The organism is Nocardia sp. NPDC056100 (genome assembly GCF_042266325.1).
GTDB lineage: Bacteria > Actinomycetota > Actinomycetes > Mycobacteriales > Mycobacteriaceae > Nocardia.
Window position 1 is genome coordinate 1,091,482 of record NZ_JBHJVY010000003.1, and the last position, 56,174, is coordinate 1,147,655.

General features: G+C 66.2%; 55 protein-coding genes and 1 tRNA gene (2 of these 56 only partly in view). 38 read left to right on the forward strand and 18 right to left on the reverse strand.

Translation table 11 applies throughout. The features are described from left to right. Nucleotides 1–339: the 5' end (the start) of a steroid 3-ketoacyl-CoA thiolase gene (locus tag ACFC0O_RS27210; protein WP_364637838.1), read on the reverse strand. It extends 828 nt beyond the left edge of the window; only the first 339 of its 1,167 coding nucleotides appear in the window; it begins with the start codon at nt 337–339; the stop codon falls past the left edge of the window. Between the two features lie 212 nt (nt 340–551). Between ACFC0O_RS27210 and ACFC0O_RS27215 the strand changes: the two genes are divergently transcribed. Then, nucleotides 552–1,763: a cytochrome P450 gene (locus tag ACFC0O_RS27215; protein ID WP_375963882.1), complete on the forward strand. Its 1,212-nt coding sequence runs from the start codon at nt 552–554 to the stop codon at nt 1,761–1,763. Nucleotides 1,764–1,878: 115 nt separating this feature from the next. Here the strand turns inward: ACFC0O_RS27215 and ACFC0O_RS27220 are convergent, their stop codons facing one another. From ACFC0O_RS27220 to ACFC0O_RS27235, 4 genes are read right to left on the reverse strand one after another with little or no spacing between them, the layout of a single operon-like run. Further along, nucleotides 1,879–2,292 (reverse strand): nuclear transport factor 2 family protein, encoded by a 414-nt coding sequence (locus ACFC0O_RS27220; RefSeq protein WP_364637840.1) that lies wholly within the window; start codon nt 2,290–2,292, stop codon nt 1,879–1,881. Next, on the reverse strand, nt 2,289–3,455 hold the full coding sequence (locus tag ACFC0O_RS27225; RefSeq protein ID WP_364637842.1) for a thiolase domain-containing protein: 1,167 nt from the start codon (nt 3,453–3,455) through the stop codon (nt 2,289–2,291). The genes ACFC0O_RS27220 and ACFC0O_RS27225 overlap by 4 nt, the downstream gene beginning before the upstream one ends. Further along, nucleotides 3,452–4,531, reverse strand: coding sequence for a thiolase domain-containing protein (locus tag ACFC0O_RS27230; RefSeq protein ID WP_375962530.1), 1,080 nt, complete (start codon nt 4,529–4,531; stop codon nt 3,452–3,454). The genes ACFC0O_RS27225 and ACFC0O_RS27230 overlap by 4 nt, the downstream gene beginning before the upstream one ends. A 17-nt stretch (nt 4,532–4,548) precedes the next feature. After that, the gene (locus ACFC0O_RS27235) at nt 4,549–5,514 is read right to left on the reverse strand and encodes a Zn-ribbon domain-containing OB-fold protein (RefSeq protein WP_375962533.1); all 966 of its coding nucleotides are present in this window, start codon (nt 5,512–5,514) and stop codon (nt 4,549–4,551) included. A 62-nt stretch (nt 5,515–5,576) separates the two neighbouring features. On the opposite strand from ACFC0O_RS27235, the gene ACFC0O_RS27240 reads away from it, so the two are divergent. The 3 genes from ACFC0O_RS27240 (at nt 5,577) to ACFC0O_RS27250 (ending at nt 9,567) form a co-directional block, all read left to right on the forward strand. Further along, nucleotides 5,577–6,614 carry an LLM class F420-dependent oxidoreductase gene (locus tag ACFC0O_RS27240; RefSeq protein WP_375962536.1) on the forward strand — a complete coding sequence of 346 codons (1,038 nt, stop codon included), beginning with the start codon at nt 5,577–5,579 and terminating at the stop codon, nt 6,612–6,614. A 187-nt stretch (nt 6,615–6,801) separates the two neighbouring features. Next, complete coding sequence (locus ACFC0O_RS27245; protein WP_375962539.1) at nt 6,802–8,448, forward strand: acyl-CoA synthetase; 1,647 nt, start codon at nt 6,802–6,804, stop codon at nt 8,446–8,448. A gap of 123 nt (nt 8,449–8,571) precedes the next feature. Next, a complete protein-coding gene (locus tag ACFC0O_RS27250; RefSeq protein WP_375962542.1) occupies nt 8,572–9,567 on the forward strand; it encodes a sigma-70 family RNA polymerase sigma factor in 996 nt (331 codons plus the stop codon). Nucleotides 9,568–9,689: 122 nt separating this feature from the next. Here ACFC0O_RS27250 and ACFC0O_RS27255 read toward each other — a convergent pair whose 3' ends face one another. Then, nucleotides 9,690–10,127, reverse strand: coding sequence for a VOC family protein (locus ACFC0O_RS27255; protein WP_375962544.1), 438 nt, complete (start codon nt 10,125–10,127; stop codon nt 9,690–9,692). Nucleotides 10,128–10,286: 159 nt separating this feature from the next. Here ACFC0O_RS27255 and ACFC0O_RS27260 point away from each other — a divergent pair, with 159 nt between their 5' ends. Beyond that, complete coding sequence (locus tag ACFC0O_RS27260) at nt 10,287–11,513, forward strand: glycosyltransferase (RefSeq protein WP_375962546.1); 1,227 nt, start codon at nt 10,287–10,289, stop codon at nt 11,511–11,513. Nucleotides 11,514–11,561: 48 nt separating this feature from the next. Beyond that, nucleotides 11,562–12,257 (forward strand): maleylpyruvate isomerase family mycothiol-dependent enzyme, encoded by a 696-nt coding sequence (locus ACFC0O_RS27265; protein ID WP_375962548.1) that lies wholly within the window; start codon nt 11,562–11,564, stop codon nt 12,255–12,257. Between the two features lie 94 nt (nt 12,258–12,351). Here ACFC0O_RS27265 and ACFC0O_RS27270 read toward each other — a convergent pair whose 3' ends face one another. Further along, entirely contained in the window at nt 12,352–13,479 is a 1,128-nt protein-coding gene (locus ACFC0O_RS27270; protein ID WP_375962550.1) for an acyl-CoA dehydrogenase family protein, read from the reverse strand. 20 nt (nt 13,480–13,499) lie between these two features. Then, a complete protein-coding gene (locus ACFC0O_RS27275; RefSeq protein WP_364637860.1) occupies nt 13,500–14,693 on the reverse strand; it encodes an acyl-CoA dehydrogenase family protein in 1,194 nt (397 codons plus the stop codon). A gap of 153 nt (nt 14,694–14,846) precedes the next feature. Here ACFC0O_RS27275 and ACFC0O_RS27280 point away from each other — a divergent pair, with 153 nt between their 5' ends. The 12 genes from ACFC0O_RS27280 (at nt 14,847) to ACFC0O_RS27335 (ending at nt 26,474) form a co-directional block, all read left to right on the forward strand. Next, nucleotides 14,847–15,035, forward strand: a complete 189-nt coding sequence (locus ACFC0O_RS27280) for a ferredoxin (protein ID WP_364637862.1) — start codon at nt 14,847–14,849, stop codon at nt 15,033–15,035. Nucleotides 15,036–15,080: 45 nt separating this feature from the next. After that, entirely contained in the window at nt 15,081–15,983 is a 903-nt protein-coding gene (locus ACFC0O_RS27285) for a 3-oxoacyl-ACP reductase (protein WP_375962555.1), read from the forward strand. 302 nt (nt 15,984–16,285) lie between these two features. Further along, nucleotides 16,286–17,050, forward strand: a complete 765-nt coding sequence (locus ACFC0O_RS27290; RefSeq protein ID WP_375962558.1) for an MlaE family ABC transporter permease — start codon at nt 16,286–16,288, stop codon at nt 17,048–17,050. Nucleotides 17,051–17,054: 4 nt separating this feature from the next. Then, nucleotides 17,055–17,906: an MlaE family ABC transporter permease gene (locus ACFC0O_RS27295; RefSeq protein ID WP_375962561.1), complete on the forward strand. Its 852-nt coding sequence runs from the start codon at nt 17,055–17,057 to the stop codon at nt 17,904–17,906. A 121-nt stretch (nt 17,907–18,027) separates the two neighbouring features. Next, on the forward strand, nt 18,028–19,161 hold the full coding sequence (locus ACFC0O_RS27300) for an MCE family protein (RefSeq protein WP_375963884.1): 1,134 nt from the start codon (nt 18,028–18,030) through the stop codon (nt 19,159–19,161). A 2-nt stretch (nt 19,162–19,163) separates the two neighbouring features. Next, nucleotides 19,164–20,189: an MCE family protein gene (locus ACFC0O_RS27305; protein WP_375963886.1), complete on the forward strand. Its 1,026-nt coding sequence runs from the start codon at nt 19,164–19,166 to the stop codon at nt 20,187–20,189. Further along, complete coding sequence (locus tag ACFC0O_RS27310) at nt 20,186–21,253, forward strand: MCE family protein (RefSeq protein WP_375962564.1); 1,068 nt, start codon at nt 20,186–20,188, stop codon at nt 21,251–21,253. The genes ACFC0O_RS27305 and ACFC0O_RS27310 overlap by 4 nt, the downstream gene beginning before the upstream one ends. Beyond that, nucleotides 21,250–22,497, forward strand: a complete 1,248-nt coding sequence (locus ACFC0O_RS27315) for an MCE family protein (protein ID WP_375962566.1) — start codon at nt 21,250–21,252, stop codon at nt 22,495–22,497. Before ACFC0O_RS27310 ends, ACFC0O_RS27315 begins: the two co-directional genes overlap by 4 nt. Further along, nucleotides 22,494–23,720 carry an MCE family protein gene (locus tag ACFC0O_RS27320; protein ID WP_375962568.1) on the forward strand — a complete coding sequence of 409 codons (1,227 nt, stop codon included), beginning with the start codon at nt 22,494–22,496 and terminating at the stop codon, nt 23,718–23,720. Before ACFC0O_RS27315 ends, ACFC0O_RS27320 begins: the two co-directional genes overlap by 4 nt. Continuing rightward, nucleotides 23,717–25,126: an MCE family protein gene (locus ACFC0O_RS27325; protein WP_375962570.1), complete on the forward strand. Its 1,410-nt coding sequence runs from the start codon at nt 23,717–23,719 to the stop codon at nt 25,124–25,126. Before ACFC0O_RS27320 ends, ACFC0O_RS27325 begins: the two co-directional genes overlap by 4 nt. Beyond that, entirely contained in the window at nt 25,123–25,989 is an 867-nt protein-coding gene (locus ACFC0O_RS27330; protein ID WP_375962573.1) for a hypothetical protein, read from the forward strand. The genes ACFC0O_RS27325 and ACFC0O_RS27330 overlap by 4 nt, the downstream gene beginning before the upstream one ends. Next, nucleotides 25,986–26,474 carry a h domain protein gene (locus tag ACFC0O_RS27335; protein WP_375962576.1) on the forward strand — a complete coding sequence of 163 codons (489 nt, stop codon included), beginning with the start codon at nt 25,986–25,988 and terminating at the stop codon, nt 26,472–26,474. The genes ACFC0O_RS27330 and ACFC0O_RS27335 overlap by 4 nt, the downstream gene beginning before the upstream one ends. A 114-nt stretch (nt 26,475–26,588) precedes the next feature. Here the strand turns inward: ACFC0O_RS27335 and ACFC0O_RS27340 are convergent, their stop codons facing one another. After that, on the reverse strand, nt 26,589–28,073 hold the full coding sequence (locus tag ACFC0O_RS27340; RefSeq protein ID WP_375962578.1) for a trehalose-6-phosphate synthase: 1,485 nt from the start codon (nt 28,071–28,073) through the stop codon (nt 26,589–26,591). A 3-nt stretch (nt 28,074–28,076) separates the two neighbouring features. Next, nucleotides 28,077–28,247 (reverse strand): hypothetical protein, encoded by a 171-nt coding sequence (locus tag ACFC0O_RS27345; RefSeq protein WP_364641745.1) that lies wholly within the window; start codon nt 28,245–28,247, stop codon nt 28,077–28,079. 205 nt (nt 28,248–28,452) lie between these two features. Between ACFC0O_RS27345 and ACFC0O_RS27350 the strand changes: the two genes are divergently transcribed. From ACFC0O_RS27350 to ACFC0O_RS27370, 5 genes are all read left to right on the forward strand, one after another. Beyond that, on the forward strand, nt 28,453–29,256 hold the full coding sequence (locus tag ACFC0O_RS27350) for an alpha/beta hydrolase (protein WP_364641742.1): 804 nt from the start codon (nt 28,453–28,455) through the stop codon (nt 29,254–29,256). 139 nt (nt 29,257–29,395) lie between these two features. Further along, the gene (locus ACFC0O_RS27355) at nt 29,396–29,638 is read left to right on the forward strand and encodes an MbtH family protein (protein WP_019931522.1); all 243 of its coding nucleotides are present in this window, start codon (nt 29,396–29,398) and stop codon (nt 29,636–29,638) included. Between the two features lie 165 nt (nt 29,639–29,803). Beyond that, a tRNA-Thr gene (locus ACFC0O_RS27360) sits at nt 29,804–29,875 on the forward strand. 123 nt (nt 29,876–29,998) lie between these two features. Continuing rightward, on the forward strand, nt 29,999–30,733 hold the full coding sequence (locus ACFC0O_RS27365) for a response regulator transcription factor (RefSeq protein ID WP_364641739.1): 735 nt from the start codon (nt 29,999–30,001) through the stop codon (nt 30,731–30,733). After that, the gene (locus tag ACFC0O_RS27370) at nt 30,730–32,193 is read left to right on the forward strand and encodes a sensor histidine kinase (protein WP_375962583.1); all 1,464 of its coding nucleotides are present in this window, start codon (nt 30,730–30,732) and stop codon (nt 32,191–32,193) included. Before ACFC0O_RS27365 ends, ACFC0O_RS27370 begins: the two co-directional genes overlap by 4 nt. Here the strand turns inward: ACFC0O_RS27370 and ACFC0O_RS27375 are convergent. Further along, nucleotides 32,169–32,594 (reverse strand): HIT family protein, encoded by a 426-nt coding sequence (locus tag ACFC0O_RS27375; RefSeq protein ID WP_364641733.1) that lies wholly within the window; start codon nt 32,592–32,594, stop codon nt 32,169–32,171. The genes ACFC0O_RS27370 and ACFC0O_RS27375 overlap by 25 nt on opposite strands. 204 nt (nt 32,595–32,798) lie before the next feature. Here ACFC0O_RS27375 and purD point away from each other — a divergent pair, with 204 nt between their 5' ends. After that, a complete protein-coding gene (gene purD / locus ACFC0O_RS27380) occupies nt 32,799–34,085 on the forward strand; it encodes a phosphoribosylamine--glycine ligase (protein ID WP_375962586.1) in 1,287 nt (428 codons plus the stop codon). Nucleotides 34,086–34,161: 76 nt separating this feature from the next. Here the strand turns inward: purD and ACFC0O_RS27385 are convergent, their stop codons facing one another. Continuing rightward, nucleotides 34,162–35,502 (reverse strand): peptidoglycan DD-metalloendopeptidase family protein, encoded by a 1,341-nt coding sequence (locus ACFC0O_RS27385; RefSeq protein ID WP_375962589.1) that lies wholly within the window; start codon nt 35,500–35,502, stop codon nt 34,162–34,164. 71 nt (nt 35,503–35,573) lie between these two features. Between ACFC0O_RS27385 and ACFC0O_RS27390 the strand changes: the two genes are divergently transcribed. From ACFC0O_RS27390 to ACFC0O_RS27410, 5 genes are all read left to right on the forward strand, one after another. Beyond that, the gene (locus ACFC0O_RS27390; protein WP_375962591.1) at nt 35,574–36,746 is read left to right on the forward strand and encodes a pyridoxal phosphate-dependent aminotransferase; all 1,173 of its coding nucleotides are present in this window, start codon (nt 35,574–35,576) and stop codon (nt 36,744–36,746) included. A gap of 92 nt (nt 36,747–36,838) precedes the next feature. Beyond that, nucleotides 36,839–37,444: a TetR family transcriptional regulator gene (locus ACFC0O_RS27395; RefSeq protein WP_364641723.1), complete on the forward strand. Its 606-nt coding sequence runs from the start codon at nt 36,839–36,841 to the stop codon at nt 37,442–37,444. 160 nt (nt 37,445–37,604) lie between these two features. Beyond that, the gene (purB, locus tag ACFC0O_RS27400) at nt 37,605–39,026 is read left to right on the forward strand and encodes an adenylosuccinate lyase (RefSeq protein ID WP_364641720.1); all 1,422 of its coding nucleotides are present in this window, start codon (nt 37,605–37,607) and stop codon (nt 39,024–39,026) included. A gap of 102 nt (nt 39,027–39,128) precedes the next feature. Next, nucleotides 39,129–39,566 (forward strand): HIT family protein, encoded by a 438-nt coding sequence (locus ACFC0O_RS27405; RefSeq protein WP_375962595.1) that lies wholly within the window; start codon nt 39,129–39,131, stop codon nt 39,564–39,566. A 129-nt stretch (nt 39,567–39,695) separates the two neighbouring features. Continuing rightward, nucleotides 39,696–40,655 carry an alpha/beta hydrolase family protein gene (locus ACFC0O_RS27410; RefSeq protein WP_364641714.1) on the forward strand — a complete coding sequence of 320 codons (960 nt, stop codon included), beginning with the start codon at nt 39,696–39,698 and terminating at the stop codon, nt 40,653–40,655. Nucleotide 40,656: 1 nt separating this feature from the next. Here ACFC0O_RS27410 and ACFC0O_RS27415 read toward each other — a convergent pair whose 3' ends face one another. Together ACFC0O_RS27415 and ACFC0O_RS27420 are read right to left on the reverse strand one after the other, a co-directional pair. Then, nucleotides 40,657–40,959 carry a DUF397 domain-containing protein gene (locus ACFC0O_RS27415; RefSeq protein WP_375962598.1) on the reverse strand — a complete coding sequence of 101 codons (303 nt, stop codon included), beginning with the start codon at nt 40,957–40,959 and terminating at the stop codon, nt 40,657–40,659. A gap of 277 nt (nt 40,960–41,236) precedes the next feature. Further along, complete coding sequence (locus ACFC0O_RS27420) at nt 41,237–42,283, reverse strand: DUF2330 domain-containing protein (RefSeq protein ID WP_375962600.1); 1,047 nt, start codon at nt 42,281–42,283, stop codon at nt 41,237–41,239. A gap of 145 nt (nt 42,284–42,428) precedes the next feature. On the opposite strand from ACFC0O_RS27420, the gene ACFC0O_RS27425 reads away from it, so the two are divergent. After that, entirely contained in the window at nt 42,429–44,588 is a 2,160-nt protein-coding gene (locus ACFC0O_RS27425) for a S9 family peptidase (RefSeq protein ID WP_375962602.1), read from the forward strand. Here the strand turns inward: ACFC0O_RS27425 and ACFC0O_RS27430 are convergent. Together ACFC0O_RS27430 and ACFC0O_RS27435 are read right to left on the reverse strand one after the other, a co-directional pair. Beyond that, entirely contained in the window at nt 44,585–46,108 is a 1,524-nt protein-coding gene (locus ACFC0O_RS27430; protein WP_375962604.1) for an amino acid permease, read from the reverse strand. The genes ACFC0O_RS27425 and ACFC0O_RS27430 overlap by 4 nt on opposite strands. Next, nucleotides 46,105–47,574, reverse strand: coding sequence for a glutamate decarboxylase (locus tag ACFC0O_RS27435; RefSeq protein WP_375962607.1), 1,470 nt, complete (start codon nt 47,572–47,574; stop codon nt 46,105–46,107). Before ACFC0O_RS27435 ends, ACFC0O_RS27430 begins: the two co-directional genes overlap by 4 nt. A gap of 67 nt (nt 47,575–47,641) precedes the next feature. On the opposite strand from ACFC0O_RS27435, the gene ACFC0O_RS27440 reads away from it, so the two are divergent. The 4 genes from ACFC0O_RS27440 to ACFC0O_RS27455 are packed head-to-tail and all read left to right on the forward strand — an operon-like array spanning nt 47,642 to nt 51,790. Beyond that, entirely contained in the window at nt 47,642–48,553 is a 912-nt protein-coding gene (locus ACFC0O_RS27440; RefSeq protein WP_375962610.1) for a glutaminase, read from the forward strand. Further along, nucleotides 48,553–49,968 carry an APC family permease gene (locus tag ACFC0O_RS27445; RefSeq protein ID WP_375962612.1) on the forward strand — a complete coding sequence of 472 codons (1,416 nt, stop codon included), beginning with the start codon at nt 48,553–48,555 and terminating at the stop codon, nt 49,966–49,968. Before ACFC0O_RS27440 ends, ACFC0O_RS27445 begins: the two co-directional genes overlap by 1 nt. Further along, nucleotides 49,965–50,420: a hypothetical protein gene (locus ACFC0O_RS27450; protein WP_375962613.1), complete on the forward strand. Its 456-nt coding sequence runs from the start codon at nt 49,965–49,967 to the stop codon at nt 50,418–50,420. Before ACFC0O_RS27445 ends, ACFC0O_RS27450 begins: the two co-directional genes overlap by 4 nt. Nucleotides 50,421–50,434: 14 nt before the next feature. Then, nucleotides 50,435–51,790 (forward strand): dipeptidase, encoded by a 1,356-nt coding sequence (locus tag ACFC0O_RS27455; RefSeq protein ID WP_375962615.1) that lies wholly within the window; start codon nt 50,435–50,437, stop codon nt 51,788–51,790. A 52-nt stretch (nt 51,791–51,842) separates the two neighbouring features. On the opposite strand, the gene ACFC0O_RS27460 is transcribed toward ACFC0O_RS27455, so the two are convergent. Continuing rightward, nucleotides 51,843–52,487, reverse strand: coding sequence for an MBL fold metallo-hydrolase (locus ACFC0O_RS27460; RefSeq protein WP_375962618.1), 645 nt, complete (start codon nt 52,485–52,487; stop codon nt 51,843–51,845). A gap of 208 nt (nt 52,488–52,695) precedes the next feature. Here ACFC0O_RS27460 and purS point away from each other — a divergent pair, with 208 nt between their 5' ends. Both purS and purQ read left to right on the forward strand, forming a co-directional pair. Next, nucleotides 52,696–52,929 carry a phosphoribosylformylglycinamidine synthase subunit PurS gene (gene purS, locus ACFC0O_RS27465; protein WP_364641689.1) on the forward strand — a complete coding sequence of 78 codons (234 nt, stop codon included), beginning with the start codon at nt 52,696–52,698 and terminating at the stop codon, nt 52,927–52,929. Further along, entirely contained in the window at nt 52,926–53,603 is a 678-nt protein-coding gene (gene purQ, locus ACFC0O_RS27470; RefSeq protein WP_375962621.1) for a phosphoribosylformylglycinamidine synthase subunit PurQ, read from the forward strand. Before purS ends, purQ begins: the two co-directional genes overlap by 4 nt. 86 nt (nt 53,604–53,689) lie before the next feature. Here purQ and ACFC0O_RS27475 read toward each other — a convergent pair whose 3' ends face one another. Then, the gene (locus ACFC0O_RS27475; protein ID WP_375962624.1) at nt 53,690–54,778 is read right to left on the reverse strand and encodes a substrate-binding domain-containing protein; all 1,089 of its coding nucleotides are present in this window, start codon (nt 54,776–54,778) and stop codon (nt 53,690–53,692) included. Between the two features lie 43 nt (nt 54,779–54,821). Between ACFC0O_RS27475 and ACFC0O_RS27480 the strand changes: the two genes are divergently transcribed. Beyond that, entirely contained in the window at nt 54,822–55,259 is a 438-nt protein-coding gene (locus ACFC0O_RS27480) for a MarR family winged helix-turn-helix transcriptional regulator (RefSeq protein WP_375962626.1), read from the forward strand. A gap of 137 nt (nt 55,260–55,396) precedes the next feature. Then, nucleotides 55,397–56,174, forward strand: the 5' portion of a protein-coding gene (locus ACFC0O_RS27485; RefSeq protein ID WP_375962629.1) for a M18 family aminopeptidase. 530 nt of this gene lie beyond the right edge of the window; only the first 778 of its 1,308 coding nucleotides appear in the window; it begins with the start codon at nt 55,397–55,399; the stop codon falls past the right edge of the window.

Below are 56,174 nucleotides of genomic sequence, written 5' to 3' on the forward strand. Positions count from 1 at the left end.
GGCCATGCCGACATCGATCGCGCCGGTGGCGATCAGGCCCGCGACCAGGCCGGTGGCCTGCTGCGCGGAGCCGCACTGATTGTCGATGGTGACCGCACCGGACTGCCAGGGCAATCCGGCGTGCAGCCAAGCGGTTCTGGTGACATTGTTGGACTGTTCGCCCACCTGCATCACGCAGCCGCCGATGACCTGCTCCACCAGAGCCGGATCCAGCTCGGCCCGCTCCAGCAGGCCCTTCTGCGCCGCTCCCAGGAGTTCGGCGGCATGCAGTCCGGCCAGCCAGCCGTTGCGCTTGCCGATGGGTGTGCGCGCGGCTTCGACGATGACGGGTGTACCCACGATGGTCTTCCTTCCGGATCAGAACTGGAACAAGTTCTCTACAAGTAATGTAAGTCAGTTTCGGTTCCTTCCCTAGTCTTACCGCCTGTGCTTGAATATCGGTAGAACGTGTTTCAGTTAGTCAAAGGAGACAGCTGGTGGTGGCAGCCAATACCGCAGACGCCCAAGCCCGGCCCAACGTGCCGGACGGGTTCGACATCACCGACCCGGAGATGTGGCAGCAGCGAGTCCCGGCGGAGGAACTCGCCGAACTCCGCGAGGCCGCGCCGATCTGGTGGAATCCCAAGTCTCCCGAGACCGGCGGCTTCCAGGACGACGGCTTCTGGGTGATCAGCAAGCATGCCGACGTGAAAACCGTCTCGCGGCGTGATGACGTGTTCTCCACCTTCGAGAACACCGCCATCCCGCGCTTCCAGGACAGCATCACCCGCGAGCAGATCGAACTGCAGCGCTTCGTCCTGCTGAACAAGGACGCCCCGGAGCACACCAAGCTCCGCAAGATCATCTCCAAGGGCTTCACCCCGCGCGTCATCAACGGCCTGCGCGCCGAGCTGACCGCGCGCGCCGAATCCATCGTGCAGGCCGCGGTGGCGACCGGCGCCGGTGACTTCGTGGAGCAGGTGGCGGCCGAACTGCCGCTGCAGGCCATCGCCGAATTGATCGGCGTGCCACAGGAAGACCGCATGAAGCTCTTCAAGTGGTCCAACGATATGACCAGCTACGACGATCCGGACAGCGATGCCGATCCGGTGGTCGCCTCCACCGAGATCCTGGGCTACTCGTACCAAATGGCCGAAGCCCGCCGGGCCTGCCCGGCCGACGATATCGTCACCGAACTCATCAACGCCGATGTCGACGGTGACGCGCTGCTGCCCGAGGAATTCGGCTTCTTCGTCATGGTGCTGGCCGTGGCCGGCAACGAGACCACCCGCAATGCCACCACGCACGGGATGATCGCGTTCCTGGAGAACCCGGAGCAGTGGGAGCTCTTCAAGAAGGAGCGCCCGCGCACCGCCGTCGACGAGATCATCCGCTGGGCCACCCCGGTCAGCAGCTTCCAGCGCACCGCGCTCGAGGATGTGGAAGTCGGTGGCGTGCAGATCAAGAAGGGGCAGCGCGTGGTGCTGTCCTACCGTTCGGCCAACTTCGACGAGGAGGTGTTCGACGATCCGAACACCTTCGACATCCTGCGTGATCCGAACCCGCACCTGTCCTTCGGCGGCACCGGCGCGCACTACTGCGTCGGCGCGAACCTGGCGCGGCTGGAGATCGAGATCATCTTCAACGCCATCGCGGACTACATGCCGGACATCTCCGGACTCGGCGATCCGCAGCGCCTGCGCTCGGGCTGGCTGAACGGTGTGAAGGAATTCCAGGTCGACTACGGCACCAAACCCGGCGGCGGTTGCCCGGTAGCGCACTAGCGCGAAAAACGCTGACCTGCCCTGCCTCTCACAACTCAGGGTAGTAAGGAAAGGAGCGGGAGACTGGAATCCAGTCTCCCGCTCCTTTGTGATTCCCTGACGGGGCCTGTTGTCCCTAAACGGGTTTCATGGTCTGCATGGCGCGCTCGGTCTCCCAGAACGCACGCAGCGCGGCGATCTTGCCGTCCGGCTCCACCCGATAGGTGAAAACGCCTTCGGCATCGATGGTCTGGCCGCCCAGCGTGGTGCGGATGCGGCCGGTGTAGACCACCTCGCTGCCGCAGGCGAACGAATCATCGAAGAGGAATTCGATGGAGTCGGTCTGCGCTATCGCCTTGTCCCAGAACGCCGCGATGGCTTCCGGTCCGCGATGGCCCTTGCCCTCGGGATCGAAGAAGGACGGTCCGACCGGATCCTCCACGATGCCGTCGGGCGCGAACAGCGCGACCCAGGCGTCCTTGTCCTTGGCGCGCACCGCGGCCTGCGATGCCCGACCGGCTACCCGGGCGGGATGGTCCTCATCGGTCACGGCTGCTCACTTCCGACCACCCACATCGAGAAGTACTGCGAGCCACCGCCATACGCGTGCCCGAACGCCTTGCGGGCATTCTCCACCTGGTAGTCCCCGGCCCGGCCCATGACCTGCTTGGCGGCCTCGGCGAAGCGGATCATGCCGGACGCGCCGATCGGGTTGGAGGACAGCACGCCGCCGGACGGATTCACCGGAAGCTTTCCGCCGATGGCGGTTTCGCCCGCATCGGTGAGCTTCCAGCCCTCGCCCTCGGGCATGAAGCCCAGGTTCTCCAGCCACATGGGCTCGAACCATGAGAAGGGGACGTAGATTTCGGCCGCGTCGATCTCCTCGAGCGGGTTGGTGATTCCGGCCTGCTTCCACAGCGCGGCGGCCGCGGCCTGACCGGCCTTCGGATTCACCTGATCGCGCCCGGCGTAGGCGAGCGGTTCGGTGCGCATGGCGGTGCCGTGAATCCAGGCGACCTTCTTGCCGCGGGCTTCCACGGCCTTGGCCGAGGCCTCGTCACCGATGACGATGGCGCACGCGCCGTCCGAGGACGGGCAGGTCTCGTCGAAACGGATGGGGTCCCACAGCATTTGGGACGCCATCACCGATTCCATGGTGATATCGGCCTGCTTGAGATGCGCGAACGGATTCTTCGCGCCATTGCGGCGATCCTTCACCGCCACCATGGCGCCGATGTGCAGCGGCGCGTTGGCGCGGCGAATGTAGGCGCGCACGTGCGGGGCGAAGTAACCGCCCGCGCCCGCGCCGACCGGCATGGTGAACGGAACCGGATTCGACAGCGCCCACATGGCATTGGATTCGGACTGCTTCTCCCAGGACAGCGCGAGCACCTTGCCGTGCACGCCCGCCTGCACATGGCTGGCCGCCACCACGCCGGTGGAGCCGCCGACCGAACCGGCGGTGTGCACGCGCAGCAGCGGTTTTCCGGTGGCGCCCAGGGCATCCGACAGGAACAGCTCCGGCATCATGGAGCCCTCGAAGAAGTCGGGGGCCTTACCGATGACGACGGCGTCGATATCGGCCATGGTCAGATCGGAGTCGATCAGCGCGCGGTCGATGGCCTCGCGCAGCATGCCCGCCATCGACACATCGGACCGCTTGGTCACGTGATGGGTCTGGCCGGTGCCGAGTACGGCGGCAGGATTGGTCATGAGCGCGCCTCCAGGGTGGCAACGAGGTTCTGCTGCAGCGCGGGACCGCTACTGGCATGCGCCAGTGCGCGATTCGCGTTGCCGTTGAAGATTTCGGTGGCGGCGAAACCGATGCGCTCCAGCCCGGCCGCGAACATCGGATTGCCGGACAGCGGGCCGCCGGACGGATTGATCCGGGTATTGCCGTTCAGGCCCAGCGCCTGCGCGAGGATGAGCTCCTCGTGGCTGAACTGCGCGTGCAATTCGGCGATATCGAATTCGGCGGAGCCGCTGCCGATCGCGGCCTTGGCGGCACGCGAAGTCGATTGCGAGACAGTAAGATCGCGCGCACCCAGGATGGGGGTGTCGATGTAATGCGCGATACCGGTGAGCCAGGCCGGACGCTCCCGCAGTTCCCGTGCCTTGTCGCCGACGGCCAGCACCACCGCGGCCGCGCCATCGGTGATGGGCGCGATGTCGTGCGCGCGGAACGGATTCGCCACATACTCGGCGGCCAAAAGCTTTTCGACATCGGATTCGGTGCGCGCGGTGGCGCTGCCGCCCTTGGCCGCGGCATGCACGGCATTGCGTGCGGCCACCTCGGCCATATCGCGCTCGGTCCAGCGACCGGCGTCGATACCGGCGCGGGCCTGCAATCCGGCCATCGATACCGCGTCCGGGCCCAGCGGGGCCACCAGGTACGGATCGGTCTGCAGCGTCAGCACCTGGCGCAGCGTGCCCGCCGATGCCTTGCCGAAGCCGTACACCAGCGCGGTCTCGGCCTGTCCGGTGCGCAGTTTCACCCACGCCTCGTACAGCGCCCAGGCCGCGTCCATCTCGACGTGCGATTCGTTGATCGGCGGCACCGCGCCGATGGAGTCGATCGCGGAGATGAACGAGAAGGCGCGTCCCGCAAGGTAATCCGAGGAGCCCGAGCACCAGAAATCGATATCGGACTTGGTGATGCCGAGCTGGGCGTACAGCTCGGTGAAGCACGGCGCGAGCATTTCCACGCCATTGGTGGTGCCGAAGGTCTCCGGCACGTGCGGCGCGTGGGCGAACCCCACCACCGCGATGTCAGTAACGTTGCCGCTCAAAGTAATTCAGCGCCTCTCTACAGGTGGTGCGCGAACGAGTCGTATTCGGCGTCGGGTTCGCCGGTGGGCCGGAAGTGATCGATATTGGCCATCGACAGGCCCCACTCCTCGCGCGGCTTCCACACGGCCTCGACCCGCATGCCCATCCGCACATCGCTCGCCTCCACGCCGAGCACCAGGTGCAGGAACGGGATGTCGGTGCCGTCGAGCAGCACGTACGCGGCCACATACGGGGGCTTGAGGCGCTGACCCATGAACGGCACGTTCACGATGCAGAACGTGGTGACGATGCCCTTATCGGACACCTCGACGAAATCGTCGGTCGGCTCGCCGGTGCGCGGGTCCGCGCCACGCGGCGGGAAGTACACCTTGCCGTCGAGCTGGGCGCGCGCACCGAGCAGCTTGCCCTCGGTCAGTCCCTTCAGGAAGACCGCTTCCTGCGGTGCGGCGGTGTGCTTGAACGACAGGTCGATCGGGGTGATGATGCCCGTCACCGGCTCGGCGTCATCGCTGGAATCGGCCGGCGCGGTGGAGGTTTCACCCGGTTCGAACGCCACGATGTCGTGGATGTCGCCGGTTCGCTCGGCGGCCCAGCGCGCCCGCACCCGCATACCGGTGGAGATATCGGCCGCGGCGGCCACATCCACGGCGTGCAGCAGGGCGGTATCGGCACCGTCCAGCTTGATGAGCGCGTAGGCGAACGGGCGGTCGAAGGGCTGACCGGAGACCGGTTCGGCCACCCAGCTCCACGACTGCACGGTGCCCACATCGGCCACGTCGACGAATTCGGTCAGGGCATCCGCGGTGATCGGATCGAATTCCGCGGGCGGCACGAGTACGCGCCCATCGGAACCGCGCACCCCGACGACCCGTCCGGCACGCAATCCGGTGAGGAAGCGTCCGATGGTCGGTCCGGTGGAGCGGGTGTAGTCGAACTTCATCACCAGCGGTGCTGCGAGTACTTCGGTGTTCCCCAGAGTCACGCGATCGAGTAGAACAGGTTCTAATGATGGTGGCAAGAGCCCACATGGGAAGGGAACGGGACATGCGCTTTGGGTTGCAACTCGGATACTGGGGCGCGCAGCCGCCCGCCAATACCGCGGAGTTGGTGGCGGCCGCCGAGGAGACCGGATTCGACGCCGTCTTCACCGCCGAATCCTGGGGGTCGGACGCCTACACCCCACTCGCCTGGCTCGGCCCGAGCACCAGCCGCGTCCGCCTGGGCACCTCGGTGGTGCAGATGTCCGCGCGCACCCCGACCGCGACCGCCATGGCCGCGCTGACCCTGGACCACCTCAGCGGCGGACGGCACATCCTCGGACTCGGCGTCTCCGGTCCGCAGGTCGTCGAGGGCTGGTACGGGCAGTCGTTTGCCAAGCCGTTGCAGCGCACCCGCGAATACGTGTCGGTGATCCGCCAGGTGCTCGAGCGCGAGGGCAAGGTGACCAACGACGGGCCCAGCTACCCGCTGCCGTACAACGGCGCGAACGCCACCGGCTTCGGCAAACCGCTCAAGTCGATCACGCATCCGCTGCGCAAGGATCTGCCCATCTGGCTGGGTGCGGAAGGTCCGAAGAACGTCGCGCTGACCGCCGAGATCGCGGACGGCTGGCTGGCCATCTACTACACCCCGCGGCTGGCCGATATGTACAACGAGTGGCTGGACGAGGGTTTCGCGCGCGCGGGTGCCCGGCGTTCGCGGGAGGACTTCGAGATCGCCGCGACCGCGCAGGTCATCCTGACCGATGACACCAAGGCGGAACTGGATCGGCTGCGGCCGTTCCTGGCGCTGTACATCGGCGGTATGGGCGCGGAGGACATGAACTTCCACGCCGAGGTGTACCGCCGCATGGGCTACGGCGAACAGGTCGAGGAGATCACCCGGCTGTTCCGCACCGGCCGCAAAGACGAAGCGGCGGCGGCGGTTCCGGACGAGCTGATCCTGGACACCACGATCATCGGCGATGAGGCGCATGTGCGCGAACAGCTGAAGGTGTGGGAGAAGGCGGGCGTCACCATGCTGCTCGTCGGCGTGCACAGCGTGGAGCAGTTCGAGCGCCTGAAGCCGTTCATCGAGTCGTAGAACCAGTTCTAGATTGGCGAACCGCCCGCCGCGTCCCCCTTGGGGCTGCGGCCGGGCGGTTTCCCATTTGTCCTATTCCTTTTAGGCATCCCGGGCCGGTAGGCTGTGGCGGGGGCCACACCGCATTTGTCCGGTGAGCGGGAAATCGCACCTTGCAACTCACGAGAACACGTTCTATTTTCATCCTGTGAGCTACAACATAGCGGACCTTGTCGAGCACGCCATCGATCTGATGCCGGAGCGAGTAGCTCTGGTCGACAACGATAGGGAATTCACCTACGCCGAGTTCGAGAAGCGTTGCAACCAGCTGGGCCATTACCTGCAGGAACAGGGCGTCAAGCCCGGTGACAAGGTAGGCATCTACGCGCGTAACACCATTGAGGCCGTCGAGGCCATGGTGGCGATCTTCAAGATCCGCGCGGTGGTCATCAACGTGAACTACCGGTACGTCGAGAACGAGTTGCAGTACATCTTCGAGAACTCGGACATGGTCGCGCTCATCGCCGAACGTCGCTACAGCGAGCGCATCGGCAATGTGCTGCCCAAGGTCCCGGCCATCAAGACCGTGCTGACCATCGAGGACGGCACCGATCTGCCCGCCCCCGCGGGTGCGGTCGAATACGAGACGGCCCTGGCGGGCAGCTCGGATGTGCGCGACTTCGGCGATCGTTCGGCCGATGACATCTTCATGCTCTACACCGGCGGCACCACCGGCCTGCCCAAGGGCGTCATGTGGCGGCACGAGGACTGGTGGCGCGTGCTCGGCGGCGGCATCAACTTCGTCACCGGCGTCGCCATCGAGGACGAATGGCAGCAGGCCAAGGTCGGCGCGGGCAACGGGCAGCTGAACCGCTTCCCCATTCCGCCGCTGATCCACGGTGGTTCGCAGACCGCGGTGTTCCACAGCCTCTTCGACGGCGGCAAGGCCGTCATGCTGCCCGAGTTCAGCGGGCACGGCGTCTGGCAGGCCATCGACAAGCACAACATCAACCTAATCTTCATCACCGGTGACGCCATGGCGCGCCCGATGCTGGACGCGCTGAAGGCGGGTAATCCGGAAACCGGTGAGCCGTACCAGCATTCGCAGCTGTGGGCGCTGGCCTCGAGCGCCGCGCTGTTCTCGCCCGCGCTCAAGGACGAGTACCTCGAGTTGCTCACCACCACCATGATCACCGACTCCATCGGCTCCTCGGAGACCGGTTTCGGTGGCCTGTCGGTGGCCAGCAAGGGCGCCACCCACACCGGTGGCCCGCGCGTGAAGATCGACGCCTCCACCAAGGTCATCGATGACGAGGGCAATGAGATCGAGGCGGGCTCGGGCAAGACCGGCCTGATCGCGCGCACCGGGCATATTCCGCTGGGCTACTACAACGACCCGGTCAAGACCGCGGCTACGTTCAAGGAGTACAACGGGATTCGCTATTCCATCCCGGGCGACTTCGCCCGGGTGGAGGAGGACGGCAGCGTCACCATGCTCGGGCGTGGTTCGGTGTCCATCAACTCCGGCGGCGAGAAGATCTACCCCGAAGAGGTCGAGGGCGCGCTCAAGGCGCATCCGGAGATCTTCGACGCGCTCGTGGTCGGTGTGCCGGATGAGCGCTGGGGACAGCGCGTCGTCGCGGTCGTGCAGTGCCGCAGCGAGAATCGGCCCACCCTGGAGGATCTGCGCCCGGTGCTGACACAGGAGATCTCCTCCTACAAGATGCCGCGCAGCCTGTGGTACGTGGACGAGATCAAGCGCTCGCCGGCGGGCAAGCCCGATTACAAGTGGGCGCAGGCGCAGACCGAGGCCCGCGAGGCGGACAATCACGCGCACGCTCCGAGCACCAAGTAATCGCGCCGCCGCGGTAGCCGCGAGTTACTGCTGAGGCTCCTGCGCCCGCCTGTTGCGAAACAGGCGGGCGCAGGCAATTTCGGGGTGTTCTTCTTGTCGGTGCCCTGTGCCAGAGTGTTGGTCATGAGCGAGACAGGCGGCGGATCCACCACGATCACCGACGATGTACTGCGGTCCTTCGAAGGTCATCGGCGTGAGTTGTGCGCCTACGCCTATCGAATGCTCGGGTCGTCGTTCGAGGCCGAGGACGCGGTACAGGAAACCTTCACCAGGGCGTGGAAGTCGTACGACTCGTTCGAGGGTCGTTCGAGCGTCCGCTCCTGGCTCTACAAGATCACCACCAATGTCTGTCTGGACATGCTCGACGGTCCGCAGCGCCGCGCTCGGCCGATGGACCTCACCGGAGCGAGCACACCGGACACCCCGCTGCCCCCGCCGGAGCCGGATTACGTATGGGTGGAACCGATTCCGAACGGTCTCGCCTTCGGCGCGGACCCGGCCGAGGCCGCCAGCGCCAAGGACACGCTGCGCCTGGCGTTCGTGGCCGCGGTGCAGCATCTGCCCGCCACCCAGCGCGCCATCCTGATCATGCGCGAGGTGCTGCGCTTCTCCGCCAATGAGACCGCGGACATGCTCAATGTCTCCCCGGCCTCGGTGAACAGCGCCCTACAGCGCGCCCGCGCCACCATGACCAAGGCGCAGGAGGTGTCCACCGTCTCGGACGTCTTCGACGAATCCGATGAACGGCAGCGCAAACTCGTCGACGATTTCGTGGCCGCGTTCGAGTCCTATGACATGGCCGCGCTCACCGAATTGCTGAAAGCCGATGTGGCACTGTCGATGCCGCCGTTCTCGCTGTGGGTCTCCGGTCCCGAGAATGTCGCGCAGTTCATGCTCACCACCGGTTCGGCGTGCCGCGATTCCCGGATGATTCCGCTCGGTGCCAACGGCATGCCCGCCTTCGGTCACTACAAGCCCAGTGCCGACGAACCGGGTGTCTGGGTGCCCTGGTCCATCACTGTGCTGGAACTGGACGGCGATCGCATCGCGGGGCTCAACTTCTTCTTGGATACCGACCGCCTGTTCCCGCTTTTCGGACTTGCGCCGGAACTGCGGTAGAACTGTTCTCCGTCGCCGCGTAGGTGGATGCGCCGGGGTGGTCCGGCGTGAACGCGACGACATGCGTGAACGGCCCGCTGGGAGAAATCCCGGCGGGCCGTTCGCATTTCGAATGAGCAGGGTCAGTGCGCGCCGGGGTAGGCCATGTGGAAGGGCTCCCACTGGTGGCCGTCCGGATCGAGGAAGGTACGGCCGTGCATGCCGACCTGAGCTTCCTGGGCGCGCTTATCCGCATTGACCTCCTCGGTACCGCCGGAGGCGAGGGCGGCCTCCACCAGGGTGTCGACTTCCTCCGGACTGTTGAGGGAGATGGCGTAGAGGGCGTTCACGGTGGCGCCGGGATCGCCGACGGGCCGGGTGCTGAAGGTGGTGAAGAAGTCCCGGGTCAGCAGCATGGCGCAGATATTGTCGTCGATGACGATGCAGGCGGCGTTCTCGTCGGTGAAGTCCTGATTGACCTTCCAGCCCAGCGCCTCGTAGAAGTTCTTGGATCGCTCCAGGTCGGCTACGGGGAGATTGATGAAGATCATCTTGCTGGCCATGGTGATTCGTCCTCTCATCCGCAAACGCCTTGCGGGTCCAATGGGGTCATTGGTGAGGACGAGACGCGGGTGGAAAACTCATCGGTGCGGTGGCACTGTGGTCTGTGACACATCATTTGTCGATCGGGAAGTCGGCGACCCGCCCAGCGTGACAGAGTGGCGGGCAGGAGGTGCCTGATGAAGCACAGCTACCTGGTTGCCCTCACCGGCAGCGGCGGAACCGTACCGCCGGAGCTCGGTGTGGTGCGCAGGCTGGTCGAGCGCGGGCATCGGGTCACCGTGCTCGCCGAGGAATCGCTGGCCGCGGAGGTGACGGCCACCGGTGCGCGGCTGCGATCGCGCGCGGGGAGCGGATTCGCCCGCGATACCGCCGCCGAAATCGATTCCGAGCGACCGGATCTGGTACTCGCCTCCTACTTCGCGTTCGGGGCCATGGTGGCCGCGCAGGCGCGGGAATTACCGTTCATGGCACTCATACCGGGCATTTATCCGCTGCCGGTGGAGGGCGGGCCGCCGCCCGGCACCGGATTCGGCCGCGCCGGGGGACCGGTGGGGCGCTGGCGAGATCGACTGGTCGGATCCATGGTGCAGCGCCGCTGGGATCAGGAACTGCTGCCGCAATTGAACGCGCTGCGCGCGGATTTCGGGCTGGAGCGGCTCGCGCACTATCAGGATCAGGTGCAGCTGGCGCATCGGCAGCTCGTATTGTCCAGTGAGGTATTCGATTTCGCGGCACAGCGGCCGGATACGGTGCGCTATGTCGGCGCCATTCTGGATGATCCGACTTGGGCCCGGGACGCCGAATGGACGGTGCCCGAAGGCAATGAGCCGCTGGTGCTCGTCTCGCTCTCCAGTACCGATCAGGGTCAGGCCGAATGCCTGCAGCGAATTGCCGACGCGCTCGGGAAGCTGCCGGTGCGCGGTGTCATGACCACCGGCCCAGCCGTACCCGTCACCGCGATCTGCCCGCCGCCGAATGTGACCGTGCTGTCCTGCGCCCCGCATCACGAGCTCATGCGGCACGCGAGCCTGGTGGTCACGCACGGCGGGCACGGCACCCTGCTCAAATCGTTCGCCGCCGACCTACCCGTGGTGCTGCTCCCGCACGGCCGCGATCACGCCGACAATGCCGCCCGGGTGCGCTCGCATCACGCCGGAATCACGTTGCCGCGCACCGCGACCGCGCAGCAGATCGGCACCGCCGTCCGCAAGGCGCTGCGCACGCCGGCGCACTATCGGGCCGCCGCCGAACTCGGCCGGGTGCTGCGCCGCGATGCCATGAGCGATCTGCTGATGAACGAGCTCGAACCCGCGGCCGATCACCCCGACCCGATCTTCGCCGCGAGCGCGTCCACCCGGGCGGGTCACTGGCACCCCGACTCCAACCACGAACTCGAATCCTGAGCGTTTTCCGGCGGGTATGTGCGGTTGATCCGGTTTACGGTGATCGGCATGGATTACCTGGCCCTGCTCTGCGCGAAGCTCACCGAATTCGGCGATCTCATCACGCCGGACACCGACCTCGCCACCCCGGTGCCGACCTGCGGTGACTGGACGTTCTACGACCTCGCCGATCACCTGGGCCAGGGCAATCTCTGGGTGGTGACCGCCGTGACCGAACTGCGCGGTGACCACCAGGGTGATCCGGCTCCGAAAGACGCTGTCGCGCTGCGCGAATGGTATGACGAGACCGCCGACGCCATCGCCGCCTCGCTCGCCGCCGATCCGGCGAACGAAGCCTGGACCTTCACCCGCTCCATGCCCCGCACCGTCGGCTTCTGGCGTCGCCGCCGCGCCCTGGAAACCCTCATGCACCTGTGGGACGGCCAGAACGCCTTCGGCAAAGCGGTTCCCTTCGACACCGATCTGGCCGTGGACGGCATCAACGAGGTCTTCGAACTCTTCGCCCCGCGCATGATCCAGCGCGGCCTGGCCACCGAACCCGAAGTGGCGCTGCGCCTGCGCGCGACGGATATCGCCGAGAGCTGGATCTACGGCCCGGGTGAACCGGTCGCCGAAATCGCCGCTCCCGCTTCGGATCTGCTGCTCGCGCTGTGGCAGCGCCTGCCCGCGTCCGACCCGGCCCTGACCTGGGGTGGCGACCGCATCGCGGGCGAGCGTGTACTCGCGGGACCGCTCGTGCCCTGACCCGTGTGGCGGGAGTGCTTACGGAAAAGGGCGGCGGCACCGGAAGGTGCCGCCGCCCTTGATCTTTCGGTGCGGGCGGGTGCCCGCGGGTTGATCAGCCGGCCGGTGTGGCGAGGATGCCGCCGAGGGCGCGCAGGTGATCGGTGGCGCCGCCGAGGGCGAATTCATTGTGCTTGGCGGCGGTGAAGTACTGGTTCACGATGTGGTCGCGGTCGATGCCGACGCCGCCGTGTACGTGCACCACGGTGTGGGCGACGCGGTGGCCCGCATCGGCGGCCCAGAACTTGGCGGTGTGGATTTCGGCGGTGGCGGGCAGGCCCTCGGCGAGCAGCCAGGCGGCCTGCTGCACCGCGAGGCGTACACCCTGGATGTCGATGTAGGCATCCGAAAGCCGTTGCGCCACAGCCTGGAAGCTGCCGATCTTGCGGTTGAACTGCTCCCGCTCGCGGGCGTAGTCGGCGACCAGCTCGAGGCCCTTCTCGACGACGCCGAGCTGGGTGGCGGCCAGGCCGAGCCAGGCGCGCTCGAGCAGCCAGTTCAGAATGTCCGCGCCCTGCTCCAGGGTGCCGACCAATTCCGCCGGGGTGGCGGTGAATTCGACCTCGGCCTCGGGGGAGCGGTCGGTGACGATCTGATCCTCGATGCGCACCGAGGCGTGCGAGGGGTCGACCAGGAAGACGGCGGGGGAGCCGTCGACACTGGCGGACACCAGGATTCGCGCCGCCTGGCGGGCGAAGGGCACCGTGGTCTTGAAGCCGGTGAGCTGCCAGCCGTCATTGTCGGCCGCCGTGGTGACCGGCTTGGCCAGTTCCCAGTTGCGCTCTTCGCTCAGCGCGGCGGTGAGGATGACCTCGCCGCTCGCGGCCTGCGCGGCCAGCGCGCGCTGGTCATCCGAGCCGAATGCGGCGAGCGCGCCCGCGCCCAGCACGATCGACCACAGGTACGGCACCGGCGCGACGGATTTGCCGATCTCGCGCAGGATGGCGGTCTGCTCCAGTACGCCGAAATCGCTGCCGCCCACCGTTTCCGGGAGCGCCGCGGCCAGCACGCCGGTCTCGGCGAGTGAGCTCCACAGCGTGTCGTCGAAGCGCACCACCGGATTTCCGGCGGCGTCGGTGTTCTTGTCGAGCTCGCGCAGCCGGTCGGCGGTGACGAGCTTGCCGGTGACCTCGGCGGTGAGGCGGGCCAGATCCTGCTGCGCCTCGGTAAGGGTGAAATCCATGATGGTTACCTAGGTTTCGATTAGCGCGCGGCGGCGGGCTGCTTGAGGGCGGTCATGGCGATGATGTCACGCTGCACCTCGTTGGTGCCGCCGCCGAAGGTCAGGATCAGGCAGGCGCGGTGCATGCGCTCCAGGCGTCCGCGCAGCTGCGAACCGGCGGAGTCCTGGCGCAGGTAGGCCTGCGGGCCGAGGATCTCCATCAGCGCGCGGTAGGCCTCGGTGGCCAGTTCGGTGCCGTACACCTTGGTCGCGGAGGCGTCCCAAGGCCGCGGCGCGGCATCGCCGCCCTGATCGGCGCGCGAGGCGATCTCCCAGTTGGTGAGCTTGAGGTATTCCACCTTGGAGTGGATGCGCGCGAGCGCGATCTGCACCCATTCCTGGTCGATGACGCGGGAACCGTTGGCGGTCTTGGTGTTCCGAGCCCATTCCAGGGTCTGCGCGACCGCGAGCGCGAGCGGCGCGGCGGAGGTCAGCGCGACGCGCTCGTGATTGAGCTGATTGGTGACCAGCGACCAGCCGCCGTTCTCCGGGCCGACCATATCGGAGTGCTTGATCCGCACATCCTGGTAGTAGGTGGCGGAGGTGTCCGGTCCGGCCATGGTGTGCACCGGCGTCCAGGAGAAGCCCTCGGCCGTGGTCGGCATGATGAACATCGAAATGCCCTTGTGCTTCTTGGCATTCGGATCGGTGCGGGCCGCGAGCCAGACGTAGTCGGCGTACGCGATGAGCGAGGTCCACATCTTCTGCCCGTTGACGATCCACTCGTCGCCGTCACGCACGGCGGAGGTGCGCAGCGAGGCCAGGTCGGTGCCCGCGCCCGGCTCGGAGTAGCCGATGGCGAAGTGCAGCTGGCCGGCGGCGATCTTGGGCAGGAAGAACTTCTTCTGCTCCTCGGTGCCGTAATGCATGATGGTCGGCGCGACGGAGTTGATGGTCAGGAACGGCACCGGGGCGCCCGCGATGGCGGCCTCATCGGTGAAGATCAGCTGATCCATGGTGGAGCGGTCCTGGCCGCCGTACTGCTTGGGCCAGCCCAGGGCGAGCCAGCCGTCGCGGCCCATCTCCTCGACGACCTCGCGGTAGACATTGCCTTCGCCGTACTCGCCGGTCGTGGCCGAGAGCGCCTCCCGGCGTTCGGGAGTGATCAGACGGGCGAAATACTCACGCAGTTCAGCGCGCAGCTGTTCCTGTTGCGGCGTGTATGCGATCCGCATAGCGATACCTCTAGCTTCGTTTCCGGGTTGAGCCGATCATTGCACAGCAGGTGAAACATGTTCCAGTATTAGGTCGTGTAAGGACGCACTTCCTACCCCGGCCGGGGTGCGGGTTGTTAGGCTCGGCGCACTGTTTTGGCAAAGGAGTTGGCTATGAAGGTCACTGTTGATCTCGACCAGTGCGAGGCGAACGGTATCTGTGTCGGAATCGCCCCCGACGTCTTTGAACTCGATGATGACGACGTTCTGCACATCGTCGGCGCGGAGGTTCCGGCCGGTGATGAGGAAGATGTGCGCACCGCGGTCGCGCAGTGCCCCAAGGCCGCGCTGAAGCTGCTCTGAACCCAGCCTTGCTCGCCGGGTGTAACACGTTCTAGAGTCGGCCCGGTGAGCGAAACTGATGTGAGTCTTGCCGGCCGAGTGGCCATCGTCACCGGCGCGGGCGCCGGGCTGGGCCGGGCCGAAGCCTTGGAGCTGGCCCGGGCCGGCGCGTCGGTCATAGTGAACGACCTTGCCGAAAACGACGCGGTCAGCGCAACCCTCGCGGACATTCGCGCGCTCGGCGCCAAGGCCGAATTCGTGGCCGGCAGCATCGCCGAATCGGCCACCGCCGATGCCCTGATCAGCACCGCCGAGGAGACCTTCGGTGGCCTGGACATCGTGGTGAACAATGCCGGGATCACCCGGGACAAGATGCTTTTCAACATGTCCGACGCGGATTTCGACGCGGTCGTCGCGGTTCATCTGCGCGGGCATTTCCTTTTGACCCGCAATGCGGGCGCGTACTGGCGGGCCAAGTCCAAGGAAGCCGGTGCGCCGGTCTACGGCAGCATCATCAACACCTCGTCCGAGGCGGGTCTGCTCGGTCCGGCCGGACAGGCCAATTACGGTGCGGCCAAAGCGGGTATCACCGCGCTGACCCTGTCGGCCTCGCGCGCGCTCGCCAATTTCGGTGTGCGCGCCAATGCGATCGCCCCCCGCGCGCGTACCTCCATGACGGAGAACGTCTTCTCGGCCGCGCCCGAAGAGGGTCCGGATCCGCTCTCGCCCGATCATGTGGCCCGCCTGGTGGCCTACCTGGCCTCGCCCGCGGCCGCCGCGATCAGCGGTCAGCTGTTCGTCGTCTACGGTCCGATGGTGGCCCTGATGGCGGCCCCCATCGTCGAGCAGCGTTTCGATGCCGAAGGCGAGTGGACCCGTGAGGGTCTGGCGGCCACGCTCGGCGGCTATTTCGCCGAACGCCCCTCGGGCGCCACGTTTTCCGCGTCGGCGCTGATGGATCTCGGTTAGTCCACCCTTTGTACCGGTAGCGGGGGGTTTCTCCCCCCGTTTCCAGGTTGATCACGCGATCAATCGTTGGTAGGAATGGGAATCAACTATGTGTGGCGCCTCACAAAGGTTCCACGTTCATGATGGTAGACCTGGGGTGAACATGTTCTTGGAACTGGACATCAGTTCAGAAAGACTCCCAGTTCAAAACCGTCGAAACCTTCCGAAGCCGTACTGGAACGTGTTCTAATCTTCGGACGGGACCGAGATCACATTCAGATCTCGGAAGCTATAGCTAGGCAGGGGCAGGAGGAATCGCGGGAATGAATGATGTCCTCGCCGTACCGTTACGGGCGGTCGGAGGGTTCTTCGAACTCGCCGGCGCTGTCGCCCGCGCTGTGGTGCGGCCACCGTTTCAGCGACGGGAATTCATCGACCAGTCCTGGTTCGTCGCCAGGGTTTCCATCGTCCCGACTCTATTGGTCGCAATTCCGTTCACCGTGCTGGTGAGCTTCACGCTGAACATTCTGCTCCGCGAGATCGGCGCGGCCGACCTTTCCGGCGCGGGCGCGGCATTCGGCACCATCACCCAGGTCGGCCCCATGGTCACCGTGCTCATCGTGGCCGGTGCGGGTGCGACCGCCATCTGCGCGGATCTGGGGGCCCGCACCATTCGCGAAGAGATCGACGCGATGAAGGTGCTCGGCATCGACCCGATCCAGCGCCTGGTCGTCCCGCGCGTGCTGGCCTCGATGTTCGTGGCATTCCTGCTCAACGGCCTGGTGTCCACCATCGGCATCCTGGGCGGTTTCCTCTTCTCGGTCTTCCTGCAGGGCGTCAACCCCGGCGCGTTCGTCAACGGCCTGACGCTGCTGACGCATCTGCCCGAACTCGTCATCTCCGAGGTCAAGGCCACCCTGTTCGGTCTCGTCGCCGGACTGGTCGCCTGCTACCTGGGTCTGAACGTCAAGGGCGGCCCCAAATCCGTCGGCGACGCCGTGAACCAGACCGTCGTTTTCGCCTTCATGGCGCTGTTCGTTATCAACGTGGTCGTAACCGCCGTTGGCATCAAGTTCACGGCGCGGTGATCAGATGGCGTTCGTGATCCAATCTCGTTTTCCGAAGGTGTCCAAACGCTTTCGGCGCTTTACCGAGGGTCTCGACTCGGTCGGCAAGCATGCGGTGTTCTATGGACGGTCCATCGGATCGGTTCCCAAGGCGCTGATTCACTACCGTACCGAGACCATTCGCCTGATCGCCGAGATCTCCATGGGCACAGGCGCTTTGGCCGTTATCGGCGGCACCGTCGTGATCGTCGGCTTCCTGACGCTGGCCGCCGGCGGCACCATCGCCGTACAGGGCTACAGCTCGCTCGGCAATATCGGCGTCGAGGCGCTGACCGGCTTCTTCTCGGCCTTCATCAATGTTCGCATTGCGGCGCCGGTTATTTCGGGCATCGGCCTGGCGGCGACGCTCGGGGCCGGAACCACGGCACAATTGGGTGCCATGCGCGTCTCGGAGGAGATCGACGCCCTGGAGGTGATGGCCATCCGGCCGGTGCCCTTCCTGGTGGGCACTCGGATTCTGGCGGGCATCATCGCGATCATCCCGCTGTACTCCTTGGCGGTCATCGCCTCGTTCATCGCGAGTCGCTTTGCGACCGTGGTGATCTACGGTCAGTCGGCCGGTGTGTACGACCATTACTTCTCGACCTTCCTGATTCCGAGCGACATCCTCTGGTCGTTCGCCCAGGCGATCTTCATGGCCATGGCGGTCATGCTGATCCACACCTACTACGGCTATCACGCCGCGGGTGGTCCGGTCGGCGTCGGTGTCGCGGTGGGTAACGCGGTACGGGCCTCGCTGATCGCGGTGGTTATGGTGACACTGCTGATCTCCCTTGCCATTTACGGCACCACCGGCAACTTCCATCTCTCCGGGTAGGGCGGACATGGCGCAAACACTGGACCCGGTAGCGAGCCCGATCGGCTCGCCGTTCGTCCAAAAACCAACATCCACGCGGTATTCCGAGCAGGGCTGGTTCATTCGCCTGTGCGGCGCCGGAATGGTGCTGACCATCGTGGCCGTCGTGGTGGTCTGCCTGGTCAGCTTCGCGGGCGGCTTCCAGGACACCGTCAAGGTGACCGTCGCCGCGCCGCGCAGCGGCCTGGTGCTCGACCCGGACGCCAAGGTGAAGATCCACGGTGTGGAAATCGGTACCGTCAAGGGCATTACGAATACCGCCGACGGTGCGAATATCGAACTGGCGATCGATCCGGACAAGCTGAAACTGGTCCCCGCGAATTCCGTCGTGGATATTCGGTCCACAACTGTCTTCGGCGCGAAATACATCAATTTCGTTCCGCCGCAGCAGCCCTCGGCACAGGCGTTGAAGCCGGGCGCCACCGTCCAGGCCGATGCCGTCACCGTGGAATTCAATACGCTGTTCCAGCATCTCAATCAGGTGCTCGACAAGATCGAGCCGGAGAAGCTCAATGCCACGCTGACCGCGCTGGGTACCGCGCTGGACGGGCGCGGCGAGAAGCTCGGGCAACTGCTGTCCGAGAGCGATCAGTATCTGAAGGACATCAATCCGAGCCTGCCCGATCTGCGCCGGGATCTGCAGACCTCGGTCGGCGTCACGAATCTGTATGCCGACGCCGTGCCGGATCTGTTGCGCACCACCAACAATCTGACCGTCACCGGGAGCACGCTCGTCGATGAGAAGAACGCCCTGGATCAGGTGCTGCTCAACCTCATCGGACTGGCCGACACCACCGGCGGCGTGCTGGGCGACAACTCGCAGCAGCTGGTGACCGCGCTGGATCTGCTGCGCCCCACCACCGGGCTGCTCAACGAATACAGCTCGGGCCTGTACTGCCTGGTCGTCGGCGCCGCCGACGCACTGCCCCTGGGCAACCGCATCTTCGGTGGCGACGGACCGTACGTGACGCTGAACGCCAGCTTCATGCCCGGCGGCACCCCGTACGAGTACCCGAAGGATCTGCCGAAGGTGAACGCCACCGGTGGCCCGCACTGTGAGAACATTCTCGACCGGGTGCCGAACAGCCACTCCAACTATCTCGTCACCGACACCTCCGAGGGCGAGGTGTGGACGCCGCCGCTGAACACACATCTCAACGGGCCCAAGGTGTTCCAACTGCTGTTCGCCGGACTGCCGGGGGTGCCCAACCCATGAAGATGAAACTGCACGCGAGCACCGTCAAGCTGTCGATCTTCGCGCTCGTCATGGTGCTGGTCCTGGCGGGGCTGGGAGTGATCTTCAGTCAGATGCGCTTCTCCCGCTCCACCGGCTACCACGCCGTCTTCACCAGCTCGTCCGGCATGCTGCCCGGGGCGAAGGTGCGCATCGCCGGAGTGCCGGTCGGCTCGGTGAGCCGGGTGACCGTCGGCAAGGATCGCCTGGCACACGTGGACTTCGACATCGACCGCCAGTACCGCGTCTACGCCAGCACCCAGGCCGCCATCCGCTACGAAAACCTCGTCGGTGACCGGTATCTGGAGCTGCTGGAGGGCCCGGGCACGGCGCAACCGCTGAACAAGAACGCCACCATCGGGGTCGACAAGACCAAGCCCGCGCTGGATCTGGACATGCTGCTCGGCGGGTTCAAACCGCTGCTGCGCGGTCTGAACCCGGAGCAGGTCAACGATCTGACCGGCGCGCTGCTCCAGGTGTTCCAGGGTCAGGGCGGCACGCTCGTCTCGCTGCTGAACAGCGGCGGCTCGTTCACCAAGACCCTCGCCGACCGGGACGCGCTGATCGGCAGTGTGATCGAGAATCTCAAGACCGTGCTGGGCACCATCGATCAGAAGGACGCGGACTTCGCGACCACGCTGAACGAATTGCAGCGCCTGGTCAGCGGACTCGCCGCGGACAAGGATCCGCTCGGTGACGCACTGCCCCGATTGGCCGGGGTGACAGGCGATCTCACCTCGCTGCTGCAGGAGGCCCGTCCGGACCTCAAGGGCGATATCGAACATCTGGGCCGCCTCTCCCAGAATCTGGACGAGCGCCAGGACGATCTGCAGTACGTGATGAACCTGCTACCCGAGACCTACAAGAAGCTGATCCGCATCGGCTCGTACGGCTCGTTCCTCAATATGTACATCTGTGGGACGAACTTCCTCGTCGACGGACCCGACGGCAAGCAGCAGCTCGTCAAACTGCCCGGCCTGCAAACCGCGGGAAGGTGCTCCAACTCATGAACGAACAACGCTCCCCTCTGATCAATGCCGGCATCGTCGGCATCGTGCTGGTGGTGACGATCTGTTTGACCGCACTGCAATTCGACCGGCTGCCGTTCGTCCGGTCGGGCGTCGAATTCAACGCCTTCTTCGCCGACGCCGGTGGCCTGCTGCCCGGTGATCCGGTGCAGGTGGCCGGTGTGCGGTCGGGCCGGGTCGAACGCGTCCAGCTGGACGGCGCCAAGGTGAAGGTGCACTTCACCCTGGACGAGTCGATCGTGCTGGGCGGTAAGACCACCGCCGCGATCAAGACCAACACGCTGCTCGGCCGCAAGTCGCTCGAGGTGACCCCGACCGGTGACGGCGCGCTGGCCACGAACGGTTCGATTCCGCTGGAGCGCACCACCTCCCCGTACTCGCTCAACGACGCCCTCGGCGATCTGGCCAGCACCGTGCAGGGCCTGGACACCGACCAGCTCAACAAGACGCTGGACACCCTGTCCGAGGCCTTCACCGATACCCCGGCTCCGCTGCGGTCGGCGCTCGACGGGCTCACCGGCCTCTCGCGCAGCCTCAACAGCCGCGACAAGGCGCTCACCGATCTGCTCTCGCACGCGCAGAGCGTCACCAAGGTGCTCGGTGATCGTGCGGGACAGATCAATTCGCTGCTGCTGGATGGCAACAGCCTGCTCGGCGAGCTCGATGCCCGGCGCACCGCGCTGAGCCAGCTGATCGTGTACGTCAACGGTCTGGCCAAACAGCTCTCCGGCTTCGTCAACGACAACGAGGCGCAGCTGAAACCGACGCTGGACAAGCTGAATTCGGTGCTCCAGCTGCTGCAGAACAACAAGGACAACATCGGCAAGGCGCTCGATGAGCTCGGACCGTTCGAGGCCGCGCTCGGTGAGCAGGTCGGCAGCGGCCCGTACTTCCAGGCGTATGTCTCCAACGCGACGAGTAAGGGGCTGCAGCTCCTGGTCGACGCGATGGTGTGGCCGAACCACCTGCCGGACTCGTTGCAGAACATGTTCCTCAACCCGGCGCCCCCGTCGATCGGACCCGCTATCCAGGAGCCGCCGCGATGAACGCGATTCGCAGAGTGCCCCGGCTGGCACGGATCATCGCCGCGGCGGTGGTCGTGGCTCTGGCCGGTTGGCTGGTCTACGGACTGGTCGCCGATATCGGGAAGAAGCACATCACCGCCTACTTCCCGTCGACCTCGGGCCTGTACGCGGGTGACGATGTGCGGGTGCTCGGGGTGAAGGTCGGGCGGATCGATTCGATCGAACCGGGCAAGGACCGGGCCACCGTGAAACTGACGGTGGACCGGGGCATCGATCTCCCGTCCGACGCCAAGGCCGTGATCATCTCGCCTTCGCTGGTCTCGGCGCGATTCATTCAGCTCGCGCCCGCCTACACCGGCGGGCCCAAGATGGGTGACGGCGCGTCGATTCCGGTGGAGCGCACCGCGATTCCGGTGGAGTGGGATGACATCAAGGCCGAACTGACCAAGCTCTCCAAGGCGCTCGGTCCGGTCGGTGAGGATAAGCAGGGTTCGTTCGGCCGCGTGATCGACACCGCGGACGCGAACCTCGGCAACGGCAACGCGCAGGCATTCCGGGACACGCTCAAGGAACTGTCCAGCACGATCAGCACCCTGTCCGACGGTCGCACCGATCTGTTCGGCACCATCCGCAATCTGCAGCAGTTCGTCGACGTGCTGTCCAAGTCCAATGATCAGATCGTGCAGTTCGGCGGCCGGTTGGCCTCGGTGGCCTCGGTGCTCGCGAATGTGTCCAACGATCTCGGGACCGGACTGGACAACCTCGACAGCGCGGTCGTCGATGTGAAGCGTTTCCTGGACTCCCGCGGCGGCGCACTCACCGAGAGCGTGCAGCGGCTGGCCGATGCCACCCAGGTTCTGGCCGACAAGCGGCCCGAATTGGAGAAGATCATGCATTCCGGTCCGACCGCGCTGGTGAACTTCTACCAGCTCTACAAGCCCGCGCAGGGCACGCTCACCGGCGCGGTCGTCGCACCGAACTTCGCCAACCCGTTCGCCTTCCTGTGCGGTGCGGTCGAGGCCGAGGGCGACAATCAGTCCGATCACAGCGCCGACCTGTGCAAGCAGTACCTGGCTCCGGTCATCCAGTCGCTGATGATGAACTACCCGCCGCTCATGGTGAATCCGGCGACCCAGCAGAACGCCTTCCCCAACCAGTTGACCTACAGCACACCGGATCTGGCCAACCAGGTGCCCGGCGGTCCCGAGCAGGTCGCGGCGCCCAAGTCCCTGACCGAGCTGGCCATCCCCGGAGGTGGACGATGATGAGCCGCCGACGGATTCGCATCGCCGGTATCGCGGTCGGCCTGGCCGCGGTGCTCGGTACGAGCGGTTGCCAGTGGGACGGACTGAACTCGGTGTCCATGCCCGGTGCGGTCGGCACCGGCGAGGGCTCCTGGCAGGTTCGCATCCAGATGCCGAATGTGACCATGCTGACCCGTAATTCGCCGGTCAAGGTGAATGACGTGTCCGTCGGCACGGTGACGAACATTCAGGTCGAGGGCTGGCACGCGCTGGTCACCGTCAGCCTGGAGAAGGGCCTCGAGCTGCCCGCCAACGCGACCGCGCGGATCGGGCAGACGAGTCTGCTCGGCAGTAATCATCTCGAGCTCGCGGCGCCGAAAGACCAACCGGCGCAAGGACAGTTGAAGGCCGGGGACCTGATCCCGCTGGAGCGGGCGGGTGCGTACCCGACCACCGAACAGACGCTGTCCTCGCTCTCGGTGGTGCTCAACGGCGGCGGTATGTCCCAGGTGGAGACCATCACCCGCGAACTCGACGCGACCTTCAACGGCCGCACCGACGCCATCCGCGACCTGCTGCCGCAGCTGAATACCCTGACCACCACGCTGGATCAGCAGACCGGCGACATCATCGCCGCCATCAGCGGTCTGGACCGGATGGCCGGAACACTGTCCCGCCAGAAGGACGATGTCACCAACGCCATCACCAATATCCATCCCGCGTTGACGGTGCTGGCCGATCGGCGCGAGAACATCACCAAAGCCATTACCTCCCTCGGTGGTTTGAGCGATATCGTGCAGCGCATCATCGACCAGGGCGGCGATAATCTGAAGGCCGATCTGGCCAATCTGCAGCCGGTGCTCAAGACACTGGCCGATACCGGCGGCAAGCTCGCCGATTCGCTGCAGTGGCTGCTGACCTTCCCCTTCCCGATCAAGAACATCGACCGGGTCATCAAGGGCGACTACATGAATCTGCTGATGACGGTGGATATCACCGGGGCCCGGCTGGATTCGAACTTCCTCACGGGAACACCGCTGGGCGGCAGTCTCGGCGGCACCCAGGCCACCCTGGGCACCGGGGTGCCGCCGACCGCGGTCGGCAAGGGCGATCCCATGATGGATCCGATCAATCCGCCGGCCCCGCCGGTGCCGAGTATCGCAGGGCTGCCACCGATTCCGGGCCTGCCCGCCATCCCGGGACTCACCGTGCCCAATACGCAGCAGGGGGGTGCGGACAAGTGAAACTCAGCAAGTTCGTCAAGGTGCAGCTGGCCATCTTCTCGGTGCTGACCGTGATCGGCCTGACGGTCATGGGCGGCAGCTACGTGCAGATCCCGGCCATGTTCGGCATCGGAAGATACGACGTCACAGTCAAATTGGCGTCCACCGGCGGTCTCTACGAAACCGCCAACGTCGCCTATCGCGGCACCAATGTCGGCAAGGTCCAGGAGGTCAAGCTGACCCCGGACGGGGTCGACGCGAAGCTGTCGATCGACAGCGATTACAAGATCCCCGCCGATATCGAGGCGTACGTCAAGAGCGTCTCGGCCATCGGTGAGCAGTACGTCGATCTGGTCCCGGCCGAATCGCCCAAAGGCGGGAATCTGCACGCGGGTTCGGTGATCCCGGTCGAGCACACCAAGCTGCCGCAGGATGTCGGCGATATGCTCAACCAGGCCGATCGGCTGCTCTCCAGCGTCGCCGACACCAAACTGGCCGAGGTCATCAACGCGGCCTTCCTCGCCTTCAACGGCGCGGGCCCGGACCTGCAGCGGTTCATCGACTCGGCGTCGCTGCTGGTGCAGGAGGCCAAGGCCAATACCGATCAGACCAAGGACCTGCTGGACAAGATCGGCCCGCTGCTGGACACCCAGAATCAGTCCGCGGACTCCATCCGCAGCTGGACGCAGGATCTGGCCACGCTGACCGATCAACTGCGCCAACATGATCCGGCGCTGCGGAATCTGTTGCAGCACACGCCCTCCGCCGTGCAGAAGGTGAACCAGACCTTCCAGGACCTGAAGCCGACGCTGCCGATCCTGCTCGCCAACATGGTCAGTGTGGGACAGGTCGGCGTCACGTATCACGCAGGGCTGGAACAGATTCTGGTCGTGTACCCGCCGCTGCTCTCGGCGCTGCTCACCGCCATTCGCGGCCCGTCCGACTACGGCGCCATGGTGGACTTCATGCTCGGGCTCAATGACCCGCCCGGCTGCACCACCGGCTTCCTGCCCGCGGACCAGCGCCGCTCGCCGGCCGATCTCTCGCAGATCGACACCCCGGACGATATGTACTGCAAGGTGGCGCAGAACGCCAAGGAAGCCGTGCGCGGCATCCGCAACACCCCCTGCGCGGAAGTGCCGGGCAAGCGGGCTCCCAGCCCGGAGTTGTGCCGCGATCCGAACGGGTACTACCCGCTGGGTGACAACCCGCCGTTCGGTGCGCCGAACGCCATCGACAACACCGGCAAGCCCACCAGCAATCTGATGGGCAACCAACCGGCGGCCGTCATAGGTCATTACGATCCGAGCAGTGGCACGTTCCTCGGACCTGACGGTCGCACCTATCGGCGAGGGGATATCGACGCCAACGGGTCCAGTACAGTGCCGTCAACCTGGCAGGAAATGCTCGAGGAGCAACAACGATGAGCGATACCACAGCAAACGGCGGCCGCCCCAGGCGGCGGGCTCTGCGACAGGCGGGCCCGCCCGTCGAGGACGAGCACTCGGGCATCGAGGTGCGCACGTCCGCACCGGCGGCTGCCGCGAGCGTGGTATCCACTCCGATCGAAGCCGATGAACCGGCCGCCGCCGCGGAACCCGCGCCGGCGCCGGTCGAGGTGCCGCCGGTCGAGAACGCCGCCGTCGTCGCGCTGACCAAGTCCGGCGCGACCGCGGCAGCACAGGATTCGACCGCCGAGACCGAGACCGTGGGGCCCGCAGCCGCCACGGCATCGGAATCGGCGGCCTCGGAATCGGCGGCCGAGGACGAGTCCGAGCCCAAGTCCCGCAAGCGATTCGGATCGCTGGACCGGCTGGGCTGGGCCGCCGCGGTGGTCGCGCTGGTGTCCACCCTGGCGCTGATCGGCTCGGGCGGTTTGTTCTTCTACCACCAGCATCGCGCCGACGCGCTGCAGGAGCGGCGGGCGGAATACGTTCAGGTCGCCAAGCAGGCCGTCATCAATCTGTCCACGATGAAGGACGGTTCGGTCGACGCCGATATCGATCGCATCCTCTCGGTGGCCTCCGGTGAGCTGAAGGCCGAATACGCCCAGAACAAGGACCTGTACAAGAAGGTCTTCGAGCAGATCAAGGTGCAGTCCACCGGAACGGTGCTCGCGACGGCGATCGAGAGCGATAACGCCGACTCGGCGACCGTCCTGGTGCTGGCACAGCAGACGGTGTCCAACGCGGGCACCGATCAGCCGCAGCAGAAGGATTACCGCTTCCGGGTCACCCTCAAGCGGGACGGCAACACCGTGACCGCGTCGGGACTGGAGTTCGTGGCATGAAGATCGACAAGCGTTCCATCCTGTTCGCCGCGGCGGGCGTGCTTTTCGTCGCGGCGGTCGTCGTGACCTCGTTGACCGGATACCGGTTCTGGTCCGACCGGCAGGGCGAGCAGGCGCGCGCCCAGTCGGTGGCCGCAGCGCAGCACACCGTCGAGTCGTTGTTCTCGTACGACTACAACACCGTCGACAAGGAACTGCCCAAGGCCGCGGACAATCTGAGCGGCGATTTCCGGAACACCTACCTGGCGCTGATCTCGAAATCGGTGATCCCGGCAGCCAAGGAGAAGCGGATCACCGTACAGGCCACCTCGCAGGCGGCCGGTGTGATCGACGCGTCCCGTGACCACGCCACCGTGCTGGTCTACGCGAACCAGTTGACCACCAGCGCGGATCTGCCCAAGGGCACGCTCACCAGCTCACGCGTGCGCGTCGAACTCGTCAAGCACGACGGTCACTGGCTGGCGACAGCCGTTACACCCGTCTGACGCTGCCGCACAGCGTGTTTCAGCTGAGCGGTACATAATTCAGCCGTCATCCGGCAGAAACGACTGTGGCCCGGTCCTTCGCGAGAAGGACCGGGCCACAGGGCATTCCGGGGATCAACCCCGGCTCACGCCCGGGTCCACGTCGTCATCGGTGAGCAGGGCGCTGCCCGCCACCCGATCCTGGGCCAGGGCGTCCAGGAAGGCGCGGGCCCAGCGGTCCACGTCGTGGGTGAGGACCTGGCGGCGTAGCGAGCGCATGCGGCGGCGGCGGGTGTCGCGGTCGTCCTCGATGGCCGCGAGCAGGGCTTCCTTGACGCTTTCCAGGTCGTGCGGGTTGCACAGGTAGGACTGGCGCAATTCGGCTGCGGCGCCGGTGAATTCGCTCAGCACCAGGGCGCCGTTGAGGCCGCCCTGGCAGGCCACGTACTCCTTGGCGACCAGGTTCATGCCGTCGCGCAGCGGGGTGACCACCATGACGTCGGCGGCCACGAAGAAGGAGACGAGTTCCTCGCGTGGGATGGGGCGGTGCAGGTAGTGCACCACCGGGTAGCCCACCCGGGCGTATTCGCCGTTGATCCGGCCCACCTGGCGTTCGATATCGCCGCGCATCTGGATGTAGGAATCCACCCGTTCGCGGCTCGGTGTGGCCAGCTGCACCATCACCGTATCGGCGGGATCGATGCGGCCCTCGTGCAGCAGCTCCTCGAGTGCCGCGAGCCGGATATCGATGCCCTTGGTGTAGTCCAGGCGGTCGACGCCGAGCAGGATGGTCTTCGGATTACCGAGCTCCGCACGGATTTTCGACGCTCGTTCGCGCACATTGCGGCGGCGCGAATACTCGTCCAATTCGGTGGAGGTGATGGAGATCGGGAACGCGCCGACGCGCACGGTGCGGAAACCCACCTGCACCACACCGAGTTTCGAGCGCACACCCACGTTGCCGCGTGAAGTCGGCTGTCCGGCAAGCCTTCTGGCCAGGTACAGGAAGTTCTGCGCACCGCCCGGCAGATGGAAGCCGATCAGGTCCGCGCCCAGCAGACCCTCGACAATCTCTGTGCGCCAAGGCATCTGCATGAACAACTCGACCGGCGGGAACGGAATGTGCAGGAAGAAGCCGATGGTCAGATCCGGGCGCAGCATGCGCAGCATCTTGGGCACCAGCTGCAACTGGTAGTCCTGCACCCACACCGTCGCGCCCTCGGCGGCCACCTTCGCGGTGTACTCGGCGAAACGCCGATTCACCTGCACATACGCCTGCCACCAATTCCGGTCGTAGACCGGGCGCACGATCACATCGTGGTACAGCGGCCACAGCGTGGCGTTGGAGAAACCCTCGTAGTAGTCGGCGACCTCATCGGAGGACAGCGGTACCGGATGCAGTTCCAGACCGTCTTCGACGATCGGATCGAGTTCCACATCGGGTACGCCGGCCCAGCCGACCCAGGCGCCCTTGTTGTTTCGCAGCACCGGCTCCAGAGCGGTCACCAGACCGCCGGGGCTGCGCTTCCAGCGGGTGGTGCCGTCCGGCAGTTTCTCGAGGTCGACCGGGAGTCGATTGGCGACGACGACGAAACCTGAACCGGCGCTATCCGGGTTCACTTCTCATTCGCTCCGCGTAAGGGGACCGATGCCCAGCATCGACAGCAACATGCGGCATTCATCGGCGTCGGTGGCGTACGCGGCAACGACACGCTGTGCCTGACGGGCTGTTTCGTCGGCGAGTGGTTCCAGATCGTCGTCCGCGATGTCGTTTGCGCTGCTCTTCGCGGCCATAATCATGTCCTCTCGGGGAGTCTGCTCAGCTTGCGAGGACCCCATCCTATCCGGAGCGCTGGGACGATCCCTGTCCTGCGTGTACAGCGAGCCCGAAACGCAATACGCATTACGGACGATTCACCTGCGGACCGTCCGGGCAGATCGCCCTGCCTTACGGTGGTGACAGGAACTGTTGCGCAATTTTGATGAAGGGGTCGTAGTAATGCCGTTGGCCACGGTGCACGGAATCTCGCTGAACTACCAGGTCAAGGGGTCCGGACCGCTGGTCGTCATGATCATGGGTACGGGCAGCGGCGGTCGCGTGTGGGAACTGCACCAGGTGCCCGCGCTGGTCGCGGCCGGTTACCGGGTGTGCACCTTCGACAATCGCGGCATCGCGCCGTCCTACGAGGCCGCCCAGGGCATGACCATCGACGAACTGGTGCGCGACACCGCCGGGCTCATCGAATTCCTCGGTGAGGGACCGGCATTGGTGGTCGGCACCTCCATGGGCGCGCGCGTCGCCCAGGAACTCGCCCTCGCCCGGCCCGACCTGGTGCGCAAGGCCGTTTTCATGGCCGGGCACGCCCGCCTGGACCAGCTGCAGAAGACCCTCTCGCTGGGCGAACACGAGCTCGACGCCTCCGGGGTGCGGCTGCCCGCCAAATACGAGGCCGCCATCACCGCCCTGATGAACCTGTCCCCGGCCACCCTCGCCGACACCCATGCCGCCCGGGACTGGCTCGACCTGTTCGAATTCACCGGCGGCCCGGCCACCCCCGGTGTGCGCGCCCAGCGCCGCATGGACCATGATTTCGACCGCACCGCCGCCTATCGGGGTATCACCGTGCCCTGCTTGTCGGTCGGCTTCGCGGACGATCGGATGATCCCGCCGTACCTGTCCCGCGAGGTCGCGGAGGCCATTCCGGGCGCCCGCTATCAGGAGATCCCGGACGCCGGGCACTTCGGCTACCTGGAACGACCCGAGGCCGTGAACAAGATCCTGCTGGAATTCTTCGCGGGCTGAAGGTAACCGCCCAGCCGTAACGCGACCCTTGCTAGGGTCGAATCAACGTCGGGGGCTCGTCCTTGCGCTGTGGTGCCAACCCAGTGCCAAGATGATCCGTCAGCGTTCCTGTACAAGCGCCAGTATCCAGTGAGGTGAAATGAGCACCAATCCTTTCGACGACGAAGACGGCCGGTTCTTCGTCCTGGTCAACGATGAGGAACAGCACTCCCTGTGGCCGGCCTTCGCCGAGGTTCCGGCGGGGTGGCGGGTCGTGTTCGGTGAGGATTCGCGCGCCGCGTGCGTCGAATACGTCGAGAAGAACTGGACGGATATGCGTCCCAAGAGCCTGCGCGATGCCATGGCCGCCGATGATGCGGCACGTCAGGCGGCGCAGTCCTGACATCGAGCGGTTGACCCGGTACTGCACAGGAACGTCCTGAATGCGGCCTGTGGCGCCACAAGCGCCACGGTCGTATTCGGTGCAGCTCCATGAGGTATCGCTCAACCGGGTGACCGGCTTTTTCCGCGCAGCCGGCCCACCTGGTTATGATGGGCACCGCCTTCCGCCTCCTTAGCTCAGTGGTAGAGCACTCGCCTTGTAAGCGAAAGGTCGTCAGTTCAATCCTGACAGGGGGCTCGATTGCCGCCTCTCCGCGACTTCGGTCCTGGGGAGGCGGCTTTTTTCGGCTCGCGAATCGCTCCCAGGAAACTCCCAGGGTTGGTACAGCGAACTCGCGGGCCCGGGCAGCAGTATGAGGTCATGACAGGTGTGCCCGGGAACCGCGAAGCCGAAGCCAGAGTGCTGGTCGTCGATGATGAGCCGATGATCGTCGAGCTGCTGTCGGTGAGTCTGCGGTATCAGGGGTTCGAGGTGGCGAGCGCCGGGAGCGGCACCGAGGGGCTGGATCGGGCCCGGGTGTTCCGGCCGGACGCGCTCATCGTCGATGTGATGATGCCCGGTATGGATGGCTTCGGACTGCTGCGGCGGCTGCGGGCCGACGGGATCGACGCACCCGTGCTGTTCCTGACCGCGCGGGACGAGGTCGAGGACAAGATCACCGGATTGACCTTGGGCGCAGACGATTACGTGACCAAGCCGTTCAGCCTCGAGGAAGTGGTGGCGCGGCTGCGGGTCATCCTGCGGCGGGCCGGGCGGGCCGCGCCGGAGACCAAATCCTCGCGGTTGCGGTTCGCCGATATCGAACTCGACGATGACACGCACGAGGTGTGGAAGGCGGGGGATCCGGTGCCGTTGTCGCCCACCGAATTCACGCTGCTGCGGTATTTCATGGTCAATGCCGGAACCGTGCTGAGCAAGCCGCGGATCCTGGATCACGTGTGGCGCTACGACTTCGGCGGTGAGGTGGGCGTGGTGGAGACCTATGTGTCGTACCTGCGCAAGAAGGTCGACACCGGGCCGGATCGGCTCATCCACACCCTGCGCGGGGTCGGCTACGTCATGCGGGAGCCGCATCGCCGGTCGGCCGCGAAGTGAGCCCACGCGCCCGGTTGTCGGATCGGCTCGCCGCGATACCGCTGCGGACCACCCTCGCCCTGGCGCTGGTGTCGCTCGCCGGAATCGGCCTGCTGGTCTCCGGGATCGCGGTGACCACGCTCATGCGCAATGTGCTCATCGACCGCATCGACCGGCAATTGAGCGAGGCCGCGCACAGCTGGGCCTCGCCCGGTGCGAATCGGCCCGAAACGCTGCCCGCGCCGCCCGCGGGCCGGGAGCGTCCGGCCGATCTGCTCTATGTGCGCGTACAGGATTCGACCGGGAAGCTCACCCTGCACCTGGATGTCGGCACCGGACAGCCCGCGATACCGGACGGTCTGGGCAGGCATGCGGTCACCGTCGGCTCGGTCGGCGACTCGTCGGAGAAGTGGCGGGTGCTGCGCATCGTCAACCAGAACGGCACCAGCACGGTCGGACTGCGGATGGATCAGACCCGCACCATTCTGGATCGGCTGATCCTGTTGCAGGCCGTGATCGGCGCGCTCGTCCTGGCCGCGCTCGCGTTCGTCGCGCGAGTGGTGGTGCGGCGCAGTCTGCGACCGCTCGAACAGGTCGAACAGACCGCCGCCGCCATCGCGGGCGGTGATCTGCATCAGCGAGTTCCGGTGCGCGGCAACGATACCGAGGTGGATCGGCTGTCGCGGTCGCTGAACACCATGCTCACCCAGATTCAGCAGGCGTTCGCGGCCACCGAGGCGTCGGAGGAGGCCGCGCTGCGCTCCGAGGCCAAGATGCGGCAGTTCGTCGCCGACGCCAGCCATGAACTGCGCACACCGCTGACCACCATCAAGGGGTTCTCCGAGCTGTATCGGCAGGGCGCGATCACCGAACCCGAAATGCTGATGGATCGCATCGAACGCGAATCCAAGCGGATGGGGTTGCTGGTCGAGGATCTGCTCATGCTGGCCCGGCTGGACGCACAGCGGCCGGTGGAACGGCGGCCGGTGGATCTGCTGACGCTGGCCAGCGATGCGGTGCACAATGCCCGTGCGCTGGCGGCGGTGCAGCGGGGGGACGGACCCGCGCGGTCCATCGATCTGGAAATCCGTTCCGGCTCGGGCACATTGGAGATCGAGGGGGATGAGACCCGGTTGCGCCAGATCCTGGGCAACCTGCTCAACAACGCGCTCGTGCACACTCCGCCCGAGGCCGCGGTGACCGTACGGCTCACGCCGGGCGAGGACGATGTGCTGCTGGAGGTGGCCGATACCGGGCCGGGGCTCGCGCCGGAACAGGCCGAGCGGGTGTTCGAACGCTTCTATCGCACCGACAGCTCACGCAGCCGGGTCAGCGGCGGCACCGGATTGGGACTGTCGATCGTGCAGGCACTGGTCACCGCGCACGGTGGCGAGGTGTCGGTGACCAGTGCGCAGGGTGAAGGGACGACCTTCAGCGTGCGACTGCCGCGAACCGGTCAGTCCGGGACATTGGCGCTGTAGCCCAGATCGCGCAGCGCCTGCTTGATCTTGGCCTGCGCCTCGTCCAGGGATTCCTTGCTCGGCTCCGGATCGGCGGCGGTGATATCGAAATCGCCCAGTTCGAACGCCGGGAACACGTGCAGGTGCAGATGCGGCACCTCCAGCCCGGCGATCAGCAGACCCGCGCGCGGGGCGTCCCACGCCGCCCGCACCGCCCGGCCGATCTTCTGCGCGACGCCCGTCATCCGCGACATGGTCTCCGGATCCAGGTCCTGCCACTGGTCGATCTCCTTGCGCGGCACCACCAGCGTGTGCCCCTGCGTCACCGGCGCGATGGTGAGGAAGGCGACGAATTCATCGTCCTCCCAGACGAATCGGCCCGGCAGCTGACCTTCGATGATCAATGAGAAAACAGAAGCCATGCCCGGCAGATTACGCGCGCCCGGTGACCGGCGCCCGCGCGCTCCGGCCGCGTGGCACCGGCCCGGACGGGATTCCAATCGGTACGACGGCTGACCCGTGTGCGCTGCCGCGGCCGAAGCTATTGCGTACTGCGGGCGAACGTCGGGCGCATCGTGCGTGAACCGGGCGGTGGTGGTCGGCGGGGACGCTTTAAGCTGTCTGCCGTGCGCGTACTCGTCATCGGTTCCGGAGCCCGTGAACATGCCCTCGCCCTGGCCCTGCGCCGGGACCCGGCGGTGACCGCGGTGGCGGTCGCGCCCGGGAACGCGGGCATCGCCCAGCATGTGGATGTGCGGTCCGTCGACCCCAGTTCGGGGGAAGAGGTGGCCGCGCTCGCGCGGGAGCTGAACGCGGATCTGGTGGTGATCGGGCCCGAGGTGCCGCTGGTGCTCGGCGTCGCCGACGCGGTGCGGGCCGCCGGGATTCCGGCCTTCGGGCCGTCCGCGGCCGCCGCGCGGATCGAAGGGTCCAAGGCGTTCGCCAAGGACGTGATGAACGCGGCCGGTGTGCGCACCGCGCACAGCGAGATCGTCGATCATCCGGGTGAGCTGGACGCCGCGCTGGATCGATTCGGGCCGACCTGGGTCGTCAAGGATGACGGGCTGGCCGCGGGCAAGGGCGTGGTGGTGACCGCCGATCGGTCCGTCGCCCGCGAGCACGGGGCCGAACTGCTGGAGAACGGGCATCCGGTACTGCTGGAGTCCTTCCTGGACGGACCCGAGGTATCGCTGTTCTGCCTGGTCGACGGCGAGAACGTGGTGCCGCTGCTGCCCGCGCAGGATCACAAGCGGGTCGGCGACGGGGACACCGGGCCGAACACCGGAGGCATGGGCGCGTACACGCCGCTGCCGTGGCTGAGTGATGAGACGTTGCAGGCCATCGTCGACGATGTGGTGAAACCCGTTGCGGCCGAGATGGTTCGGCGCGGGGTGCCGTTCAGCGGTCTGCTCTACGCCGGACTCGCCGTCGGCTCCGCCGGACCCGCCGTCATCGAATTCAATTGCCGCTTCGGCGATCCCGAGACCCAGGCCGTGCTGACCATGCTGGACAGCCCGCTCGGCGAACTGCTGTTCGCCACTGCCACCGGCACCCTCGGCGAGGTCGAGGCCCCGCGCTGGAAGGACGGCGCGGCCGTCACCGTCGTGCTCGCCGCCGAGAACTACCCGGGCCGCCCGCGCTCCGGCGATGTCATCACCGGCGCCGAATCCTCCGGCACCGGAACCACTTCCGAGGTCCTGCACGCGGGAACCGCACTGCGCGAAGACGGTTCGATCGTCTCCGCCGGCGGCCGCGTGCTCTCCATCGTCGGCCAGGGCGCGGACCTGTCCGAGGCCCGCAAGAACGCCTACGACCGCCTCGCCGGAATCAAGCTCCCCGGCGGCCACTTCCGCACCGACATCGCCCTCGCCGCCGTCGAAGGCCGGATCACCGTTCCTGAACCGGCGGTCTGAGTACCCGGCTGCGCACACGACATTTCCTCGCTCCCTTGCGGTTTCGCAAGGGAGCGAGTTTCGTTTCGGGCCGGGGTCAGTTCAGGGAGATGCCGCGTTGGGCGAGCCAGGTTTGGGGGTCGACGTGCTGGCCGTTGATGATGATCTCGAAATGCAGGTGTGGGCCGGTGGAATCGCCGCGGTTGCCGATGCGGGCGATCTGCATACCCGCCGGGACGCGTTCGCCGACCGAGACGAAGAAGTCGTACATGTGGCCGTACACCGAGATGCTGCCGTCGTCGTGCCGGATGCGCACCCAGAGGCCGAAGCCCTGTGCGGGACCGGCGTCGATGACCGTGCCCGCCGCCACCGCGTAGATCGGTGAGCCCAGCGGTGCGGCGATATCGATGCCCGCGTGGAAGGTGCCCCAGCGCGCCCCGAAGCCGGAGGTGAACGCGCCCACGGCGGGCAGGACGAATCCGCCGATGCTCGGCATCACGAATCCGGGCGGCAGTGTGCCCTGCGGTGCGGGCCCGGTGATCCACGGCTGCTGTTCCCCGGCGACCGCCGCGGCGGCCTCGGCCTTGGCGCGGTCCAGGGTCGCTCGTGCGGCGGCGGCCACCACCGCCGACTCACGCAACCGTTCGCCGCTGTTGATGGCATCGAGATATCGCTTGGCCGATTCCGCCGCGGTATGCACCTGCAACGGGTTCGCCACCGGAACCCGCAGCGCCACACCGGGTTCCACCGCCGTGTCATACGAGACCAACCCGATCCCGCTGTCCGCCGCCGCGAACACCAGCACCGCGACCACCCCGCCGATCAGCACCCGATGCTTGATCGCCCAGGCCCGAGCCACCGGCGTCTGCCGCCGGACCTCGCCTCTACCCCGCTCCACCAGCTCATCGAACTCGGCCCGCGATCGTGGCCGCCGCCCCCAGAATTCGACCGCCTGCTCACGAACCACCGGCACCTGCTCGCGGACCCGGGCCACCCCTTGTGCTCCGGCCCGCACCCCGCGAGCCACGCCCGCGCGCACGAACGCCGTACCGCGCCCGGGGGTATCGAGCCGCATCCGCACCCCCGGCATGAAACTGTCCACCCCGGCCCGGAATCCGCGTTCACCCGACTCGTGCCCGGTCGCGTCCGCTCCCTCACCCGCGTCCGCGCCCTCGGCGCGCTCGGCCAGGTCTCGTTCGGCATCGGATTCCTCGGCACCTGCCTCGGATTCCCCGGTCGGCTCGTCACCTTCGCCGTGCGAGTTCGGGTTCGCCGCAGGCCGATCCGCGTCCGCTTGGCCGTTTCGCTCGACCGAGCTTTCCGCCTCAGGCGCGTGTGCCTCCGCCTCGGTGCTGTCCGGTTTGTCGGTTGCCGGGGGTGAACCGGCGGGGTGGTGTGCCGCCGAGTCCTCCTCGGTGGTGGTCGGTCCCCCCTGCATACGCTCCTCCTCAGGCATTCCGGCGGCCATTGCGGGACAGGCGGGGGAGCGGGTGCTCTACCGTCTGTCGAGTGCGTATCGAATCTCGCCGGTCGACCATTCCACCTTTCTACGTGATGGATGTCTGGAAGGCAGCAGCTGAACGAGCCAGAACTCACGGGGATGTGCTGGTGCTGGCGGCCGGACAGCCGTCAACCCCCGCTCCGCGCGCGGTTTTGCGGGCGACCGAACAGGCCCTGAATTCCGAATTGCTGGGTTATACCGAGACATTCGGGATTCTGCCGCTGCGCGAGGCCATCGCGGCGCATCATCGGGACACCTACGGGGTCGCCGTGAGCGCCGATGACGTGGTGGTGACGACCGGGTCGTCCGGTGCTTTCACGCTGATTTTCCTCGCGGCGTTCGATGCGGGGGACACGGTCGTGGTGGCCCGCCCGGGCTATCCGGCGTACCGGAACACCCTCACCGCCCTGGGTTGCGATGTGATCGAACTGGATTGCGGTCCCGAGACCCGATTCCAGCCGACCGTCGCCATGCTGGAGGCGCTGCCCGAACCGCCCGCCGGGTTGATCGTGGCGAGCCCGGCCAATCCGACCGGAACCATGATCGCGCCCGCCGAATTGGCCGCACTCGCGCGCTGGTGCGATGACCACGGCACGCTGCTCATCTCGGACGAGATCTATCACGGCATCGTCTACGACACGGAGTTGTCGACAAGTACCGAGCCGACCTCCTCGGCCTGGGAGACCTCGCGCGAGTCCATCGTCATCGGCTCGGTCTCCAAATACTTCTCCATGACCGGCTGGCGGCTGGGCTGGATGCTGGTCCCCGAGGGCATGCGCCCGGCGCTGCAACGCCTCGCCTCGAATATGACCGTCTGCCCGCCCGCTATCTCCCAGTACGCGGCCGTGCACGCGTTCGGCGCGGAGGCCAAGGCCGAACTCGACGGTCACGTCGCCCGCTATGCCGCGAATCGCCAACTGCTGCTGTCGGGTCTGCCGAAGCTGGGCATCACCGAACTGGCTCCGGCGGACGGCGCGTTCTACGCCTACGCGAATATCGCGCATCTGACCGATGATTCGATGCGCTGGTGTTCGGAGGTGCTCGACCGGACGGGGGTCGCGCTGGCCCCCGGCATCGACTTCGACACCGTGAACGGTGTTCATACCGTGCGGTTCTCATTCGCGGGCGCGGGCGCCGATATCGAAGAAGCACTCGACCGGTTGGGACGCTATCTGGCCTGAACGGACCTCCGGGAGCGCCGTTCCTAGGGAATCACCACAGATCGCACAGATTCGGCACAGATGAACCTATGAGGACTGGCACGATTGCATCCGTGACCACTGCGACGACTCCGAAAGGCGAAAGGCGTCGCCAAGCGCTGGTTTGCGCCGCCGCCGAGCTACTGCTCGAAGGCGGCTTCGAGGCGGTTCGGCATCGCTCGGTGGCCACGCGCGCGGAACTGCCGCTCGCGTCCACCACGTACTACTTCGAATCCCTGGAGGATCTGATCGCGCGCGCGGTCGAATTCTCCGGCAATGCCGAATTGGATGCCATGCGCCGCCGGGTCGGCGAGGTGACCCACCGCCGCCGCGGCGCGGACGCGACCGTGGATCTGGTGCTGGATCTGCTCATCGGCTCCGAGCACGCCGACGCCGATGCCCGCGGCCAGCTCATCGCCCGCTACGAGCGTTCGGTGGCCTCGGCCCGCCATCCGGAGCTACGCGAGGTCCAACTCCGACTACGCGCCCAGCTCGATGATCTGCTCGCCGACGTCCTACGCCGCTCCGACCGCATAGTCCGGCCCGAGCAGGCCCGCCGACTCGTCGCGGTCGTCGACGGCGCGGTGGTGACCGCCCTCGGCGAAGCCGACCCGCAACCCCGCCGCATGGCCCGCGCCGCGCTACTCGAAGTGATCGATATCGTCGCTCCCCCAACCTGATCGCCCCGGCCCTGGCAGACATGCACCCCAAGTTCGCGGCCCGTCTCGGTTCTGGACTGAGCGGAGCGGAGGAGCGAAGCGGGGGAGCGGAGGGAGGGAAGAACCGAGACTTCAGGGGCCGCGAACCGCCCGGAGCGAAGCGGAGGGCAAAATAGGCACAGTGACCTTTGTGCCGAACGTCCTCGCCACCCGCTATGCCAGTCCTGATCTCGTGCGGCTGTGGTCGCCGGAGAACAAGATCGTGCTGGAGCGGCGGCTGTGGCTGGAGGTGCTGCGGGCGCAGACCGAGCTGGGCATCGATGTGCCCGCCGGGGTGGTCGAGGATTACGAGCGCGTGGTCGATCAGGTCGATCTGGCCTCGATCGCCGAGCGCGAGCGGGTCACCCGGCACGATGTGAAGGCCCGCATCGAGGAGTTCAACGCGCTCGCCGGGCATGAGCACGTGCACAAGGGCATGACCTCGCGCGATCTCACCGAGAATGTCGAGCAGTTGCAGATCCGGCTCTCGCTCGAGCACGTGTACGCGCACGGCGTCGCCATCGCCGCCCGGCTGGCCGAGCGGGCCGCCGAATACCAGTCGCTGGTCATGGCCGGTCGTTCGCACAATGTCGCCGCGCAGGCCACCACCCTCGGCAAGCGGTTCGCCTCCGCGGCCGATGAGCTGCTGATCGCGCTGACCCGCCTGCGCGAGCTGATCGACCGCTACCCGCTGCGCGGTATCAAGGGCCCGATGGGCACCGCCCAGGACATGCTGGATCTGCTCGACGGCGATGCGGGCAAGCTCGCGCAGCTGGAGCAGAAGGTGGCGCATCACCTCGGTTTCAAGAACGTCTTCACCAGTGTCGGCCAGGTGTACCCGCGCTCGCTGGATCACGATGTGCTCTCCACGCTGGTCCAGATCGGTGCGGGCCCTTCGTCTTTCGCGCACACCATCCGCCTGATGGCCGGGCACGAACTGGTGACCGAGGGTTTCCAGAAGGGCCAGGTCGGCTCGTCGGCCATGCCGCACAAGATGAACACCCGCTCCGCCGAGCGCGTGAACGGCCTGCAGGTGATCCTGCGCGGTTACGGTTCCATGGCCGCCGAGCTGGCGGGCGCGCAGTGGAACGAGGGCGATGTGTTCTGCTCGGTGGTGCGCCGCGTCGCGCTGCCGGACGCGTTCTTCGCCGTCGACGGCATGATGGAGACCTTCCTGACCATCCTGGCCGAATTCGGCGCGTACCCGGCGGTCATCGATCGCGAGCTGAACCGCTATCTGCCGTTCCTGGCCACCACCCGCCTGCTGATCGCCGCCGTCCGCGCCGGTGTGGGCCGGGAGACCGCGCACGAGGTCATCAAGGAGCACGCGGTGGCCGTGGCGCTGGCGATGCGGGAGCAGGGCCAGGAGCCCGATCTGCTGGACCGCCTGGCGGCCGATGACCGGATGCCGCTGGATCGCGCTGCACTGGATGCCGCGCTGGCGGATCGTTCGGCCTTCATCGGCGCGGCCGAGGCGCAGACCGCGGAGGTCATCGCGCAGGTGCAGAAGCTGGTGTCGGCCAATCCGGAGGCGGCGCGCTACACCCCGGCCCCGATTCTGTAGCAGCGCGGGTTTTTCGGCCCCGGTGTGCACGCGCACCGGGGCCGAAGTGTTTTCGCGGGCGGGCCCTCCTGCTCCAGGTAGTCGCGTGGCAGGCTGCCGGGCATGAATCCGTACACGATCTTCTCCGAAATCATCGCCGGCACCGCGCCTTCGAGCATGGTGTACGAGGACGCGGATGTTGTTGCCTTCATGGACATTCGGCCCGTGACACCCGGTCATCTGCTGGTGATTCCGCGGGTTCCGGCGCGCAGTCTGGCGGAGTTGGATCCGGAGCTGGGCGGCAAGCTCTTTCAGGTCGGGCAGCGGCTGGCGGCCGCGCTGCGCGAGTCCGAGGTGAACTGCGACGGCGTGAACTTCTTCCTCGCGGACGGGGTGACGGCGGGGCAGGAAGTTTTCCACGTGCACCTGCATGTGATTCCGCGGACACCGGGCGATGGTTTCGGCCTGCACGCGCGAGCGACTTCTCCGCAGCGTGCGGACCTGGATTACCTGGCGGGATCGATTCGGGGCGCATTGCAGCGAAACCCTGGTGTTTCATAGCCTGAGCGCATTACCATATGCGAACCGAATGGTTTGCCAAGGACACGCCATGGGCCGAATATTCCTCGCGCCCACCGGCACTCGAGTTACGTTGGAACGCGATTGTGGTGGGCTGATGGAGGTGGGGCCATGCGTAGAAGTGTCATTGCCGCAGCGGTTTTCGCATTTGCCGCGAGTTTGCTCAGTCCGGTGCTCGCGCCACCGGCAACCGCCCGCGCGGCGCAGGTGATCCGCGTCGACGATCTCAACGCCACCCGCTCCGCGTTATTCATCGATTCGCCCGCCATGGGCCGCACGATTCAGGTGCAGGTTCTGCATCCGGCCGGTGGCGGCGCACGTTCCAGCTATTACCTGCTGGACGGTCTGGATCCCGGCGCGACCCAGAGCACCTGGACCAATGCCACCGACGCCGAACCCTTCTTCCGCGATAAGAACGTCAATGTGGTGCTGCCCATGGGTGGGCAGGCCAGCTACTACACCGATTGGGCCGCGGACGATCCGCGTTTCGGCCGGTATCGCTGGGAAACCTTTCTGACACAAGAACTTCCGCCGATCATCGACGACTATTTCGCCGGTAACGGGGTGAACGCCATCGGCGGGCTCTCGATGGGCGGCGTCGCGGCTTTCGTTCTCGCCGTGCGGCATCCGGAGCTGTACCGCGCGGTGGCCGGGTACAGCGCCTGTCCGGATCTGACCATCGCGCAGGGCGCGATCCTGTTCTCCATCGCCAATCGCGGCGGCAATCCGTTCAATATGTGGGGCGGTCCGGGCGATGGCGCGTGGGCGGCGCACAATCCGGCGCTGCTGACCGAGCGGTTACGCGGTAAGACCATCTACCTGTCCACCGGCACCGGGCTGCCCGGCCCGCATGAGCTGGAGATCAAACCGCAGCTGCCGGAGAACATCTTCTTCGGCGGTCCGATCGAACTCGGGGTCAATGCCTGCGTGAACTCGTTCGCGGCGCATCTGAAGGATATGAACATCCCGGCGCGGGTGGATTACAGCCCGGTGGGCACGCACTCGTGGTCGTATTGGCAGGACACCCTGCACGAGTCCTGGCCCACCATCGGCCCGGCGATCGGCGCCTGAGTTACTTTCCGGGACGGTTGAATTCGCCGTCCTTGGCCCCGGCGACGAAGGCGCGCCATTCGCCGGGGGTGAAGATCAGCACCGGTCCGTCCGGATTGCGGGAATCCCGCAGGCCGATGTTTCCACTGGCCAGGAACGCTATTTCGACGCCGTCGGTGCTGTCGTCGCCGCGCCGCCACACGGCGTCGGGCTCGATCTCACGGTTCTTGGACGTGTCGGGCGATGAGATGGACTCGGCTTCCACTTCGGACTCCCGGATGCGGTGACGTTGCGAGTACTGGTCGGTGATGTAGATCGCACTCATAATGCCAGTGTTTGCGGAGCGGCCGGATCGGATATTCCATTCTGTGTCTGCAGAAGGAGGTATGTGGTGCGCACGCCATGGTCACAACAGCGAGCAGCTCCTCTCTCCGACAGCTGTGATGTGGTGCCGGAGAGATTCAATACCGAACTGGCCCAGAGCATCCTGAGTGTGCATAGAAGCTGCCCCACCGATCAGTGCGCCAGGCGCAAGGCGGCGGTCTTCTATCTGTATGACCACACCCGCCATGTGGTCTCGGCGCGCACGCGCCGGCGGTAGCTCAGCGGCGCAGTACGCGCCGGAGCAGGAGAGCGAACAGTACGAACGCGGTCGCGGCGGCCGCGACAAGGGCGAAACCGGCAGGTACGCCGAGGAATTCGACCGCTTCGGAGCGGTGGATGACCTGCCGGTAATCCTTGTCCTCGGCGGCGTCCGCGAAGCTGAAATCGTGGGCGATCCGCGCGGGATCGGTGATATCGACGGACAGTTCGGTCAGATAGTCGTGTCCGTTCGCGCTCAATTGCCGCAGGTCCGCGTCCTGGGTATCGCGGATTCGGCCCGCGAAGTTTACGGCGACCGTCTGCGCTCCGGCATCCGGATCATCGCGCCGCACGCGATGCGGTCCCAGCACGTACAGGTGCACTCGTTGATGCGCGGTGGCCGCGCTGGACATCCGCATCGGATACACCGGATGCGCGGCCGCGAAGGTCAATCGCACCGGATCGAGATTGCCCGCGAGCGTCACCGAGCTGGTGAGCCGCATGGCCACGAATGACCAGTGCTCGTCCAGATACGGTCGCATGGTGGCGATCACCTCGGGTTTCATCTCATACCCGTTGTCGCCCAGCCACTGTTGGATACCGGCGATATCGCCGCCGGTGAGCGTGGTCGCCTCGATCGGGCCGAGCTGCACCCGATCCAGCACCGTGGGTCCGCCGCCGGTGGGCGCGGAGGCCATGGCCGCGCCGTCCCGGCCGCTGTCGGCCTTGAACCAGTCCCGGTCGGTGACGTACTCGGGTGCGGTCAGCCGGGAGAGTTCGGTGAAGGTTCCGGCCTCGCCCGCGGTCACGGTCGCCGGTGCGGGCGTGGGGACGATGAGCGCGGCCTTGTCCCCGCCGCTCTGCAGACCGAGCCGCATGACGATCGTCTCGCGCTGCCCGTCCCAGCCGAGCAGCGCGGTCTCCCCGTTCACCCGGGCGGTGACCCCGCCCGGTGTCGCGATGCCGCCGCACGCGCACGCGGAAGCCGGTGCGGCCAAACCCATTCCCCCCGCACCCGCCACGGTGGCGACCACCGCGAGCAGGCGCGCCGCATAACGCAACAGCATGGGGGCAGCGTACGCACGCGCGACCGTTCCCGCCTCGGACTTTTCGCCTCGCCGATCGCGGCGCGCGTGCTCGTCGGCGCGGCGCGAGCACGATTAGCTACCGGTCGGCGGCCGGGTCCGGGTTCGCACCACTAACGTTGTCCCCATGGCTCTGGACAGCAGTGGTAGCGCGATAACGAATTCCGGCCCGGTGACCGCGCCGATCGCCAAGCGGGTGCCGAGCGAGCGCGTGCATCACGGCGATGTCTTCGTCGACGAGTACGAGTGGCTGCGGGACAAGAAGGATCCCGAGGTCATCGCGTACCTGGAGGCGGAGAACGCCTACACCGACGCGCAGACCGAGAAGTTGCGGCCGCTGCGCGAGAAGCTCTTCGACGAGATCAAGGCGCGCACGCAGGAGACGGATCTGTCGCTGCCCACCCGCATGGGCGGGTACTGGTATTACTCGCGCACCTTCGAGGGCAAGCAGTACGGGGTGTCCTGCCGCTGCCCGATCCTGGACAAGGACGATTGGAATCCGCCCAAGCTCGCGGCCGGGGTAGAGATTCCGGGCGAGGAGGTGCTGCTCGATGTCAATGAGCTGGCGCAGGGGCACGAATTCTTCTCGCTCGGGGCGTCCTCGCTGAGCGATGCCGGTGATCTGCTCGCCTATTCGGTCGATACCGAGGGCGATGAGCGCTATGAGCTGCGCATCAAGAATCTGCGCACCGGGGAGCTGCTGCCCGAGCGGATCGAGGGCATCGCGGCCGGGGCGACTTGGTCGCTGGACGGCACCCACATCTTCTATCAGACCGTGGACGACGCCTGGCGCGCCGACAGCGTGTGGCGGCATCGGCTCGGCACCGACCGCGAGGCCGATGTGCGGGTGTTCCACGAGCCCGATGAGGCGTTCTCGGTCGGCGTCGGCGCGAGTCATTCCAAGCGGTATCTGGTCATCGGTTCCGGCTCCAAGATCACCAGCGAGGAGTGGATCCTGGAGTCGGACAATCCGGAAGGCGAATTCCGGGTGGTGCTGCCGCGCCGCGAGGGCATCGAATACGGCACCGAGCACGCCGTCATCGGCGGGCAGGACAAGCTGCTCATCCTGCACAACGATGTGGTGGACGGGGTGAAGGCGGTGAACTTCGTGCTCGCGGTCGCCCCGCTGGACGATCCCGCCGATATGACGCTGCTCATCCCGCATCGCGATGATGTGCGGCTGGAGGGCATCGACGCCTTCTCCGATAAGCTGGTGCTGAGTTACCGGCGCGAGGCGCTGCCGCGAATCGCGGTGTGGCCGTTGACTTCCGACGGATTCGGCGAGCTGAAGGATATCGATTTCGATCTGGCGCTGTTCTCCGCCGGACTGGGCGGCAATCCCGAATGGGAGCAGCCCATGCTGCGCATCGGGGTCAGCTCCTTCATCACCCCGGTGCAGGTGTTCGACTACACGCATGAGACCGGCGAGATGATCCTGCGCAAGGAGCAGGTGGTGCTCGGCGACTACACCGCCGATGACTATGTGCAGCAGCGGGATTGGGCGATCGCCGCGGACGGCACCCGGGTGCCGATCTCACTGGTGCAGCGCAAGGACGCGCCCGCGGGCCCGAAGCCGTTGCTGCTCTACGGATATGGCTCCTACGAGGCCGCCATCGATCCGGGTTTCTCGGTGGCGCGGCTGTCGCTGCTCGATCGCGGCATGGTGTTCGCGGTGGCGCATGTGCGCGGCGGCGGAGAGCTGGGACGGCTCTGGTACGAAGAGGGCAAGACGCTCACCAAGAAGAACACCTTCACCGATTTCATCTCCGTCGCACAGCATTTGGTGGATACCGGGGTGACCGCGCCGGATCGGCTGGCGGCCGACGGCGGCAGTGCGGGCGGCCTGCTCATGGGCGCGGTGGCGAATATGGCGCCGGAGCTGTTCACCGGCATCCTGACCAATGTGCCGTTCGTGGATCCGCTCACCACGGTGCTGGATCCGTCGCTGCCGCTGACCGTCACCGAATGGGACGAGTGGGGTAATCCCTTGGCGGACAAGCAGGTCTACGACTACATGAAGACCTACGCGCCGTACGAGAACATCGAGGCCAAGGATTACCCGGCGATTCTGGCCACCACGGGTCTCAATGACACCCGGGTGTTCTACGTCGAACCGGCCAAGTGGGTCGCGAAATTGCGTGCGATCAAGACCGGGCATTCCCAGCTGTTGCTCAAGACCGATATGACCTCGGGCCACGGCGGTGTCAGCGGGCGCTATGAGAAGTGGAAGGAAGTCGCCTTCGAATACGCCTGGCTGCTGGACACCGTCGGGCTCGCGGACGCTTAAGCGTTGGTGAGGTGGGAGCGATCGGCGCTGGGGCCCAGCGCCTTCGCTTTCACCTCGTCCGAAGGAACCCAGGAGGGTTTCTTCATGCGTTCGATAATGAGTGGGATGGCGCTGAAGATCACCGCGCCCGCCGCGACCAATCCGATGTAGCTGGCCTTGTTGCCGATGGGCAGCTGTGACGGCGGTACGAACGCCAGCACGAACGCGAAAGCCACCGCCAGGAAACCGATTCCGGCGAAGATCCACATGCCGAGGGTGCCGCCGGGAATCTTGAAGGCGCGCGGGAGATCCGGCTGGGTGTAGCGCAGCCGGATGGCGGCGGCGTACATGACCATGTAGATGATCAGGTACAGGCTCACCGCCATGGCCGAGATCAGGAAGAACGCCGAGCTGACATCGTCCATGAACAGGTAGATCGAGGACAGCGCGGTCACGATGACGCCCTGGATGATCAGGATATTGACCTGTACGCCACGGTTGTTCACCTTTTGCAGCACCGGCGGCAGCATGCCGTCGTGCGCGGTGGCGAGCACGCCGCGACTCGGTCCCATGATCCAGGCGAGCACGCCCGCGAGCGCGCCGTAGGCGATGAGCGCGGCCAGAATGCGCACCGGCCAGGTGGAATGGATCATCTCGGTGAACGCGATCGAGAACGCGTCGAACACACCGGTATTCAGGTCGATCTTGTCGTAGGCCACGATGCCCGCCACCGCGAGCGCACCCAGGGTGAAGATGCCGAAGGCGACGGCCGCCGCGATCATGATGGCCGCCGGATAGCCCTTGGACGGATTCTTCAATTCGGTGGAGTGCACGCCCTGCGATTCCACCCCGGCGAAGTTCAGCAGAATGCCCGCCAGGAACGAAAGGCCGGACAGCCCAGCGATATACGGGAAGAACCGGGGCGAGTCGTGCCCGTCGTGCGCGACGGTCACCGCGTCATTGGTGGTGTGCTGCCAGCCGATATCGTGCCCGGTGGCGATCCACCAGATGAATATCGCGACCAGGATGATGCCCGGCAGCGCGGTGCCCGCCAGGAATCCGGCGCGGGTCACTTTCAGTGCGAACTGATTGCTGACGAATGCGACCGCGGTGCACAGCCAGAAGGCGCAGATCGCGAAAATGCCGACGTAGATATGGTTTTGGGCGATGTCCGGCCGATCGAAGGCGAAGGCGACACCGGCGGCGGCGAAGCTCATACCGGTCGGATAGAACACGATCACCTGAATCCAGGACAGGAAGATGATCCAGAAGCCGACCTTCTTGCCGAATGCCCCGCTGATCCAGGCGTAGAGGCCGCCCGCCTTATCGGCGTACATGCTGCCGAGTTCGGCGGCGACGAGTCCGGCCGGAATCAGGAACAGCACGGTGGAGAAGCCGATGTAGAAGAACATCGTCATCTCTTCCTTGGCCATCATGGGCAGCCCGCGCAGACTGGTGACAATCGATGCGGCGGTGGTGAATCCGAGTGCGGAGACGGTCAGGTATTTGACCGGGGTCGCCCGATGCGCGCCGCCGCTCACTTCTTGCCCTTGCCCTTACCGGCGGACTTGGCCTCGGTGGACGTGGACTCGGTGGACGTGGACTCGGTGGGATGCGTCGCGGCATCCTTGGAGGACACGGCGGCGGTGGCGTTATGGGTGAATCCGCCCGCTTCCTCGCGGGTCAGCGAGGTGGTCAGCGGGTGCGCGTTCAACTGTTTGAGGCAGCGCTTCAGATCGGCGATGAGCAGATCACCCATATCGAGGGTGAAGCCGTGCCGCAGCACCGCGCGCATGATGGTTTCGTCATCGCGGTTGGCGGGCAGCGGATAGGCGGCGATCAGCCAGCCGCGACTGCGCAGCCGGTCGGACAGGTCGTAGAGGTTGAAATTGCGCTCGCCCGTCAATTTCCAGGACACGGCGGTGATTCCGCGTTGCGGATCGCCGTCGTGAATCATCTCGAACAGTCCGGTGTCGACCAGACCGGCCGCGAGATGCTGTGCGGCGCGGTAGATCTCGTTCTGCACCTTGGCATATCCGGTGTGCCCCAGGCGAATGAACTCGTAGTACTGGGTGATGATCTGGCCGCCCGGACGGGAGAAGTTGAGATTGAAGGTCGCCATGCTGCCGCCGAGGTAGTCGACATTGAAGATGAGTTCCTTGGGCAGATCCGACGGCGTGCGCCAGATGGCCCAGCCCGCGCCCAGCGGGGCCAGCCCGGTCTTGTGGCCGGAGGCGTTGATGGATTTCACGCGCGGTAACCGGAAGTCCCACACCACTTCCGGCGCGCAGAACGGGGCCAGGAAACCACCGCTGGCGGCATCGACGTGAATCGGGATATCGAGCCCGGTCTTCTCCTCCAGCTCGTCGAGCGCTCTGCTGATCCCCGCGACATCCTCGAACAGGCCGGTGAAGGTCTGCCCGAAGGTGGGCACCACCATGATGGTGTTCGCATCGCAGTAGGCGGCGATATCGTCCGGATGCATGGTGAGCCGGTCGCCGCGCAGCGGAATCTGCCGGATCTCCACATCGAAGTAGCGGGCGAATTTCTCCCAGCACACCTGCACCGGACCGCAGACGAAATTGGGGATGCCGGTGCCGCCGCGCTTGCGCCAGCGGAATTTCGCGGCCAGCCCGCCGAGCATGGCGGCCTCGCTGGAACCGGTGGTGGAGGTGCCGAGGGTGGTCATGGCCTCGGGAGAGTGCCAGAGGTCGGCGACCATGCGCACGCAGCGCTGTTCGAGTTCGGCGGTCTGCGGGTATTCGTCCTTGTCGACGATGTTCTTGTCGAGGGATTCGTTCATGAGTCGCCGGGCCTGGTCATCGACCCAGGTGGTGCAGAAGGTGGCCAGGTTCATGCGGGAAACGCCATCGAGCATGAGTTCGTCGTGGACGAGTTCGTAGGCCACCTGGGGGAACATCCCGCGGGCCGGGAATCCGGCCTTGGGTGCGCCACGATGCAGGCCTGGCATGGCGAACAGGTCCTCGGACGCCGGATCTCCGGTCATTTCGCCTCCACGGTAGGTGCCGTTTCGTAATCAATGAGAGATAGCTGAGCGGTTACTATTCGGCAGCATGGACTATCAGAATGTCATAGAGCAGGTGATGTCCACCACAGCGCCACACGTGGGAGAAGGCGCGGTCGCCGACTACATTCCGGGTCTTGCGAATGTCGATCCCAAACAGTTCGGCTTTGCCATCGCCACCACGCACGGTGAGGTGTTCACCGCCGGTGACGTCGATGTTCCCTTTGCCATCGAGAGTATTTCGAAGGTTTTCGCGCTCGCGCTGGTGCTGGCGCGCAAGGACACCGCGCTGTGGCGGCGGGTGCGGCGGGAACCGTCCGGCACCCCGTTCAATGACCTCATCGAACTCGAGGTGGAGATGGGGATTCCGCGCAATCCCTATATCAACCCCGGCGCAATCGTGGTAGCTGATCAGTTGCTGCAAGATACCGGCGATGCCGTCGAGGCCATGCGCAGCCTGCTGCGCGCCGAAACCGGGAATCCGGTACTGTCGGTGGACAGCGTCATCGCCGAATCCGAATTGCGCAGCGGGGATCGCAATCGGGCCATGGCCTATCTGATGGCGAGTTTCGGCAATATGCGCAATCCGGTCGAACTCGCCCTCGACCACTATTTCCGGCAGTGCTCGTTCAGCATCACCTGCGCCGAACTGGCCAAGGCCGGACTGCTCATCGCCCGGCACGGACTGCGCGCCGACGGCACCCGGCTGCTCGCCCGCGAGGATGCCCGGCATATCACCGCGCTCATGACCACCTGCGGAACCTATGACGCCGCAGGCGAATTCGCCTACGAGGTGGGGTTGCCGGTCAAGAGCGGCGTCGGCGGCGGACTGCTCGCGGTGGTGCCGGGCACCTGCGCGGTCGCGGCCTGGGGGCCGGGCCTGGACTCCAAAGGCAACTCGGTCACCGGGCGCATCGCGTTGAACGCGTTCGCGCAGGCCACCGGATTCTCGGTGTTCTGATGACACAGCCGAAACCCGCTGTCGCCAAATACATGTCGTGGATAACCCTGGGACTGATGACGACCAGTTCGGTGGCGAGCCTGCGCGCCTCGCCGACCATGGCGGTCTACGGGCTGGCCTGCGTCTTCCTGTATCTCATTCCGGCCCTGCTGTTCCTGTTGCCGACCGCCTTCGTGGCGGCCGAATTGGCCTCGGGCTGGGCGGGCGGGGTCTACAAGTGGGTGGGTGAGGGCATTTCGCAGCCCGCGGGCTTCCTCGCGGTGTGGTGCCAGTTCGCCATGACGATCTTCTACTACCCGAGCCTGCTCGCCTATGTGGCAAGCACTTTCGCGTACATCATCGATCCGTCGCTGGCGGCGAACGGCACCTACGTGGCGATCGTCATCATCACCATCTACTGGGTGGCGGTGTACGTCTCCTCGCAGGGCACCAAAACCGTTGCGGGACTGTCGAGTATGGGGTTGATCATCGGGACGCTGATTCCCGGTGTGCTGCTGGTGGCGCTCGGGTTCGTCTTCCTCGGACAGGGCAATCCCTCGGCCGCGCCGATGGATTTCGAACACCTCTTCCCGGCCTGGACCGGGCTGGCCAGTCTGGTGCTCATCGTCAACAATTTCCTGTCCTACGCGGGCATGGAGATGAACGCCGTGCACGTATCCGCGCTGAAGGATCCGGGCCGGGAGTACCCGAAGGCCATGGCACTGGCGGTGGGGCTGGTGCTGCTGATCTTCATCGTGCCCGCGCTGGTGATCAGCTGGGTGGTCCCGGCCGAGAATCTGAGCCTGACCGCCGGTGTCATGCAGGCGTTCGACGGCTTCTTCCACCACTTCCACATCGGCTGGCTGACCCCGGTGCTCGGCGTCATGCTGGTGGCGGCCGCGCTCGGGGGCATGCTGACCTGGCTGGCCGGGCCCTCCAAGGGGCTGCTGCTCATCGGCCGCCAGGAGGGGTATCTGCCGCCGATCCTGACGCGGCTGAACAAGCATGGGGTGCAACAGAACATGCTGGTGGCGCAGGGCATCGTGACCACGCTGCTGGCGCTGCTGTACGCGTTCATCCCCGATGTCTCCAGCGCCTACTGGATGCTGTCGGTGATCACCACGCAGGTGTATCTGATCATGTACGTGCTCATGTTCGTCGCGGCTATTCGGTTGCGCCGCAACAGGGCCGATCATCCGCGCGGGTATCGCGCGCCCGCGCTCGTCGCGCTGTGCGGGCTGGGCACCGCGTCCTCGGTGGCGGCGTTCCTGATCGGATTCGTCCCGCCCTCGCAGTACGGCAGCGGTAACGCGTTCGGCTATTTCCTGATCGTCGGACTCGGCATGGGCGTTGTCGGACTGCTGATTCCGTACCTGTTCCTGCGGCTGCGCAAACCCGGCTGGAAACTCGCCACACCCGAGGAGGCGCTGGCATGAGCTTCGACCACGGTGCGTCCGATGGCGCGCGGCGCATCGTCTACTGGTCGGTGGCGCTGGTGCTGGTGGCCATCGCCGTCGCGGGGGTGATCATCTTCCGGGAGGACCGGGATTCCGATATCGCGCTGCGACGCGCCCAGGTGCTGCAATCGCGGCTTCTCTCGGCGGGATTGGCCGCACCGGATCCGCGGGTGATCGCCGATTCGCTGGGGGAGGACGGCGGACTGGTCTGCCAGGATCCCGGGTCACCGCTGATCAAGGCGCGTTATCAGGCGGCCGTCACCAATGGGGCCGCCGGACCCGGGAGTCGTCCGGTGATCGGTGATCGCGATGTGTACACCGCGACGGCGCTCGCCATCGAAACGTATTGTCCGGACCAGCTTTCGAAATACCTGGAGGAGACCGGCACGCTGCGCAAGGGTGACACGGTACATCCGGATCCCGGGAACTGATGACAGGAGAGGCCATGACCGAAGACGCCCTGCGGGCCGCCGTCAAGGATTTGATGCCGCGCGCCAAAACCGATCTCACCGAACTGGTTTCGTACAGGTCCGTGTACGACGAGCGGCAGTTCCCGATCGAGGAATGCCATAAAGCCGCGCAGTGGGTGGCGGACGCCTTCGCCGCCGAGGGGCTCACCGACGTCGGCCTGCACGAGACGCCCGACGGCAGTAGGGCGGTCATCGCGCGCTATCCGGCCCCGGCCGGTGCGCCGACCATCCTGCTGTACTGCCACTACGACGTGCAGCCGCCGCTCGGCGATGACGCCTGGGAGACCCCGGTCTGGGAACTCACCGAGAAGAACGGCCGCTGGTACGGGCGCGGCAGCGCCGACTGCAAGGGCAATATCGTCATGCACCTCACCGCGCTGCGCGCACTGCGCAAAGTGGTGGGGGACGAGTTCCCCGTCGGCCTGACCCTGATCGCCGAGGGTTCGGAGGAGCAGGGCACCGGCGGGCTGGAAGCCTTCGTGCCGCAGAACGCCGACCTGCTGCGCGCCGAGACCCTGCTCATCTGCGACTGCGGCAATTTCGCGGTCGGGGTGCCCACCTTCACCCAGACCCTGCGCGGCAATGTGAATGTGGTCGTCACCGTCGAAACGCTCGCCGGCTCAATGCATTCGGGCATGTTCGGCGGGGCCGCGCCCGATGCGCTCGGCGCGCTCATCCACCTGCTGTCCACCCTGCGCGATGCGAAGGGCAACACCACCGTCGCCGGGCTCACCAATGACCAGAAGTGGGATGGCGCAACCTATTCGGATGAGGCGTTCCGTGCCGACGCGGGTGTGCTGGATGGCGTCGACCTGCTCGGCGACGGCACCGTCTCCGATATGCTCTGGGCCCGACCGGCTCTCACCGTGCTGGGCATGGACGTCCCGCCCGTGGTCGGTTCCGCCGCCGCCATTCAGGCCAAGGTCCGCGCCCGCCTGAACCTGCGCATCCCGCCCGGCACCGATCCCCAGCAGGCGCTCAAAGCCCTTACCGCGCACCTGGAATCGAATACTCCCTGGCATGCGAAGGTCACCGTCGAGACCGAGGCCATCGGTTCCCCGTTCGTCGGCAGCACCCACGGCCCGGCCCGCACCGCCATGGAAGCGGCCTTCACCGCCTCCTACGGCCGCCCCGCCACCACGTCCGGTCAGGGCGGCTCCATCCCGCTCTGCAATGTCTTCGCCGACACCTACCCGGACGCGGAAATCATGCTCATGGGCGTGGAAGAACCCAAATGCCTGATCCACGCCCCCAATGAAAGCGTGGATCCCACCGAAATCGAACATATGGCCCTGGCCGAGGCGCTGTTCCTGGCGTCCTACGCGAAGTAGTCCGAATACGGGATCATCGAACCGCAAGCCCCGGAAAATCGGGGCGGCCGTACTAGAACTCGGCGTGGTCCTCGGCCTGAATTACCTTGAATTCGGTATTGGCGGGGCCCATTTCGGCGAGGCGGCCGAAATAGATGCCCTGGGCGGCGGGTTCGATGATGCCGAAGTGAATGGGGAAGGCGGTCACGGGATTTACCGCGCGCAGGTAATCCACCGCCTCGCTGATCCGCATCCACGGGGCCACCGCCGGAAGGGCCAGCACGCCGACCGGGGTCGGTGGCACCCACAGCGAATCACCCGGATGCACCAGCTGGGCGGGGTCGTCCGGGGTGCCCAGTTGGAAGACGGTGTTGTCGATGACCGGGATCTCGGGGTGGATCACCGCATGCCTGCCGCCGCCACCGGTGACCTGGACGTCCTTGACCTTCAGCACATTTCCGGCGTACACCGCTTCCCACGGCTCACCGCGCTGCTGTGCGGTCTGCGGATCACTCAGCAATCGCGCCTGCGGATTGGCGTCGATGAGCGCCTCGATGCGATTCGGGCAGATGTGATCGGGATGCTGATGCGTGACGGCGATGGCGTCCAGCCCGGTGATCCCCTCGAACCCGTGCGAGAAGGTGCCGGGATCGAACAGGATCTTCGCGCCGTTCAGCTCGACCAGGATGCAGGAATGACCGAAATGGGCAATGCGCATGAGGCCCACGGTAGTCCCGCACCGGTGCGCGCACCACGGCTCGCGCACCCGTGCGGGGATGACGGGGCGTGTGGCGTGGGCCACGGACCCTCCACCCGGCGGCGGGCGTCATGGGCGCGCCAACTAGTCTGATCTGCGAAACCCCCGCTCGGCCGCACTGTGTGGAACACGGTCGTCCGGGCCCGCCCCACCAGCTGAGGAGCAACGCGTGGCACGTGTCGTGGTCGAGGTGATGCCGAAGGCCGAAATCCTGGATCCGCAGGGTCAGGCCATTGTCGGGGCGCTGGGCCGCCTGGGCCACCCGGGCATCTCGGAGGTGCGGCAGGGCAAGCGATTCGAGCTCGAGGTCGCCGATGACGTGAGCGAGGCCGAGCTCGAGCAGATCGCCGAATCGCTGCTGGCCAACACGGTCATCGAGGACTGGAAGGTGGTGCGGCTGTGACCGCGCGCATCGGTGTCATCACCTTCCCGGGCACCCTCGACGATGTCGACGCCGCGCGCGCGGTGAAGCTCGCCGGCGCCGAGGCCGTGAGCCTGTGGCACGGCGACGCCGATCTGAAGGGCGTCGACGCGGTCATCGTGCCCGGCGGCTTCTCCTACGGCGACTACCTGCGCACCGGCGCCATCGCCCGGTTCGCGCCGGTCATGGAGAAGGTCATCGAGGCCGCCGGGCAGGGCCTGCCCACGCTCGGCATCTGCAATGGCTTCCAGATCCTGTGCGAGGCCGGACTGCTGCCGGGTGTGCTCACCCGCAATGAGGGCCTGCACTTCATCTGCCGCGATCAGTGGCTGACCGTCGAGGCCGCGAATACCGCGTGGACCTCCCGGTACGAGCCCGGCGCGCAGATTCTGGTGCCGCTCAAGTCCGGTGAGGGCCGCTACCAGGCCTCCGCGCAGGTGCTGGACGAGCTGGAGGGTGAGGGCCGCGTGGTCTTCCGCTACTCCGGCGACAATCCGAACGGTTCGCAGCGCGGTATCGCGGGCATCAGCTCCGCCAACGGCCGCGTGGTCGGCCTGATGCCGCATCCCGAGCATGCCACCGAGGCGCTGACCGGTCCGAGCGATGACGGGCTTGGCATGTTCCTGTCCGTGCTGGACGCGCTGGTCTCGGCCTAGGACGCTAAGCCGTACAACGCCCGTACCGTCGATGACGGTGCGGGCGTTGACTTTTCGGGAGCCGGGCGGGACCGCTTGCGGGGAGGTCAGGCGCAGATGCGGTCGAGCACTTCGAAGCGCACGCCCTCGGCGCGGGCGATATAGCTGGGGAACAGTACTTGATTCCCATCGAAACCGATTGTCCCGGTGGGTGTTTCGAGTACTCCCAGCGCCGCCACCGTTTCGTGCAGCCGTCGCACATCCAATGATCCGGCGGCCTTGACCATGGCGTAGAGCGTGCGGATCGCCTCGTACTCGGTATTGCTGAAATTGGTGAGCTCCGGCGCGAACTCACCGTGCAACCGCCGATAGCGTTCGGCGCGTTCACGGTTCGCGGGACCGTTCACGAAGAAGCTCGACGGCACATACAGATTCCGGTTGGCGCTCGTGCCGCCCGCGAGCAGCACATTGTCATCGACCGCGGGACTGACCCGTAATTGCCGTTCATCGCGCCCGATTCGGGCGAATTGTCGGTTAAAGCGCGCCACATCCGCGCCCACCAGTAGGACGATCACCCCGTCCGCCCGATCCAGTCGCGGATCGGTCAGAAACTCCCCGAAATCCGCGCCGAAAGGGACGAATTTCTCCAACGGCACGAACTCCTCGAGCGAGAGCGTCCCGCGCTCGGCCAACTCCGTCCGTACCCGCTCGGCCGTACGCCGCGGCCACACATAGTCATTGCCGATGATCGCCCAGCGCCGCGCCCCGAACTCACGCCGCAACCAGCGCAGCGCGGGCAGCAACTGCCGGCCCGGATCCGACCCCACCAGGAACAATCCCTCCGGGGACTCCGCCACGCCCTCGTGATCGGTGGCGAACAGATACGGCACCCGCCCCGCGCTCACCCGCGCCACCGCCCCGCGCACCGCCGAGGTGTGCCAGCCGGTGATGGCGTGCACCATCCCGGTCGCCAGCAGCGCGGAAACCTCACGCGCCACATCCCCAGGTTCGCGCCCGCCGTCAATGTGCGTCGCCCGCAATTCCCGCCCGAGAATTCCTGTCCCGCTGTTGATTTCTTCCACGGCCAATGAAATGGCCGCCTCGCAGGAGGGCGCGAAGATACCGGCCGGACCCTGCTGCGGCACTATGTTCAGGATCTCGATAGTGTTCTCGGGACTCCCGCGGAACGAGGTCATCGGATACCCTCTCCTCGTTCAAGTGAATTTGACGGGCGGGAATATGGCGACAATTCTAGGTGGAATTTCCACACTGCATGGGGCACTGCGGGCCGCGGAACGCAGTTGGCTTCGTCACCTCGACGCCGCACTGTGCGCCAGACGGCTGACCGCCGACCAATGGTGCATGCTGACCAATCTCTCGTCCGACACGGGCATCACCATGAGCGAACTGGCCACCCGCGCGCAACTCCCGCCCTCCTCCGCCACCCGGCACGCCGACCATCTGGCCGAACGCGGACTCATCTTCCGCGTTGCCGCCGCCGATGACCGCCGCCGCATCCTCATCGGACTCAGCCGCCGCGGCGCGGAACTGGTCGACGAGGTGCGCGCCGAGGAGATGCGCGCCGAATCCGAGCTACGCAACCGCCTCGGCGGCGGCGACTACCTCGAACTGCTGCGCCTGCTGGAACGCGTCTCGGACGTGCCGTTCCCGCAGTAGCGCCCATCCTCGAAATCCGCTATTTCCCAGCCCAATCCGGAGACCGGGTGGCACCGGCGCGCCCGCCACACCGAGTGGGCGTGCGGATAGGGCGGCCGTCGGCGGAAACTGAATAATCAATGCTTAGGATCGCAGGCATGCCCGTTGCCGAGACCACCGCGACCGCCGCCGGACTGTGCGAATTCATCGATGCCTCCCCGTCGCCGTTCCATGTCTGCCGCACCGTCGCCGCCGAACTCGACGATCACGGCTTCACCCGGTTATCGGAATCCGCGCCCTGGCCCTCCAGTAGCGCGGGGCGCTACTACGTGGTGCGCGGCGGCTCACTGGTCGCCTGGTCCGACGGCGGACCGGGTGCGCCCAGCGGCTTCCGCACCGGGCAGGCCACCCCGTTCCGAGTCGTCGGTGCGCATACCGACAGCCCGAACCTGCGGGTGAAACAGCATCCGGACACCGCGGTCGCGGGCTGGCAGATGGTCGGACTGGAACCGTACGGCGGAGCGCTGCTCAACTCCTGGCTGGACCGCGACCTCGGCATTTCCGGGCGACTCTCGGTGCGCGACGGAAATGTGGTGCGGGAGCGGCTGATTCGCATCGACGAACCGATTCTGCGGGTGCCGCAGCTGGCCATCCACCTGTCCGAGGACCGGCGCGGGGTGACGCTGGATCCGCAGCGGCATGTGAACGCGGTGTGGGGGATCGGTGGGGAACCGCGCTCATTCATGGCGTTCATCGCCGAACGCTCCGGCATCGAACCCGGTGCGGTGCTCGGCTGGGAGCTCATGACCCATGATCTGGTGCCGTCCAAGCTCATCGGACGGGATCTGGATCTGGTCAGCGCACCGCGACTGGACAATCAGGGCACCTGCTATTCCGGGCTGCGGGCCTTCCTGGCCGCCGTCGCCGAACCCGGTG

What these genes read in the sequence shown, in the direction of transcription:
- ACFC0O_RS27215 (WP_375963882.1), top strand. Translation starts at nt 552, where the DNA reads ATGTGGCAGCAGCGAGTCCCGGCGGAGGAACTCGCCGAACTCCGCGAG.
- ACFC0O_RS27225 (WP_364637842.1), bottom strand. Translation starts at nt 3,455, where the DNA reads ATGACCAATCCTGCCGCCGTACTCGGCACCGGCCAGACCCATCACGTG.
- ACFC0O_RS27240 (WP_375962536.1), top strand. Translation starts at nt 5,577, where the DNA reads ATGCGCTTTGGGTTGCAACTCGGATACTGGGGCGCGCAGCCGCCCGCC.
- ACFC0O_RS27250 (WP_375962542.1), top strand. Translation starts at nt 8,572, where the DNA reads ATGAGCGAGACAGGCGGCGGATCCACCACGATCACCGACGATGTACTG.
- ACFC0O_RS27255 (WP_375962544.1), bottom strand. Translation starts at nt 10,127, where the DNA reads ATGAGAGGACGAATCACCATGGCCAGCAAGATGATCTTCATCAATCTC.
- ACFC0O_RS27260 (WP_375962546.1), top strand. Translation starts at nt 10,287, where the DNA reads ATGAAGCACAGCTACCTGGTTGCCCTCACCGGCAGCGGCGGAACCGTA.
- ACFC0O_RS27265 (WP_375962548.1), top strand. Translation starts at nt 11,562, where the DNA reads ATGGATTACCTGGCCCTGCTCTGCGCGAAGCTCACCGAATTCGGCGAT.
- ACFC0O_RS27270 (WP_375962550.1), bottom strand. Translation starts at nt 13,479, where the DNA reads ATGGATTTCACCCTTACCGAGGCGCAGCAGGATCTGGCCCGCCTCACC.
- ACFC0O_RS27275 (WP_364637860.1), bottom strand. Translation starts at nt 14,693, where the DNA reads ATGCGGATCGCATACACGCCGCAACAGGAACAGCTGCGCGCTGAACTG.
- ACFC0O_RS27280 (WP_364637862.1), top strand. Translation starts at nt 14,847, where the DNA reads ATGAAGGTCACTGTTGATCTCGACCAGTGCGAGGCGAACGGTATCTGT.
- ACFC0O_RS27290 (WP_375962558.1), top strand. Translation starts at nt 16,286, where the DNA reads ATGAATGATGTCCTCGCCGTACCGTTACGGGCGGTCGGAGGGTTCTTC.
- ACFC0O_RS27295 (WP_375962561.1), top strand. Translation starts at nt 17,055, where the DNA reads ATGGCGTTCGTGATCCAATCTCGTTTTCCGAAGGTGTCCAAACGCTTT.
- ACFC0O_RS27300 (WP_375963884.1), top strand. Translation starts at nt 18,028, where the DNA reads ATGGTGCTGACCATCGTGGCCGTCGTGGTGGTCTGCCTGGTCAGCTTC.
- ACFC0O_RS27305 (WP_375963886.1), top strand. Translation starts at nt 19,164, where the DNA reads ATGAAACTGCACGCGAGCACCGTCAAGCTGTCGATCTTCGCGCTCGTC.
- ACFC0O_RS27310 (WP_375962564.1), top strand. Translation starts at nt 20,186, where the DNA reads ATGAACGAACAACGCTCCCCTCTGATCAATGCCGGCATCGTCGGCATC.
- ACFC0O_RS27315 (WP_375962566.1), top strand. Translation starts at nt 21,250, where the DNA reads ATGAACGCGATTCGCAGAGTGCCCCGGCTGGCACGGATCATCGCCGCG.
- ACFC0O_RS27320 (WP_375962568.1), top strand. Translation starts at nt 22,494, where the DNA reads ATGATGAGCCGCCGACGGATTCGCATCGCCGGTATCGCGGTCGGCCTG.
- ACFC0O_RS27330 (WP_375962573.1), top strand. Translation starts at nt 25,123, where the DNA reads ATGAGCGATACCACAGCAAACGGCGGCCGCCCCAGGCGGCGGGCTCTG.
- ACFC0O_RS27335 (WP_375962576.1), top strand. Translation starts at nt 25,986, where the DNA reads ATGAAGATCGACAAGCGTTCCATCCTGTTCGCCGCGGCGGGCGTGCTT.
- ACFC0O_RS27345 (WP_364641745.1), bottom strand. Translation starts at nt 28,247, where the DNA reads ATGGCCGCGAAGAGCAGCGCAAACGACATCGCGGACGACGATCTGGAA.
- ACFC0O_RS27350 (WP_364641742.1), top strand. Translation starts at nt 28,453, where the DNA reads ATGCCGTTGGCCACGGTGCACGGAATCTCGCTGAACTACCAGGTCAAG.
- ACFC0O_RS27355 (WP_019931522.1), top strand. Translation starts at nt 29,396, where the DNA reads ATGAGCACCAATCCTTTCGACGACGAAGACGGCCGGTTCTTCGTCCTG.
- ACFC0O_RS27365 (WP_364641739.1), top strand. Translation starts at nt 29,999, where the DNA reads ATGACAGGTGTGCCCGGGAACCGCGAAGCCGAAGCCAGAGTGCTGGTC.
- ACFC0O_RS27375 (WP_364641733.1), bottom strand. Translation starts at nt 32,594, where the DNA reads ATGGCTTCTGTTTTCTCATTGATCATCGAAGGTCAGCTGCCGGGCCGA.
- ACFC0O_RS27385 (WP_375962589.1), bottom strand. Translation starts at nt 35,502, where the DNA reads ATGCAGGGGGGACCGACCACCACCGAGGAGGACTCGGCGGCACACCAC.
- ACFC0O_RS27405 (WP_375962595.1), top strand. Translation starts at nt 39,129, where the DNA reads ATGAATCCGTACACGATCTTCTCCGAAATCATCGCCGGCACCGCGCCT.
- ACFC0O_RS27410 (WP_364641714.1), top strand. Translation starts at nt 39,696, where the DNA reads ATGCGTAGAAGTGTCATTGCCGCAGCGGTTTTCGCATTTGCCGCGAGT.
- ACFC0O_RS27415 (WP_375962598.1), bottom strand. Translation starts at nt 40,959, where the DNA reads ATGAGTGCGATCTACATCACCGACCAGTACTCGCAACGTCACCGCATC.
- ACFC0O_RS27420 (WP_375962600.1), bottom strand. Translation starts at nt 42,283, where the DNA reads ATGCTGTTGCGTTATGCGGCGCGCCTGCTCGCGGTGGTCGCCACCGTG.
- ACFC0O_RS27425 (WP_375962602.1), top strand. Translation starts at nt 42,429, where the DNA reads ATGGCTCTGGACAGCAGTGGTAGCGCGATAACGAATTCCGGCCCGGTG.
- ACFC0O_RS27435 (WP_375962607.1), bottom strand. Translation starts at nt 47,574, where the DNA reads ATGACCGGAGATCCGGCGTCCGAGGACCTGTTCGCCATGCCAGGCCTG.
- ACFC0O_RS27440 (WP_375962610.1), top strand. Translation starts at nt 47,642, where the DNA reads ATGGACTATCAGAATGTCATAGAGCAGGTGATGTCCACCACAGCGCCA.
- ACFC0O_RS27445 (WP_375962612.1), top strand. Translation starts at nt 48,553, where the DNA reads ATGACACAGCCGAAACCCGCTGTCGCCAAATACATGTCGTGGATAACC.
- ACFC0O_RS27450 (WP_375962613.1), top strand. Translation starts at nt 49,965, where the DNA reads ATGAGCTTCGACCACGGTGCGTCCGATGGCGCGCGGCGCATCGTCTAC.
- ACFC0O_RS27455 (WP_375962615.1), top strand. Translation starts at nt 50,435, where the DNA reads ATGACCGAAGACGCCCTGCGGGCCGCCGTCAAGGATTTGATGCCGCGC.
- ACFC0O_RS27460 (WP_375962618.1), bottom strand. Translation starts at nt 52,487, where the DNA reads ATGCGCATTGCCCATTTCGGTCATTCCTGCATCCTGGTCGAGCTGAAC.
- ACFC0O_RS27475 (WP_375962624.1), bottom strand. Translation starts at nt 54,778, where the DNA reads ATGACCTCGTTCCGCGGGAGTCCCGAGAACACTATCGAGATCCTGAAC.
- ACFC0O_RS27480 (WP_375962626.1), top strand. Translation starts at nt 54,822, where the DNA reads ATGGCGACAATTCTAGGTGGAATTTCCACACTGCATGGGGCACTGCGG.